Annotated in this window: 51 protein-coding genes, 1 tRNA gene and 4 pseudogenes (2 of these 56 only partly in view); 17 read left to right on the forward strand and 39 right to left on the reverse strand. The window is 54.8% G+C overall.

Going from position 1 to position 57,671, the window contains the following annotated elements:
* From pafA to N6V40_RS11925, 7 genes and pseudogenes are all read right to left on the reverse strand, one after another.
* Positions 1-211, reverse strand: the 5' portion of a protein-coding gene (pafA, locus tag N6V40_RS11895; RefSeq protein ID WP_131088186.1) for a Pup--protein ligase. It extends 1,163 nt beyond the left edge of the window; the window shows 211 of its 1,374 coding nt (coding positions 1-211); the start codon lies at positions 209-211; its stop codon lies off the left edge, out of view.
* A gap of 77 nt (positions 212-288) precedes the next feature.
* A complete protein-coding gene (locus N6V40_RS11900; RefSeq protein ID WP_131088185.1) occupies positions 289-474 on the reverse strand; it encodes a ubiquitin-like protein Pup in 186 nt (61 codons plus the stop codon).
* Positions 475-536: 62 nt separating this feature from the next.
* Positions 537-2,153 carry a depupylase/deamidase Dop gene (gene dop / locus N6V40_RS11905; RefSeq protein WP_262197794.1) on the reverse strand — a complete coding sequence of 539 codons (1,617 nt, stop codon included), beginning with the start codon at positions 2,151-2,153 and terminating at the stop codon, positions 537-539.
* Positions 2,150-3,804 (reverse strand): annotated as a pseudogene (arc, locus tag N6V40_RS11910) (proteasome ATPase). Before arc ends, dop begins: the two are co-directional and overlap by 4 nt.
* Positions 3,805-4,005: 201 nt before the next feature.
* Positions 4,006-5,061, reverse strand: coding sequence for a tRNA (adenine-N1)-methyltransferase (locus N6V40_RS11915; RefSeq protein ID WP_131088183.1), 1,056 nt, complete (start codon positions 5,059-5,061; stop codon positions 4,006-4,008).
* A 43-nt stretch (positions 5,062-5,104) separates the two neighbouring features.
* Positions 5,105-6,232 carry a site-2 protease family protein gene (locus N6V40_RS11920; protein WP_131088182.1) on the reverse strand — a complete coding sequence of 376 codons (1,128 nt, stop codon included), beginning with the start codon at positions 6,230-6,232 and terminating at the stop codon, positions 5,105-5,107.
* Positions 6,229-6,942, reverse strand: coding sequence for an HAD family hydrolase (locus N6V40_RS11925; RefSeq protein ID WP_262197795.1), 714 nt, complete (start codon positions 6,940-6,942; stop codon positions 6,229-6,231). The genes N6V40_RS11920 and N6V40_RS11925 overlap by 4 nt, the downstream gene beginning before the upstream one ends.
* A gap of 82 nt (positions 6,943-7,024) precedes the next feature.
* On the opposite strand from N6V40_RS11925, the gene N6V40_RS11930 reads away from it, so the two are divergent.
* Positions 7,025-7,933, forward strand: a complete 909-nt coding sequence (locus N6V40_RS11930) for a proteasome assembly chaperone family protein (RefSeq protein ID WP_131088180.1) — start codon at positions 7,025-7,027, stop codon at positions 7,931-7,933.
* 49 nt (positions 7,934-7,982) lie between these two features.
* Here N6V40_RS11930 and mshC read toward each other — a convergent pair whose 3' ends face one another.
* From mshC to N6V40_RS11945, 3 genes are all read right to left on the reverse strand, one after another.
* Complete coding sequence (gene mshC / locus N6V40_RS11935; protein WP_262197796.1) at positions 7,983-9,245, reverse strand: cysteine--1-D-myo-inosityl 2-amino-2-deoxy-alpha-D-glucopyranoside ligase; 1,263 nt, start codon at positions 9,243-9,245, stop codon at positions 7,983-7,985.
* Positions 9,246-9,372: 127 nt separating this feature from the next.
* Positions 9,373-10,197 carry an undecaprenyl-diphosphate phosphatase gene (locus tag N6V40_RS11940; protein WP_262197797.1) on the reverse strand — a complete coding sequence of 275 codons (825 nt, stop codon included), beginning with the start codon at positions 10,195-10,197 and terminating at the stop codon, positions 9,373-9,375.
* 78 nt (positions 10,198-10,275) lie between these two features.
* Positions 10,276-10,485, reverse strand: a complete 210-nt coding sequence (locus N6V40_RS11945; RefSeq protein ID WP_262197798.1) for a hypothetical protein — start codon at positions 10,483-10,485, stop codon at positions 10,276-10,278.
* A 44-nt stretch (positions 10,486-10,529) separates the two neighbouring features.
* On the opposite strand from N6V40_RS11945, the gene N6V40_RS11950 reads away from it, so the two are divergent.
* Positions 10,530-10,769, forward strand: a complete 240-nt coding sequence (locus N6V40_RS11950) for a DUF5703 family protein (protein ID WP_262197799.1) — start codon at positions 10,530-10,532, stop codon at positions 10,767-10,769.
* On the opposite strand, the gene N6V40_RS11955 is transcribed toward N6V40_RS11950, so the two are convergent.
* The 5 genes from N6V40_RS11955 to N6V40_RS11975 all read right to left on the reverse strand — a co-directional run bounded on the left by N6V40_RS11955 (position 10,766) and on the right by N6V40_RS11975 (position 16,417).
* Positions 10,766-11,905, reverse strand: a complete 1,140-nt coding sequence (locus N6V40_RS11955) for an acyl-CoA dehydrogenase family protein (RefSeq protein WP_262197800.1) — start codon at positions 11,903-11,905, stop codon at positions 10,766-10,768. The two genes, N6V40_RS11950 and N6V40_RS11955, sit on opposite strands and share 4 nt — an antisense overlap.
* Before the next feature lie 43 nt (positions 11,906-11,948).
* On the reverse strand, positions 11,949-13,265 hold the full coding sequence (locus N6V40_RS11960; protein ID WP_262197801.1) for a M20/M25/M40 family metallo-hydrolase: 1,317 nt from the start codon (positions 13,263-13,265) through the stop codon (positions 11,949-11,951).
* 86 nt (positions 13,266-13,351) lie between these two features.
* Positions 13,352-14,326: a TAXI family TRAP transporter solute-binding subunit gene (locus N6V40_RS11965; RefSeq protein WP_131088173.1), complete on the reverse strand. Its 975-nt coding sequence runs from the start codon at positions 14,324-14,326 to the stop codon at positions 13,352-13,354.
* Positions 14,319-15,569 (reverse strand): sensor histidine kinase, encoded by a 1,251-nt coding sequence (locus tag N6V40_RS11970; RefSeq protein ID WP_262197802.1) that lies wholly within the window; start codon positions 15,567-15,569, stop codon positions 14,319-14,321. The genes N6V40_RS11965 and N6V40_RS11970 overlap by 8 nt, the downstream gene beginning before the upstream one ends.
* Before the next feature lie 179 nt (positions 15,570-15,748).
* Positions 15,749-16,417 carry a response regulator transcription factor gene (locus N6V40_RS11975; RefSeq protein WP_131088171.1) on the reverse strand — a complete coding sequence of 223 codons (669 nt, stop codon included), beginning with the start codon at positions 16,415-16,417 and terminating at the stop codon, positions 15,749-15,751.
* 242 nt (positions 16,418-16,659) lie between these two features.
* On the opposite strand from N6V40_RS11975, the pseudogene N6V40_RS11980 reads away from it, so the two are divergent.
* The 5 genes and pseudogenes from N6V40_RS11980 (at position 16,660) to N6V40_RS12000 (ending at position 21,328) form a co-directional block, all read left to right on the forward strand.
* Positions 16,660-17,942: pseudogene (locus N6V40_RS11980) on the forward strand (Nramp family divalent metal transporter).
* Positions 17,943-18,023: 81 nt separating this feature from the next.
* Complete coding sequence (locus N6V40_RS11985; protein WP_262197803.1) at positions 18,024-18,671, forward strand: NADPH-dependent F420 reductase; 648 nt, start codon at positions 18,024-18,026, stop codon at positions 18,669-18,671.
* Between the two features lie 228 nt (positions 18,672-18,899).
* Positions 18,900-18,983 (forward strand) — tRNA-Leu (locus N6V40_RS11990).
* 44 nt (positions 18,984-19,027) lie between these two features.
* Positions 19,028-20,071, forward strand: coding sequence for an alpha/beta fold hydrolase (locus N6V40_RS11995; protein WP_262197804.1), 1,044 nt, complete (start codon positions 19,028-19,030; stop codon positions 20,069-20,071).
* Between the two features lie 66 nt (positions 20,072-20,137).
* A complete protein-coding gene (locus N6V40_RS12000; RefSeq protein ID WP_262197806.1) occupies positions 20,138-21,328 on the forward strand; it encodes a glycosyltransferase in 1,191 nt (396 codons plus the stop codon).
* Positions 21,329-21,390: 62 nt separating this feature from the next.
* On the opposite strand, the gene N6V40_RS12005 is transcribed toward N6V40_RS12000, so the two are convergent.
* From N6V40_RS12005 to N6V40_RS12015, 3 genes are read right to left on the reverse strand one after another with little or no spacing between them, the layout of a single operon-like run.
* Positions 21,391-22,251, reverse strand: a complete 861-nt coding sequence (locus N6V40_RS12005; protein ID WP_131088166.1) for a MaoC family dehydratase — start codon at positions 22,249-22,251, stop codon at positions 21,391-21,393.
* Position 22,252: 1 nt separating this feature from the next.
* A complete protein-coding gene (locus tag N6V40_RS12010) occupies positions 22,253-23,590 on the reverse strand; it encodes a 3-oxoacyl-ACP reductase (RefSeq protein ID WP_131088165.1) in 1,338 nt (445 codons plus the stop codon).
* On the reverse strand, positions 23,590-24,885 hold the full coding sequence (locus N6V40_RS12015; RefSeq protein WP_131088164.1) for an acetyl-CoA C-acetyltransferase: 1,296 nt from the start codon (positions 24,883-24,885) through the stop codon (positions 23,590-23,592). Before N6V40_RS12015 ends, N6V40_RS12010 begins: the two co-directional genes overlap by 1 nt.
* 73 nt (positions 24,886-24,958) lie before the next feature.
* On the opposite strand from N6V40_RS12015, the gene N6V40_RS12020 reads away from it, so the two are divergent.
* A complete protein-coding gene (locus N6V40_RS12020) occupies positions 24,959-25,618 on the forward strand; it encodes a TetR/AcrR family transcriptional regulator (RefSeq protein ID WP_131088163.1) in 660 nt (219 codons plus the stop codon).
* Between the two features lie 49 nt (positions 25,619-25,667).
* Complete coding sequence (locus N6V40_RS12025; protein ID WP_131088162.1) at positions 25,668-27,683, forward strand: acyl-CoA dehydrogenase family protein; 2,016 nt, start codon at positions 25,668-25,670, stop codon at positions 27,681-27,683.
* Between the two features lie 69 nt (positions 27,684-27,752).
* Here the strand turns inward: N6V40_RS12025 and N6V40_RS12030 are convergent, their stop codons facing one another.
* From N6V40_RS12030 to N6V40_RS12040, 3 genes are all read right to left on the reverse strand, one after another.
* Positions 27,753-28,196 carry a VOC family protein gene (locus tag N6V40_RS12030; RefSeq protein ID WP_131088161.1) on the reverse strand — a complete coding sequence of 148 codons (444 nt, stop codon included), beginning with the start codon at positions 28,194-28,196 and terminating at the stop codon, positions 27,753-27,755.
* 67 nt (positions 28,197-28,263) lie between these two features.
* Positions 28,264-29,157, reverse strand: a complete 894-nt coding sequence (locus N6V40_RS12035) for a dihydrodipicolinate synthase family protein (protein ID WP_207306500.1) — start codon at positions 29,155-29,157, stop codon at positions 28,264-28,266.
* Positions 29,158-29,230: 73 nt separating this feature from the next.
* Positions 29,231-30,178: a DMT family transporter gene (locus N6V40_RS12040; RefSeq protein ID WP_131088159.1), complete on the reverse strand. Its 948-nt coding sequence runs from the start codon at positions 30,176-30,178 to the stop codon at positions 29,231-29,233.
* Here N6V40_RS12040 and N6V40_RS12045 point away from each other — a divergent pair.
* Positions 30,177-31,589, forward strand: coding sequence for an aminotransferase-like domain-containing protein (locus tag N6V40_RS12045; protein ID WP_131088158.1), 1,413 nt, complete (start codon positions 30,177-30,179; stop codon positions 31,587-31,589). The genes N6V40_RS12040 and N6V40_RS12045 overlap by 2 nt on opposite strands.
* On the opposite strand, the gene N6V40_RS12050 is transcribed toward N6V40_RS12045, so the two are convergent.
* The 9 genes and pseudogenes from N6V40_RS12050 to N6V40_RS12090 all read right to left on the reverse strand — a co-directional run bounded on the left by N6V40_RS12050 (position 31,586) and on the right by N6V40_RS12090 (position 40,175).
* Positions 31,586-31,918 carry a hypothetical protein gene (locus N6V40_RS12050; protein ID WP_262197810.1) on the reverse strand — a complete coding sequence of 111 codons (333 nt, stop codon included), beginning with the start codon at positions 31,916-31,918 and terminating at the stop codon, positions 31,586-31,588. The two genes, N6V40_RS12045 and N6V40_RS12050, sit on opposite strands and share 4 nt — an antisense overlap.
* Positions 31,918-32,148 carry a hypothetical protein gene (locus tag N6V40_RS12055; protein ID WP_262197812.1) on the reverse strand — a complete coding sequence of 77 codons (231 nt, stop codon included), beginning with the start codon at positions 32,146-32,148 and terminating at the stop codon, positions 31,918-31,920. Before N6V40_RS12055 ends, N6V40_RS12050 begins: the two co-directional genes overlap by 1 nt.
* A gap of 90 nt (positions 32,149-32,238) precedes the next feature.
* The gene (locus N6V40_RS12060) at positions 32,239-32,925 is read right to left on the reverse strand and encodes an N-acetylmannosamine-6-phosphate 2-epimerase (RefSeq protein ID WP_262197813.1); all 687 of its coding nucleotides are present in this window, start codon (positions 32,923-32,925) and stop codon (positions 32,239-32,241) included.
* 11 nt (positions 32,926-32,936) lie between these two features.
* Positions 32,937-33,872, reverse strand: a pseudogene (locus N6V40_RS12065) (ROK family protein).
* A gap of 11 nt (positions 33,873-33,883) precedes the next feature.
* Complete coding sequence (locus N6V40_RS12070; protein WP_262197814.1) at positions 33,884-34,831, reverse strand: dihydrodipicolinate synthase family protein; 948 nt, start codon at positions 34,829-34,831, stop codon at positions 33,884-33,886.
* 48 nt (positions 34,832-34,879) lie between these two features.
* Positions 34,880-36,889: an ABC transporter ATP-binding protein gene (locus N6V40_RS17725; RefSeq protein WP_396267797.1), complete on the reverse strand. Its 2,010-nt coding sequence runs from the start codon at positions 36,887-36,889 to the stop codon at positions 34,880-34,882.
* Positions 36,890-36,979: 90 nt separating this feature from the next.
* Positions 36,980-37,651, reverse strand: a complete 672-nt coding sequence (locus N6V40_RS17730) for an ABC transporter permease (protein WP_396268656.1) — start codon at positions 37,649-37,651, stop codon at positions 36,980-36,982.
* 30 nt (positions 37,652-37,681) lie between these two features.
* Positions 37,682-38,638, reverse strand: coding sequence for an ABC transporter permease (locus tag N6V40_RS12085; RefSeq protein WP_131088153.1), 957 nt, complete (start codon positions 38,636-38,638; stop codon positions 37,682-37,684).
* Between the two features lie 100 nt (positions 38,639-38,738).
* Complete coding sequence (locus N6V40_RS12090; RefSeq protein WP_131088152.1) at positions 38,739-40,175, reverse strand: ABC transporter substrate-binding protein; 1,437 nt, start codon at positions 40,173-40,175, stop codon at positions 38,739-38,741.
* A 311-nt stretch (positions 40,176-40,486) separates the two neighbouring features.
* Here N6V40_RS12090 and N6V40_RS12095 point away from each other — a divergent pair, with 311 nt between their 5' ends.
* A complete protein-coding gene (locus N6V40_RS12095) occupies positions 40,487-41,212 on the forward strand; it encodes a FadR/GntR family transcriptional regulator (RefSeq protein WP_131088150.1) in 726 nt (241 codons plus the stop codon).
* A 63-nt stretch (positions 41,213-41,275) separates the two neighbouring features.
* Positions 41,276-43,924: an aminopeptidase N gene (pepN, locus tag N6V40_RS12100; RefSeq protein WP_262197816.1), complete on the forward strand. Its 2,649-nt coding sequence runs from the start codon at positions 41,276-41,278 to the stop codon at positions 43,922-43,924.
* An 81-nt stretch (positions 43,925-44,005) separates the two neighbouring features.
* Here pepN and N6V40_RS12105 read toward each other — a convergent pair whose 3' ends face one another.
* The 5 genes and pseudogenes from N6V40_RS12105 to N6V40_RS12125 form a co-directional block, all read right to left on the reverse strand.
* Positions 44,006-45,061: a lipoate-protein ligase LplAB gene (locus N6V40_RS12105; protein ID WP_131088148.1), complete on the reverse strand. Its 1,056-nt coding sequence runs from the start codon at positions 45,059-45,061 to the stop codon at positions 44,006-44,008.
* 162 nt (positions 45,062-45,223) lie between these two features.
* Positions 45,224-45,481: a type B 50S ribosomal protein L31 gene (locus N6V40_RS12110; RefSeq protein ID WP_131088147.1), complete on the reverse strand. Its 258-nt coding sequence runs from the start codon at positions 45,479-45,481 to the stop codon at positions 45,224-45,226.
* A gap of 148 nt (positions 45,482-45,629) precedes the next feature.
* Positions 45,630-46,463, reverse strand: coding sequence for a TrmH family RNA methyltransferase (locus N6V40_RS12115; RefSeq protein ID WP_131088146.1), 834 nt, complete (start codon positions 46,461-46,463; stop codon positions 45,630-45,632).
* 4 nt (positions 46,464-46,467) lie between these two features.
* Positions 46,468-47,265: a sulfite exporter TauE/SafE family protein gene (locus N6V40_RS12120; protein WP_131088145.1), complete on the reverse strand. Its 798-nt coding sequence runs from the start codon at positions 47,263-47,265 to the stop codon at positions 46,468-46,470.
* A gap of 28 nt (positions 47,266-47,293) precedes the next feature.
* Positions 47,294-48,078, reverse strand: a pseudogene (locus N6V40_RS12125) (ABC transporter ATP-binding protein).
* A 123-nt stretch (positions 48,079-48,201) separates the two neighbouring features.
* On the opposite strand from N6V40_RS12125, the gene serB reads away from it, so the two are divergent.
* Entirely contained in the window at positions 48,202-49,122 is a 921-nt protein-coding gene (gene serB, locus N6V40_RS12130) for a phosphoserine phosphatase SerB (RefSeq protein WP_262197818.1), read from the forward strand.
* Between the two features lie 162 nt (positions 49,123-49,284).
* A complete protein-coding gene (locus N6V40_RS12135; RefSeq protein WP_131088142.1) occupies positions 49,285-51,015 on the forward strand; it encodes a VanW family protein in 1,731 nt (576 codons plus the stop codon).
* Between the two features lie 161 nt (positions 51,016-51,176).
* Here the strand turns inward: N6V40_RS12135 and N6V40_RS12140 are convergent, their stop codons facing one another.
* Both N6V40_RS12140 and N6V40_RS12145 read right to left on the reverse strand, forming a co-directional pair.
* Positions 51,177-51,926: an SDR family oxidoreductase gene (locus N6V40_RS12140; protein ID WP_131088141.1), complete on the reverse strand. Its 750-nt coding sequence runs from the start codon at positions 51,924-51,926 to the stop codon at positions 51,177-51,179.
* Between the two features lie 65 nt (positions 51,927-51,991).
* Positions 51,992-52,714, reverse strand: coding sequence for a beta-ketoacyl-ACP reductase (locus tag N6V40_RS12145; RefSeq protein WP_131088140.1), 723 nt, complete (start codon positions 52,712-52,714; stop codon positions 51,992-51,994).
* A gap of 215 nt (positions 52,715-52,929) precedes the next feature.
* On the opposite strand from N6V40_RS12145, the gene N6V40_RS12150 reads away from it, so the two are divergent.
* Genes N6V40_RS12150 through N6V40_RS12160 form a run of 3 tightly spaced genes read left to right on the forward strand, consistent with a single transcriptional unit; the run spans position 52,930 to position 54,479 of the window.
* Positions 52,930-53,328 (forward strand): DUF3099 domain-containing protein, encoded by a 399-nt coding sequence (locus tag N6V40_RS12150; RefSeq protein ID WP_165477262.1) that lies wholly within the window; start codon positions 52,930-52,932, stop codon positions 53,326-53,328.
* Positions 53,328-53,573, forward strand: coding sequence for an acetone carboxylase (locus N6V40_RS12155; protein WP_131088138.1), 246 nt, complete (start codon positions 53,328-53,330; stop codon positions 53,571-53,573). The genes N6V40_RS12150 and N6V40_RS12155 overlap by 1 nt, the downstream gene beginning before the upstream one ends.
* Positions 53,574-54,479 carry an SURF1 family cytochrome oxidase biogenesis protein gene (locus N6V40_RS12160; protein ID WP_131088137.1) on the forward strand — a complete coding sequence of 302 codons (906 nt, stop codon included), beginning with the start codon at positions 53,574-53,576 and terminating at the stop codon, positions 54,477-54,479.
* 525 nt (positions 54,480-55,004) lie between these two features.
* Here the strand turns inward: N6V40_RS12160 and N6V40_RS12165 are convergent.
* On the reverse strand, positions 55,005-56,606 hold the full coding sequence (locus N6V40_RS12165) for an ABC-F family ATP-binding cassette domain-containing protein (protein WP_131088136.1): 1,602 nt from the start codon (positions 56,604-56,606) through the stop codon (positions 55,005-55,007).
* Positions 56,607-56,738: 132 nt separating this feature from the next.
* Positions 56,739-57,671, reverse strand: the 3' portion of a protein-coding gene (locus N6V40_RS12170; RefSeq protein WP_131088135.1) for a GTP pyrophosphokinase. The gene runs 165 nt beyond the window's last position; 933 of the gene's 1,098 nt are visible here — the last part of the coding sequence; its start codon lies off the right edge, out of view — the gene reads right to left on this strand; it ends in the stop codon at positions 56,739-56,741.

A 57,671-nucleotide genomic window follows, 5' to 3' on the forward strand; every position in this document is an offset into this window, starting at 1 on the left:
GATCGCATTCGGCCGTGGCATATTCAGGGTGTGAGCCGACATCCAGATACAGTCGTGACCCGTTTTCGAGAAAAACGTTCGAGCTTCTCCCCCAGTTCACCACTGGCTTAAATAAGTGCCTGGCGGCATCTTCTGGGGTCAGCCGACGTCCGTCCGATGGGACATAGGTCAGTCCGAATTCGGTTTCAAGACCGAAAATTCTGCGATCCACGCGTGGTTACTTCCCCTCGACTGCACAGTTACTTGGAGTTGATGACAGATGAGCTATGCCCCATGGGCATTAAGGCTCTACTGACCACCCTTTTGCACAAAACCGCGAACAAATTCTTCGGCGTTAGATTCAAGAACCGAGTCAATCTCATCAAGCAGGTCATCGACCCCAGCGGACTGAGCGTTGGTATTTACCTGAATCTGTTCAGTTTCCTGCGACTGATTCTGAGTTGAACGGCGAGCTGAGAAGCTTTCCTGAGTCATTACTATCTCCTAAAATCTTGAATCTCGACTAAGACCTGAGACTCATGTCTATTCTGCGCTGTTTAGCGACGACGAGCTAATTCATCAATAAAATCTGAAATCTGCAACTGCGCATCAAACAAGTCGCCCACGCTCTCTCGCGTTCCGTACAGCGGCTCAGCCATATGGAAACGACTAATCTGCCGAGCGCCTGGAACTGCGAAAGACAATGCATCCCAGTTCGCGGCAATCACATACGGGGCATACCGTTGCAGGGCCATTCCACGCAGATATGCGCGGGTGTCTTCCGGCGGGTTGGTTACTGCTTGATTGATTTGTTCTTGGCTAAACAGGGTTTGCATCGCGCCTCTGGCTGCCATTCGGTAATACAGACCCTTGTCGGTGCGCAAGTCAGCCCACTGTAGATCCATCATTGCGACTCTAGGGTCAGCCAATGACAACTGGTGACGTTGGGTAAACCCGTTGATGAGCTTGTACTTGGCAATCCAATCGACCTGATCCGCGGCTAAAAATGGATCACGCTCAAGGAGCTCAAGAATATTTTCCCAGCGCTCCAAGATTTCGGCAGTGTCTGGATCGTCGATTCCACGCTCGGTGCAATACCTTTGACTGGCTTCTAGATAGAGCCGCTGAATCTCAATGGCGGTGAGTTCACGTCCACCTCGGAGCCTGACCTTTGCCTTCAGGCTAGGGTCGTGGCTAATTTGCTGAAGTGCGTCAACTGGTTCGGCCAGTTCAAGATCCGGAGCCATATTTGCTTCAATCAGCGAGAGCACCAGATTGGTTGTTCCAACTCGAAGCAACGTCGAAATTTGGCCGAGGTTCGCGTCACCAATGATCACATGCAGTCGACGATATTTGTCCCAGTTTGCATGGGGCTCATCGCGGGTATTGATAATTGGACGGTTGATGGTCGTTTCTAGACCGACTTCAGCTTCAAAGAAGTCGGCACGTTGCGAGATCTGAAAGGCTGGTTTTTGCCCAAGCATGCCCTGCCCTACTCGTCCGGAACCGCAGAAGATTTGTCGGCTGGCGAAGAACGGGGTCAGACCTTTGACAATGGAGGAGAATTCGACCTCGCGAGGAACGAGATAGTTCTCGTGCGAACCGTAGGAAACGGACTTGTTATCAGTGTTGTTCTTGTAGAGCAACAGTTCACCGCCACCTAAGCGTTGCGCCGTCACTGCCGCGCGTCGCATCACCTCATCGCCGGCTTGATCCCACAAGACTGCCGCACGTGGAGTTAAGGATTCAGGGCTGGAGTACTCGGGGTGCGCGTGGTCCACATAGAGCCTTGCTCCATTGCCAAGAACCATGTTCATGACAACTTCGGTGGAATCTTTCTCTTGGTACAGAGTTGACCCTACGCGCGCATCATTTCCATCTAAAGCGATGGACTCGGCAGTCCAGATCCCAGGCTCGTCCAAACCCGGTTCAGCGTCGGTGAGCTGGCTTGGATGTGCCTGATCTCGGTCCATGGCAAAACCACGGGCATCCTGCAATGGGGATTCGTCGGCATAGTCCCAACGGGCTGCTGTGGCACTTGTGCTCTGCTCGGCAACTAACTGCGCATAGGCATCAACAATCTGCGCCGAAAGCACCGTGGCATTGGCCTTGGGCATCTGCGGGCGAATAATGCCGTATTCGGTTTCTAGCCCTACTAGGCGGCGCGCACTCATGAGGCGGCCTGATGGTTAACCAAAGAGCGAATGTTGCTAATTCGCTCCCCTTGCGTCCTGAAATTCTGGCCCAGTCATCCGGGTTGGTGGTGTTTGGCATGTCCTCGTGTTCAGCAAATTCTTCGCGAACCGCACGCAACAGGTACTCCATTTTCAGACCGCGTTCGCCCGAGGTTATCAGTGCCTTGATGGCATGCTTTTTTGCTCGGTCAACGATGTTGTGAATCACTGCGCCCGAGGCAAAGTCCTTGAAGTAAAGAATCTCGCTGTCGCCGGTCACGTAGGTGACCTCTAGGAATTCGTTGATCCGCTCCGTTGAATACATCGCGGACACCGTTGAATCAATCATCCGGCGGATGGTCGCTGATGCATCGCCTGAGTCAGCTGACAGTTCGGTCTGATGCAATGGAAGCTTGGTGGTTAGATACTTGCTGAAGATCTCTGTCGCACCAGCTGCATCGGGGCGCCGAATCTTGATCTTCACGTCCAATCTACCTGGACGCAAAATGGCTGGGTCGATCATGTCTTCACGGTTCGAGGCACCGATAACAATGACGTTATCCAGGCGTTCAACACCGTCAATTTCTGCCAGCAGCTGCGGAACAATAGTGGTCTCGACATCCGAAGAGACACCTGTACCGCGGGTACGGAACAACGCTTCCATTTCGTCAAAGAAGACAACAACTGGATCGCCATGCAGAGCCTTTTCACGGGCCCTGGCGAAGATCAACCGGATATGACGCTCGGTCTCGCCCACGTACTTATCTAGAAGCTCTGGCCCCTTGATGTTCAAGAAGTAACTGCGGGAACTGTTGCCCTCTTTACGCTCCAACACACGCTGGGACAGCGAGTGTGCCACAGCCTTGGCAATCAGCGTCTTACCGCAACCTGGAGGCCCGTATAGCAGGATTCCCTTAGGCGCGCTCAACCCGTGTTCGCGGTACAGCTCTGGGTGAGTGAAGGGCAATTCGACCGAGTCTTTGATGGCCTCGATTTGCGAGTTCAGACCACCGATATCGGAGTAGGCAATCTCCGGAACTTCTTCAAGAACCAGTGACTGCATGTCGGTCAGCTGCACGCGACTAACCGCCATGCCACTGCGTGAGTCAACGGTGAGCTGGTCACCAACCCGCAAATGCGTTTTGCGCAACGGGTCCGCTAGTTCGATCACGCGTTGGTCATCGGCTCGTGCCATGACCACGGCAAGATTATCGTCCAACAGTTCCTTGACGGTGACCAGTTCGCCGGTTTCTTCAAAACCTAAGGCAGCCACAACAACCAGCGCTTCGTTAAGCAAAACTTGCTGGCCGATAAGCACTGAGTCGAAGTCCATCAAGGGACTAACGGCGACTCGCATTTTGCGTCCAGAATAGACAACGTCAACGCCTTGGGCACCCGTTGACTCAATTCCTTGACCTGCTTCGGGGTGTTTACGTGGGTGCTTGGCTACGACCGTGCCATAGCTGAACGGGGTGTCCCCATCTCTTTCCAACGCGGACTTTAGGGTAATGATCTGCTCACGCGTAGTCTCCAGCAGTGCAACCAGTCGCTGGTTATTGCCGCTAAGCCCGGAAAGTTGATTGTCGAGATTGCGATTCTTATCGCGCAGTACATTAACTTGGCGTTCGGTCATTTGCAGACGCTCGGCCATTTGTTCTGTCTCGTGATGTTCGTTCACGTTCCAACTCCCAACTTGCAACGTCGCTGGCTATCAAAGCAACAGCGAGGCTTTCCAGTGCTTGGCGCACCGTCTTGTATCCATCCTAAGAACTTCGGGCCCCGAGTGCAGAACACTCAGGGCCCGAAGTCACATACTGAGACGCATTGTCTCAGTATGTGAAAGTATTGCTAGTTAGTCGTCTGCTGATTCTTCTGAATTCAGGGATTCACGCACACGAACAGCCTGATGGGCATCCCGATTGGCACGACGCAACTTCTTATCGGAGATTCCACGCTCGCCTAGTGCCTCAGCACTCCACTGCTGCTCATCATGATCTCGAGTCCAAGCGCTCAAATCTTCAGAAGAGTACGAGTGCTCCTTGATGCGCTTAGCCTTTGGAATCGCATCAGTGGAATCTGCTAATCGGCGGCAGGTGATCAAGAATGCCGTGTGTGCCACCATGCGGTGATCCGGACGAACAGCCAGACCATCAACGTGCCATCCGCGGACCAGGGTTTCGAAGCACTCAGGCTCAGTGAACTGCCCGGAAGAACGAATAGCCTCAACCACACGCGACATCTGAGTCACCGAAGAAACATAGTTGGTCCATACGCCACCAGGAGCAAGAACAGTGGCCACAGCTTCAAGGCATTCCCATGGGCTGAGCATATCCAGCACCACACGATCAACGCTGGCTGGCTCTTCAAGTTCAACTACTTTGTCTTGGAAATCGCCGATGGAGATTTTCCACGAAGGGTGGTCCCCGCCAAAAACGGTCGAGACGTTACCGCGAGCAATATCTGCAAATTCTTCGCGTCGTTCAAAAGAGTGCAGGTAACCATCATCGCCCACCGCGCGCAGTAGCGAAATGGACAGTGCGCCAGATCCTACGCCGGCCTCCACCACGCGTGCACCCGGGAAGATGTCACCAAACTGGACAATTTGAGCAGCATCCTTGGGGTAAACAACCGTGGCGCCGCGTGGCATGGAGAGCACAAAATCCTTGGCCAGTGGGCGTAGCGCCTGGTATCGAAAACCATCGATGTTCTCAATAACCGAGCCCTCGGGCAAGCCGATAATGGCCTCATGCGGGAGCATACCCTTATGCGTATGGAACTCACCACCGGTTTGCAAGGTGATGGTGTTGATTCGACGCTTCTCGTCGGTCAACTGCACGCGGTCGCCTACGCGGAATGGTCCACGTCGGGCTGCCGCACCATGGGGTGCCGGGCTGATGGCTTCGCTCACTGGAGTGATCCTTTTCTTAATGCTCTATACAGTCTTTAAAAGTTTACTTGCGTCGGCCGGTAACGGCTTTGACGATATCGCGCTGGTGCAGCAGTCCTACAACCTGCCCCTGGGCGTTGATGACCGCGTACTCTGCAGAGTCAACGCTTGCTAGGTAGTCGATCAATGCTCGGCCATCCGACTCCTCGGACACGATGGCTCCTTGGCCCAGGGCCCTGGAGACCGCCAGAGCGGGGACCGTCGTAGCGTTCGCTGGGTCAACACGCGAAAGAGCTTGAATATCCACGACTCCCACCGGCATGCCTTTGGCATCAACAAGGATAATGGAGCCTTCGCGTTGATTCTGCCGCGTCAGTACGTCGGAGACCATGGCCTGGGAGACCATGGCCGAGGCCGGGCTCATAAGATCTGAGGCGATCACGGTGGGAAGGTTCAGCATCATCTTGGAGTGGGCAATCAACGAAGTTGTGGCCTGCCACATGAAGATTGCCACCATCAGCCCAACCACCGCGGTGATGATTTGAACTTCTTGTCCGCGAAGGTACGGATAAACCACGAAGAAGAAGACCACGCCGATCGCAATCACACGACCTACCCAGCTTGAAGCGATAGTGCCTTTGAACTGGGACCCGGTGGCTTTCCAAACAATCGACTCAACAAGCCGTCCACCATCGAGTGGAAGGCCTGGCAAAGCGTTAAAGGCACCAAGCAACAGGTTCGCGTAGACAAAGAAGTCCAAAAGAAGTTTGGCGTAGACGTTCAATTCGAGATTCTCAAGAACCAACCAGCCGATGCCAGCTAGGACAAAGTTCGAGACAGGTCCCGATAGTGCTACCCAGAGGGAGGCGCCAGGCTTAGCCTTGAACGAACCAAATTGGGTGTGACCGCCCATCAGGGTGAGCACAATGTGGGCATCTGGCCACTTGAAGGCCCGCGCCGTCATGGCGTGGGCGACCTCATGGATCAATACCGCTAGGGCGATGACCACAGCGCACGCAAAACCCATAAGGTAGGCGTTCAGCGCCGGGATCCATTGGCTCCGAGACAGCTGCAGTCCCACCGAAATGGTGATCACAGCGGTGATAATGAACCACGAGCTCGAAAGATATACCGGAACCCCGCCAATACGGCCGAGTTTAATTCCGGGAGCTTGTTCTGAAGATTCGCTCACGCGCTAACCTGCACCAACCATCGAGTCATTTCTGCTACGTCTACGTTTTCTAGGCTATCTACACGGCGCCAGTTGCCGTCGCCTGGATCAATGGCGTTAGGGATCAGTACAGCATGCAGCCCTGCAGCCGAAGCCGAAGCGATACCGGGTACTGAATCCTCAAATCCGATGCACTTTTCAGCGTCAAGGCTTTGGTCCAGTGCTTCACCAAGGAGTTCAAGTCCACGAAGGTAGGGTTCCGGATTGGGTTTGCCCTTGCTGACTTCTTCGCCAGTTACGGAGGTAAGAAAAGTGTCTTTTGGCAGTTGTTCCAATAGCTCGTTGACAATGCTGCGCTCAGACATGGTGACCAAAGCTTGCGGAATTCCCGCTTGATTGCAGGCCGTCAGCAATTCGCGGGCCCCGGGGCGCCAAGGAATTTCACGCTTAAGACCGGCAATCACCTGAGCGCTGAGCAGATCGATAATCTGACGTACATCAAGTTTCACGCCAGCGTCTTGGAGAACGCGAGCCGAGTTAGGAAGCGCGCTGCCAACTAACGACAAGCCCTGTTCTTCACTCCATTGCCCACCATGTGCGGCCACCAGTTCTTCCTCGGCAGCGATCCAATAAGGTTCGGTGTCAATCAAGGTGCCGTCCATATCCCAGAGGACCGCTTGCGGTGTTCTGGGGTGTGAGCCGGAATTAAAGTCAAAACTGGTGCTTGGCATGAGTCCATTCTAGATGGAAGAGTGGGGCTAAGCCGCTTCGGCAAGCCACGCCGTGGGCTAGAACGCTGGATAGGAGTTTGCATTGACCAAGGATTTCCACACCCCAACGCTGAATACTTATGTTGCCCAGAGTGAGCATGAGATTCGCCCCACTATCGTCGTGGCGGCCTTTGAAGGATGGAATGATGCCGGTTCAGCTGCCAGCGATGCGGTGCGCTTATTACTCGAAGAGAACACTTTTGAGCTGATCGCCACCATCGGTGAAGACGACTTTTACGACTACCAGTTCTCCCGTCCCAAGACTCGACGCACCGATCAAGGTGCAGTGGTGGAATGGCCACGCACTGAAATATTTAAGGTAGCGCTTCCGCAAGCTGCCGCAGACCTATTGGTCGTAATAGGCGTGGAACCTACTTTTAAGTGGAAAAACTTCTGTGCACAAATCGTAGACATAGCTCAAGAACATAATGCGCAGGCGATTTTGACGCTTGGAGCATTATTGGCTGATGTTCCGCATACTCGCCCGGTCCCGACGTCCCTGAGCAGCGACGATGTCCGGTTCCAGGAGTATTTCAAAGTAGATCCTTCGGATTATGAAGGTCCCACCGGAATACCTTCTATCTTGGGTATTGAATTTCAGCGTCGCCAGATCCCTTGCCTCTCCCTCTGGGCCCAGCTCTCGCACTATGTGGCCCAGTCCCCTAGCCCTCGGGTGCAGCTGGCATTCATTGAAATACTCGAAGAGTTGCTGCCCATCACCGTGGCAGATCAACAACTACGCGAAGATGCCCTGGCGTGGAAGCATGGCGTTGATGAGCTGGCCGCGGCGGATCCCGATGTGGCCAAGTACGTGAAGCAGCTCGAAGAGGCTACCGATACCAGCAATCTTCCTGAAGCTAGCGGTGAATCAATCGCTCGAGAGTTCGAACGCTACTTGCGCCGACGAGGAAAGTACCGTCCAGATGGATCAGGGACCGACTTCGAATTCTGAAGTCGATCCCTGCAATGATCATCCGATCATCTACGTACTGCGTTGTGGCCTAAAGCTTGAGGCCTAGCAGCGCGTCGATACCCTCGCGCAACAGCTGAGCGCCGTCGTTGGAAGTACCGGCAGGCTGCGCAGCCCACTGATCGATAGCATCCAATGCGCCAGGAGCGTCGAGGTCGTTCGCCATGTGGGAACGAATGCTGTCCAGCAGCGTTGTAGCTTCGTGCTGCGAAGTGGTTTCTAGACGCTCGCGCCAGGAAGCCACACGCTCTTGAGCGGTAGCGAGCAGGTTATCGGTCCAGAACCAATCGGTACGGTAGTGCTGTGAGAGCAGTACCGCACGAATTGCCACTGGCTCAACGCCAGCTGCACGGAGCTTTGAAACGAGGACTAGGTTGCCCAGAGACTTGCTCATTTTTTCTCCGTCCAAGCCGACCATGCCGGTGTGAACGTAGGTTTGAGCTAGCTCGTGGTGGTCGCCGGCGGCAGCGTGAGCGGCAGAGAATTCGTGGTGAGGGAAGATCAAATCTGATCCGCCACCCTGAACAGTGAATGGTGCTGGCAAGGTCTTGCGAGCAATCACCGAACACTCAATGTGCCATCCCGGGCGCCCGGTACCTAGCTTTGCGCCGTCCCACGACGGCTCACCTTCGCGAGCCGCGCGCCACAGCAGTGGATCCAGCGAATCGCGCTTACCAACACGCTGCGGGTCGCCACCTCGTTCGGCGAAGAAGCCAAGCATAGTTTCGCGGTCGTAGTTGGAAACCGAACCTAACTTCCAGGCGTCGTTCTGTGCAGCATAGGTGTCGAAGTAGATGTCGCCTTCAACACCGTCCGGGCCCGCTGGCACCTTGTAGGCCAGATCCGACTCAAGCAGCTGCTCAACTACAGGTACCAACCAGCTGATTGACTCCACGGCGCCAATGTAGTTCTGCGGAGGAATGACGTTCAGCGCTTCCATGTCATCGCGGAAGAGCTGAACTTGTTCCTCGGCTAGATCGCGCCAGTCAACGCCAGTAGCTTCTGCGCGTTCTAGCAGTGGATCGTCAACGTCGGTGATGTTCTGCGAGTAGGCAACGCTACGACCGCTATCGAGCCAGGTGCGGTGCACCAGGTCGAAGGTGACATAGGTGGAAGCATGGCCCATATGGGTCGCGTCATACGGGGTGATCCCGCAGACGTACATGCTTGCATCGGCCTTGGCAGCGTCCGCGGATGCGGTGGCCTGCAGGTTACCGGTGGCGGTGTTAAAAAGTTCCAGTATTGGTGCTGAACCAACCACCTGAGGTACCTCAGGGTTTTTCCACGCGTGCACTGATGTACGTCCTTTCGCAGATGCGACGATTTTGTTCCTTTAAGTCCAAGTGAAGCAGGACTAGGTTTATTCCCGTTAACGCAGAGATGTCCGTGAAGCGTTCCACGGACATCTCCAATTATGCAGATTATGCGTTGATCAGGCCGAAGCCCAAAGCAACAAAGAGTACTAGACCCAGCAAGATGCGGTACCAGACGAAGAACCGGTACGAGTGGGTGGAGACAAACTTCAAGAACCAACCGACAATAAAGAAACCAACAACGAAGGCAATGGCCGTAGCCAAGCCGGTCTGGCCAAGGCTATAAACGCCTGGCTCATCGAAGGTCTTCACCAATTTGTATAGACCAGAGGCATAGACCGCTGGGATAGCCAAGAGGAACGAGTAGCGGGCTGCCGCTTCACGGGTGTAGCCCATGAGCAAACCTGCGGTGATCGTTCCACCAGAGCGCGAGACGCCTGGAATCAGCGCCATAGCCTGGGCAAGACCATAAAGGATGCCGTGCTTGACGGTAAGGTCCTCCAAGCCCTGCTTCTGCTTGCCGTAGTGGTCGGCGATTGCCAAGAAGAGACCAAAGACAACCAGCGTGGTCGCTACAATCCACAGCGAACGGAAGTTCGAATCGATGTAGTCTTCGAGCAAGATTCCCAAAACTGCAATGGGGATGGAGCCGACAATAATCAGCCAGCCCATTTTGGCGTCGGGATCCGAATGCGGAACCTTACCGACCAGTGCCTTGCACCAGGCGCCGATGATGCGCACAATGTCTCGCCAGAAGAACAAGATCACTGCGGTTTCGGTACCAAGCTGGGTGATAGCCGTAAAGGCTGCACCGGGGTCTTGGGCGTTGGGTAGGAGTTCACCAACGATACGGAGGTGCGCTGAGGACGAGATCGGGAGGAACTCGGTCAGGCCCTGGATCAATCCGAGGAATGCTGCTTCAAACCAATTCACCCCTTGACATTACTTCACTGCCAACGAGGATCGTGTCTAAAAAACACGATTGGGGCGAAATTCACCCCGTGGTCGTACTCACTGATCGTCTGAAGGTATGGTGAAAGGCAAAAGTTCGGAATACTGGTCATAGAGAGCGTCTTCGTAGTCTTCGAAGGCATCCGCGAGTACACCAAATGCAGCATCAACGGAAGATTCGGCGGCGCCACGACTCTGCGAGACAACAGCCAGATGCTGCTCAAGCCGGGCAATCAATGATTGCAGTGCAAAACTGGGATCAGTGCTCATGGCATTACGCTACAACGCAAAGGGTTCTTTAGATAGGGGGCAAGGTGCTTCAAGAAATAATTAAGCCATCGCTACATCATTCCGATGAACAGCGCTTCGAATATTTGGTGATCACGTCGTTCCCCACCGAACCAGTGCACCTAGCCCGCGCGGCGCTACGCGAGCATGCTGACAACGGCAAATGGGAGCTCATGCGCACATGCCGTTACGAGGGCGGGGTGTACAAGTATTGGCTACGCCGCAGGGTTATGCGCATTCGAAGTACCCTGCCACCCATGAACTAGCTCTCTAGCGGGCCAACGAGCCAAGAAGCAACGGTGTTGGCAGCGGAGGCAGCATTAGAGGGGTGATACCAGCTGGCTTGAACGTCGCGGCACAGTCTTTCGAATTCTGATCCTCGGAAATATCCCCCGCCACCAACGAGCTGTCCAAGGACCTGAACATTCTCCCGCGCACTCGCACCAGCAATAGTGCGTAACGTGACCAGCTTCGGGAACCATTCTTCGCGGTGGTCCACCTTAGAATCCAAATCGCCAGCCACTGAGCGCTGTAGCGCGTCTAAGGAAATTAGGCGCATGGCCGCATCAGCTAGTAGCCCGCGAGATCGAACGTCCTGTGAGTACTTTGTTCCGTCGTGACGAACTTTTTTGTTCAGCGTTTCTTGCGCCATGCTCACAGCCCGGTCAGCGATACCCACATAAACGCTTGCGGTCAGCGTCAGGAATGAGGCGAAAATTCCAAAGACGAGCAAGTCTGAGTTGGGACCGATGGGAAGTCGGCTGTGAACCCATTCTTCAGGTGCCACGGCATCGCGCAGTTTAGTTGTGTGTGATTGACTCGCTCGCATACCTAGGGTGTTCCAATCCCCCAGGGATTCAACGCCTTGGCCCTTAGCTACGAAGCCATGCACCAATTCATTGTTCGCTTCATCCTTGCCGAATACGCCTAGGCGGGTAAATGCCGGTGAGAGTGAAGTGAAAATCTTGATTCCATTAAAGGTCACCGATCCGTCTGCTTCACTGACGGCGCTGGTCTTGGAATCAAAAAGCACCGAGTCGTTGCCTGGCTCCGAAATTCCGAAGGCCATCACCTCGCCTTGAGCAATCCAGTTAGTCACCATCTGTAGGCGCGTATCGCCTCGTGCCGAAAGAAGATAGGCAACACCAGCCCAAACCTGGTGCATGTTAATGGCCAAGGCGGTTGCTGGTGCGGCGGTGGCAAGCCGGCGTTGTGCTAGGGCAAGCTGCTCAAAATTCCATCCCAGTCCCCCATCTTGAACTGGGATCAATGCCTTGAGATATCCCAGGGAAACTAACTCTTCAAAGTCCTCGGTGCAGAACGTATTCTCTGCATCGTATTTTGTGGCGCGTTCCCGGAATCGTTCGAGCAACTGCTCCGATAGGACTGACTCAATTGACAACTAACTTCTCCTGAAACTTATTGATGAGTGAGGCGCGAAAGCATTAGTAGCTACGCAAGAGGTTCTCCAGAACCCGGACGCCAAACTTGATCGAATCTACTGGGACTCGTTCGTCTACGCCGTGGAACATTCCCGTGAAGTCCAGTTCCGGTGGAAGTTGTAGCGGCGCAAAACCGTATCCGGTAATGCCTAGGGTCGCCAGCCATTTGTTGTCGGTTCCTCCCGAGAGCATGTACGGCAGAACGATAGCTTCAGGATCTTCATCCAACAAAGACTTCACCATGCTGTCCACGAGTTTTCCGGCAAACGGTACTTCTAAGGAATCTTGTTCATGCACCATGGAGAGCTCAACCCGGTCTCCTGCCAGCTCGCGCAAGGTAGCCAATGTTGCTTCATGTTCTTCCGGTAACGTGCGGCAATCGATGAGAGCTTCAGCTTGTCCGGGGATGACATTGTGTTTGTATCCTGCTTGCAAGGCTGATGGGTTGGCCGTGTTTTGCAACGTTGCGCCGACAAACCGGGAGACGTTTCCCATGGCTTCAAGCAGTGGCTGCGGGTTGGCGGGATCAAATTCCAAACCGGTCAGTTCAGCGACTTGTTCCATCAACGACGTGGTGGTCTTCGTATAGGACAACGGCCATTGATACTCGCCAATACGATGAACCGCTGCGGCCAAGCTGGTCACCGCATTGTCAGCGTTAATCTGCGATCCGTGACCTGCCATTCCTTGTGCAGTGAGCTTGAGCCACGCGATGCCCTTTTCTGCTGTTTGCAGCATGTAGGCTCGGCGACCATTGATGTCTACAGAGAATCCGCCAACCTCACTAATCGCTTCTTCGGCGCCGGCAAACAGGTCCGGATGATTTTTTACCATCCAACCCGCACCGTAGTCTCCGCCAGCTTCTTCGTCAGCAAAGAAAGCGATAATGAGGTCTCGACGTGGAGTGAGATTTTCACGGTGTAGATGAAGGATTGCAGCAATGATCATGGCATCCATGTTTTTCATGTCCACTGCCCCGCGGCCCCAAATCATTGAGTCAATGATCTCGGCCCCAAATGGGTCAACGCTCCAGTCTTCAGCAATGGCTGGAACAACGTCGAGGTGCCCATGAACAATCAGTGCTGGCAGCGTTGAATCGGTTCCAGGGATACGCAGAACTACGTTGGCCCTGCCCGGCACTGACTCGTAAATCTTTGCTTCTAGTCCTACAGCTTCGAAACGCCGCACTACGTATTGGGCGGCTTCAAGTTCTCCGGCGCCTTTATTGCCACCAAAGTTGGTTGTATCAATTCTGATCAGATCTCGACAGATGTCTATAGCTTCTTGTTCCATACGTTCAATGGCAGTAGCAGTAGTCATCGGGCAAGTACCTTTCGCAGCTGTTATTTTAGTAACCACCCTAGTGCGCAGAACTCAATTCGTCGCTGGTAGAGCGAATGAAACACTTATCCGTGTAATTGTTCGTAGGCTTCGCGGGCGCCGGGGTGTAATCGTTGGCCCGCGGTGCTAATTAAGGTCTCAGCGGTCAGGTTTTGAATTCCTGCGCTGCCTGACGGGATGAGCATAGTTGACCGTGTGGCAAGCATCTTGACGATTGCTGAAGCAGTCTTGTTGGGTAGATCCGTACGGGTCATCAGTAGGTTGCTCACACCAATGGTGTTGACCTCCGCAACGCCTGGATAGGTGTTTTTAGGAATCAGCACTTGGTCGTACAGGCCCGGGTCGGCCTCACGTAATTTAGGTAGAACTGCTGAAACGTCGAGGAGTCTTAGCTTCCGCTCGCTGGCTAATTTTGTCAGTGCCGTCACTGGCATTCCTCCGAAGAGGAACAGTGCGTCAATCTTTCCTTGACCTAGCGCGTGAATCCCAGCGCTATATCCAAGCTTGGTTTCCACGGGCGGTTGATCAACGTCTTTGAGACCCGATGCCTTCAAAATTCGTTGTCCGGTTACCCATGTTCCGGACCCTGGTGCCCCTGTCCCGATTCTCTTGTCGGCCAGTTCTGCAAGCGTGTTGATCCTGCTATCTGCGTTCACGATGCAATGGAAATAATTTTGATAGATCCTGCCGAGCGCCAATAACTGCTGGTCTACTTCTCTCGCGTTATTAAACTGCGCAACGGTGTCAGCTAGACCCAGTGCAAGTTGAGCTTTACCGTCGGCAAGAAGCTGTAGATTCTGGGCTGTTGCCTGCGTCCTGAGAACTTGTGCATCTTCAGCAAGGCCAGCATCCTCGATGGCCGTGGACAAGAGCTGCGCAAATTCGTAGTACATGCCTCCTTCTTCTCCGGAGGCAATAACCAAGTTTGATGTTGGCCTCGGTGAGCTGCAGGCGCTAAGTACTATCGGTGTGCTCGCCAGCGGAAGACCCAACAGACTGCGAAGAAGCGTGCGTCGCTTTATCCCGTTATTTTCACTCACGCCGGCCCTCCTCCGATGTCGATACGCGCGGTAGGGTTATGGCCGCACGTAGTCCCGAGTCGTGATCCGACGTTAGCTTCAGCTCTCCGAAATTGGCCCTTGCCAAACGATCGACAATGGCGATACCGAGCCCAGTGCCTGGACTCGTCGTGTCGTTGTTTCCTCGCCAGAACCGTTCGCCAGCGTGTGCGAGGTCGGCTTCACTCATTCCGTTGCCGTGGTCTTCAATGACGATTTCTACAGCGGTAGGAAGTGAATTAACACTCAGCGTAATCAGGGTTCCTGGCGCGTATTTAAAGGCGTTGGATAGCAACTCAGCCAATATTTGTTGCAACTCGAAGCTGTTGCACCACACCATCAGCTCTCCTGCTGGACCTTCCGGAACAGCGGTAGAGAGTTGATTGCCTGATTCGACGGCAGCCAATGATTGCCGTTCGGTTTCTTCAACAACTATTTGCCACACGTTGATCTGTTCGGGTTGTCGCTGAACCTGTGGCAGTGGCCCTTCGGCTCCTTGTTCATTAAGCCGATGTTCTGCCGTAGCGAGTCGAAGCACCCCATCCAATAAGGCCTCCACTCGCGAAAGCTCCAACTCGACTAGTTTCAAACCCGCAATATCTTCGTCTTTAGATAGACGCAGGTTCAGCAGATCTACGCGAAGTCGCAAGGCTGCTACGGGGTTGCGCAGTTGATGCGAAGTTTCTGCAATCAGTTCTCGTTGTTGTTGCAAACTTGTCGCCATGGTTTGTGCCATCAGGCTGACCGAACGGGACAACTTGCGTAGTTCCGGTGGCCCTTCTTCTTCCATGGTGACCGGACGTTGAGTCTTGGATAGTAGTTGAACGGCATCATCAAGGTGGTGAACAGGATGCAATACCCAAGTGGTGAGACGGTCGGCCACAAGCAGGAATCCGGCACCGATGCTCAGTGTAATCAGCACAAGAACTGTCGATATATGCAGAACCCGCAATCGTGCGTGTTCAAGGTTCACCTGCATCGTCACTGATCCCAGCACCTGCGCTGAATTTCCAAAGGGTCGCGTGATCAACGTCTGAGTTTTAGAGAAGGGGCTAATCTCGGAAATTTTGCTTTGTTCTAAGTTGAGTCCGGCGGCGTAAACAGCTTCTTGAACTTGGGAATTGTTCGGGTCTATACCTCCAGAAACAAGTCGTTTCCCATCCCGAATGATCAGCAGGCCTTCGCCATAAAGTTCGCAGTAGGTGTCCATTTCAATCTGCAACATGTTCAATTCGTCGTTGCTTTGCGCTTGGGATGAAAGCTGGACGAACCGGTTGAGCGACGCCAACCTGTTAACTTGGACATCTGCAGTCACATCTCGACTAGCGCTTTGCACAAGCACTACGCAAAGCAGCACCACAATTACACTAATGAGCGCTCCGAACACTCCGAGTACCCTGAACCTCACGAGTTAGGTACTTCAAGGCGATAACCAACACCACGCACATTGATGATCATCCCCGGGCTCGCCAATTTTGACCGCAGTCCCGTTAGATGCACATCCAACGAGCGTGAAACGGCTAAGAACGCATCACCCCAGAGCTGATCAAGGATCTGTTCGCGAGTCACCACAGAACCAGTATGCTGTGCCAGCAGATGCAAGAGGTCAAACTCCTTGGCAGTCAGGCCAAGGCTGCGCCCCAAGAGCGTGGCCTCATGCTTATCTAGGTCGATCAGTAGCGGTCCGGCAACTATGCGCTGTGACGAGATTCCCTGGCTCGCCTTGGAGCGACGAGCTACCGCTTCAATTCTCGCCAAGAGAACGCTGAGCCCTACAGGTTTGATGAGAAAGTCATCAGCGCCTTGCCGTAGTCCACGAACCACACTTCGTTCATCATCTTGGGCGGTAAGAATGATGACCGGCACGTCGCTCACCAGTCGGAGTTTGCGCAGGACTTCGAGCCCATGAATATCAGGCAGACCAAGGTCTAGGAGAATCAGCTCAGCTTGTTGGTGCCGCAAGAGTGCGTCGGCCCCATTTGCCACATGATTGGCTTGATGCCCAGAAGCTGTGACTGCGTCGGTGAGCGCGTTCGCTAGGGCTTGGTCGTCTTCGACGATCAATAGCTGCACGGCACCACCCTTGGCGTTCAGAGACGAGGATTGAATCCTCCATGACCTGTCAATTCTAGCAAGCTGACGGACTCAAATCCTTTTTGAGCTCCCCAAATCCTAAGAAAGTGTAAGTAGTTGCGCTTCAGTTTGCGAGTAACGTAAATCACTACCAGTATGGATAACGATCTCCTGCGCTTGTGGCACGCATCACTGTCGATGGAAGCCGAAGCGACTCGCACTGTGACCAAAGGAAAGACTTCATGAGCGAAAGCACCCAGGCGCCCGGCGCCTCATCAGAAAGCGACGGACCTCCGCGCTGGAAGATTATTGGCCCCGGACTGGTTGTTGCCGCCACGGGCGTTGGCGCAGCCGACATGGTCGCCACCCTTGTTGCCGGTAGCCAATACGGCTACGCATTACTCTGGGCGGTCATCCTCGGTGTCATCTTAAAGATTGTCTTGGTTGAAGGCGCAGGGCGTTACACCCTAGCGACCGGCAAGACCATCTTTGAAGGATGGAAGACCCTGGGCAAATGGACTACCTGGTACTTCGGCCCGTACATCATCATTTGGGGATTTGTATACGGTGCTACCGCCATGAGTTCGGCAGCACTACCGTTGGCAGCGCTCATGCCTGCTATCGATTTGAAGATCTGGGCCGTACTGATGGGCCTGCTCGGTTTTGTGATGGTCTGGTTCGGCCGCTATCAGTTCTTCGAAAAAATTACCGCGGTGCTCGTGGGCATCATGTTTGTGACCGTTGTTGGTCTTGCGGTCATCGCCGTACCGAACGTGCCCAATATGCTCAAGGGCCTCATTCCGATGATCCCTGCTGGTGGCGTGGTCTACACCTTGGCCCTGGCCGGCGGCGTCGGCGGAACGATCACCCTGGCAGCATACGGCTACTGGCTGCGCGAAAAGGGCTGGTACTCCCCAGATGGATGCGCGTGATGCGCATTGATAATTCAATGGCCTACGTGATGACCGGTATCTTCGTGATTGCCATGTTGATCGTTGGCGCCGAAGTAGTTCAGTCCGCGGGCGTCGCCATCACCGGTGGCGACGAAGGGCTGCTGGATCTATCAGAAGTTCTGCGCCAGAAGTACGGCGTTCTGGTAGGCAACGGATTCCTCGTTGGATTCTGGGCTGCTTCCTTCTCCTCGATCATCGGCGTGTGGAACGGCGTATCGCTGATGTTCGCTGACTTCTGGGGCCACATGCGTAAGCGTCCGGCCAATCACCCAGACACGATGACCGGCGGCAAGTACTTCAAGTTCTACGTCCTCTGGCTTACGTTCCCACCGATGGTGCTATTCCTTTTGGACAAGCCGATTGCACTGATCCTTGCTTACGGTGTCCTGGGCGCATTGTTCATGCCATTCCTGGCCGTGACGCTTCTGGGATTGCTTAATGGCAAGCGAATTCCCAAGCAGTGGGCCAACCGTTGGCACACTAATACCGCTCTGGCTATCACTGCCGCGTTGTTCATCATTCTCGGCATTCAGCAGCTTTATAAGTCACTGTCTCCATTGTGGGCCGGATAGACTTTCCAACTATTTCGCTAAGCCGTCGATTCATGCGCAACATTGGCATGGGCCGACGGCTTAGGCCCTTAAGCTGAGGTAATGAGCATCAAAAAAATCGGAATCCTTGGGGCAGGCCGCGCCGGCACAGCATTAGCCAGAGCAGCGGCCTCCAGCGGAATTGATGTGAACATTGCCGGGTCTCGTCCTCCACGGATGATGAAATACCATTTGGCGCAGTATGCTCCTAAGGCCGTTGCAGTTTCGGCCGAAGACGTCGCTAACGACGTGGAATTGGTTGTACTCATGGTGCCCCAAGAAGAACTGGACGAGGTGGACCCCGATATCCCTTCAGGCTCCCTGCTCGTGGATGCAACCAACCGCTGGCAAGATGAGCCACTACCGCAATGGTTCGAAGACTCACTATCGCGGGGCCTGTCCAGCTCTGAAGCAGTGGCAGAGCGCTTCGCGCAGGCACGCCTCGTCAAAGCGCTGAATCACATTAGCCATTGGGATTTGGATGCAGACAGCGTGGCAAAAGCGACTTCTCAGCGCGCCCTTGGCACGGCTTCCAACAATGCTCAAGACGCTAAAGTCGTTGCCAGCCTCATTGAGCAGCTCGGGTTCTTTCCGGTAATCCTTTCAAGCCTAGCTGAAGGCAAGCACCTAGAGCCCGGCGGAGAGATTTTTAATGAAGTTCTGGGCGTGGATGAGCTTACGCGCAGACTCACCGGAAAAATTAGCCGTTGAGGCGACAAAAACCCCACTTCACTAGGTCAGCAATGCAAATATCATGTGACGCTTGACACTGAAATGCTAGAAATTCTCCTTAACGGACTACTCAGCCCATGATTTTCCGCGAGTTCACGGGAATTTTCAGCACATTTGGCGCAGAGTTGCCCGATTGGAAAACATCGGCAGGGGATGGTAATGTTTTACTTCGTTGCCAGCGATAACAACGCGAACAACGAATAACCTGCGCGGGTGGCGGAATAGGTAGACGCGCTAGCTTGAGGTGCTAGTCCTCGAAAGAGGGTAGGGGTTCAAGTCCCCTTTCGCGCACAGGTAGAAATCCCGGTTGACTAAGGTCAATCGGGATTTCTTTTTTGTTTCATGGTTCTGAGGATCCAGGGTTATCCACCAAGCAGGCGCTGCTGGCCTATGATTTGAACGTGTCTTCTACCGCTGAATCAGCCGCACCGTCCGACCACGGCTTCCTCACCGTCAATGACGGTCATCGCTTGTATTGGGAAGAATTCGGCGCCCCTGATGGAATACCAGCGTTGCACCTACACGGCGGGCCGGGCGGCACATTAGGCTCTTCGGGTTATCGTCATCGATGGGATCTGAGCCGCACACGTCTGGTGGGTTTTGAGCAACGTGGTTGTGGGCGTTCCACGCCGTCCGCCTCAAATCCGCATGTCCTTGCTGATGATTTCACCACCCAGAAGTTCATCGACGACATTGAAGCGCTTCGTATTTATCTGGGTATTGAGCAGTGGATCATCAACGGCGTTTCTTGGGGCTCCACACTGGCTTTAGCCTATGCTCTGGCCCATCCGAATCGAGTTCGTGGTCTCGTACTGTTCGCGGTGACAACCACCAGCCAAAGCGAAATCCAATGGATCACCGAAGGGGTCGGTTCGATCTTCCCTGAAGCGTGGGATCGGCTCTCAACGTTCGCCGGGGCGCATGTGCCGCACTACCGATCAGGAACAATCAGCTTAGTGGAGGCGTATGCTGCGATGCTTTGGTCAGCGGACACAGATCTTCGTGATCAGGCATCCGATGAATGGGCGCTGTGGGAAGATACCCATATCTCGCTGGGCCACAAAGAAGTCACGCGCGACCCACGATGGAATGATTCAGAATTCAGACACACGATGACCCGGCTAACCACGCATTTCTGGGCCAACGATGGGTTCTGCCATCCTCCGATCTTGGAAAACTTGGGCCGCATCCAACATATTCCAGCAGTCTTCATCCATGGTCGATACGACGTCTCAAGCCCAGTGAGCACTGCATGGAAACTGCATCAAGGTTGGGCTCATTCGGAACTGATAATCGCCGAAAGGGATGCACACGGAGGCGAAGAAATGGTGCAGCTCTGGACTGCTGCCAATCTGAAAATGATCAATAGCGCTTCTTGATAGCATCAAGACGGATCTTTGACGGAAAATTTCGGTCACTCCCCTACTCTTCTGGAGCCACAAACTATGCGTATAGCCATGCTGTCCTTGCATACTTCGCCGATGCAACAACCTGGCTCAGGCGATGCCGGTGGCATGAACGTCTATATTCAGAATCTCTCCTTCGCATTAGGCGCCTTGGGTCATGAGGTGCACATGATCACGCGCACCGCGGGCGAATCTGAATCCGTTCAGGTTGGTGAAGGTGTCTGGATGCATCAAATTCAAATCGCTGCCGGGCAGGAGTTGTCCAAAGAAGAACTGCCCTCGATTATTGATCCGTCGATTAGCGCCATCACAGAACATCTGCACGGGCTGAAGATCAACATTGTTCACGCGCATTACTGGCTATCGGGCATGGTGGGCCTGCGCCTGGCAAAACAATGGTCTGTTCCACTCGTAGTTTCGATGCACACCTCAGCTGCAGCCAAGGAACATGAATCAGGAATAGCGGAACCTGAAAATCGAAAAATTGCCGAAGAACAGTTGCTACTAGAGTGCTCACGCATTATTGCCAATACCCCTGTTGAGGCGAATCAGCTAGAGCGATTCTATTCAGTCGATTCCCACAAACTCGACGTAGTTCTGCCCGGCGTTAACCACCGCGTCTTCCACCCAAACCAAGACAAGCTGCGTCGACCGCTGGGTGAAGACGACCTGCATCTAGTTTATGCAGGGCGCATGCAACGGCTGAAGGGTGCCCACCTCTTACTTCAGGCAATTGGTGAGGCCAAACGACAAGCTCCAAACCTGCGTATCACCGCTTCGCTCTTCGGCTCCCTATCCGGATCCTCAGACTACGATTTGAAATCGATAGTGAGCACTGAAGGCCTACAAGACGTGGTCCGTTTTTATGATCCGTTGGAGCCAAACAAACTCGCTCTCGCCTTTGCCAACGGTGATGTTGTTGCTGTGCCCTCCCTCTCGGAGACTTTTGGTCTGGTGGCGGCGGAGGCTCAAGCATGCGGAACACCAGTGATAGCTAACGCCGTGGGAGGGTTGGCCTATGCGGTCAACAACAACGTCTCTGGATGGCTAATGGCCGAACCTGAGGTAAAGCTTTGGGCACAAAAGCTTATCGAACTTGCCGGAAACCCAGAGTTGATCACGCTTGCTGGGCACGGCGCTCTGGAACATTCCGGATTGTTCACCTGGGAACGAGCAGGTGTCGCCACGCTGGCCAGTTATCGCCAGGCGCAATCACAATTTCAGCGATAATCAGCAACAAGCTCTGGTCTCCAACTCACGTATTGGTGAGTCAGAGACCAGAGCTTTTCTCATCAGTGACCAGTCGTCGCTAGTTCCAGTTCGAAGTGCGGCTTACCCTTTCGAGCATGCCAAGCATTAACCACATATCCCGTTGAATTTCGTTCAAAAGCCAGGTCTACCGTTGCAGGTAGAACCACCGGAGTTTTGAACTCAATGTTCCACGAATAGTCGCCAGAGCTGGGTTCAATCCCACCTAAGGCACGAGCGGCCAGATAGATTCCATGAGCGATGGCACTTGGCATTCCCAAGGCCTTCGCGCTCAACGCGGAAAGGTGAATTGGGTTGTAGTCCCCCGCCACCTTCGCCCAGCGCCTACCGGTGCCACTATCAAGTTTCCACTGAGCAGTACGCACTGGGGCAACGAACTCTGGATGCTCTGTTGCCACCGGTTGAGATTCAGGGAGTTTAACTCCCTTAGCTAAGAACGTGCTGCGCAAGAGCATGCGGTCTTGGCCTTCAACAACAATTCGAATCACCAAATCGCAAGTGGCCCCCTTGGCATGAGCGGTGAGATTCTCACTGTGCACCTCAATATCAAAGGCTTCCTCTTCGCCCAGAGGCTGGTTAACCCTGACCTGATTGCTCAGGTGGATCATCCCTAACAGCGGCAATGGAAAGTCGTTACGCAGCATCAAGGACATGGCTAGCGGGAATGCCAACGAATGCACATAGAGGCTGGGCAGAACCGTGTTCATTGGTGCATTCACCGCCTTGCGGAACTCGGTGAGCTTCGCCGGATCCGCCTTGGCACCTTGATACACCAACACGGTCTGCGGGAGTTGAGGGTTTTTTGGCTTACGTCCCAAAGTTTTCACGGCTTTGGTATACACCGAAGCCATCGAAGGAATCTCAGAAACGATCAATGCACTCACCTTAGGCACCCACCAGCGATTGACCACAAACGCGCAGTACCTGACCGTTGAGTCCAGCAGCAGAATCTGAACCCAAGAAACTGATCGCCTCGGCCACGTCCTGAGGCAAACCACCCTGCATCAGGGATGGAAGCACCATTCGTGCCACGGTGCGCGTACCAAGAGGAATCTTCGAAGTCATGTCCGTTTCGATGAAACCCGGTGCAACGGCTGCAATGGAGCCGCCGTTGGCTTCGAATAGTTTGGCGCTGGAACGCACCATGCCAATAACTCCGCCCTTAGATGCAGCGTAGTTGGACTGCCCACGATTTCCAGCAATGCCAGAAGTCGACGCCAACGAAACGATACGAAGGTTTGGCAACCCAGCGGCCAGGAACGCCTCATTCATACGCAACTGAGACGCGATGTTCACAGCGATGACCGAATCCCAACGCGCTGCGTCCATGTTGGCCAGCAGCTTGTCACGAGTGATGCCGGCGTTGTGGATCACCAGGTCCAATGAGCCGTGACGGCCGATGGCATGATCCATAATCTGCTGTGCAGCATCAGCGGCGGTGACATCAAGTTGAAGGGTAGTCGCTCCGATGGAGTTCGCCACCTTGGCCAAGGAATCCCCTGCTTGTGGCATATCAACCACTACAACCTGTGCACCGTCGCGGGCCAAGGTGCTAGCAATAGCCGCACCAATACCGCGTGCTGCACCGGTAACAACTGCGACCTTGCCGGCTAATGGCTTGGCGAAGTCTTCTGGAAGAACACCCTGTTCATTACGCACGGTCAGGAACTGACCATCCACGTAGGCGCTACGACCCGAGAGGAAGAAGCGAAGTGCTGCCAGCGCACTGGGGCTAACGATGCTGGTGGAATTTTCCAGCACAATACCGTTGGCGGTTGCTCCTGCACGCACTTCACGGCCAACCGAACGCATGGCACCGTCGATGCCCTGACGTACTGCGGCGAGAGCCGGTTCATCTTCTGCAAGCGCTGGACGGGAGAACGAGACAACACGTGCGCCGGGCAGCAGCTGGCGTAGGGCGCGACCTGCGGCAAGCATGTTTGGTGAAAGTTCTTCTGGATGCGCTGCCTCATCAAGCAACAACAACAGACCACCAAGTTTGGCGTCCCCTGCATCATGGCGACGCACATCAAGTCCCCAAGAGATCAGAACATCGCTGAGCTCTTGAGCACGAGCACTGGTACCCAGCACCAACAACGGGCCTGGTAGCAGTGGGCTATCAACGCTGTATCGGCGTAGGCGCGGTGGTCGTGGGAGGCCAAGGAGCTTGGCCAGCTTTTTGGTGGCTCCCGTGTTTACGAGTTCCATGTACTTATCAGCCATTAGCTACGTGCCTCCAAAATTGCTACTACGCCCTGTCCGCCTGCGGCACAGACAGAAATCAGTGCGCGTCCGGAACCCTTTTCGTGCAGCATCTTTGCGGTGCTGGAGATGATGCGACCGCCGGTAGCGGCAAATGGGTGTCCTGCTGCCAGCGATGAACCGTTAACGTTGAGCTTCGTTCGGTCGATAGCGCCCAGTGGCGCGTCTAGTCCGAGCTTCTCGCGGCAGAATTCTTCGTCTTCCCAGGCCTTGAGGGTCGAAAGGACGGTGCCCGCGAACGCCTCATGGATCTCGTAGAAATCGAAGTCCTGCAAGGTGAGGTTGTTGCGCTTGAGCATCCGAGCGGTGGCGTACGCAGGTGCCATCAGTAGACCTTCGGCGCCATGAACGAAGTCCACAGCAGCTGCTTCAAAGTCCACAAAGTTGGCAAGCATCGGTAGGTCATGGCTCAGCGCGTAGTCCTCGCTGCCAAGAAGAACAGCCGATGCACCATCGGTGAGCGGGGTTGAGTTGCCGGCGGTCATGGTTGCTTCGTCGCCAAGATTCTTGCCGAAGGCTGGCTTGAGCTTACCCAACTTTTCCATGCTGGAATCGGCGCGCATGTTGTTGTCTTTGGCAAGGCCGTTAAATGGCGTGACCAGGTCGTTGAAGAATCCGCGGTCGTAGGCGGCGGCCAGATTCTTGTGGCTGGCCAAAGCTAGTTCATCCTGAGCTTCGCGGGTGATGCCCCAGGCCTTGGTGGTCTGTGCCTGGTGATCGCCCATAGACAGTCCGGTACGCGGTTCGCCGGTACCTGGTGCGTTAGGTGCCAAGTGTGCAGGGCGAATTTTTGCAAGGGCAGCAAGCTTTGCCTTGGTGCTGCGTGCACGGGATAGCTCTAGCAGAATGCCACGCAGGGCTTCCGATACAGCAATTGGTGCGTCGGAAGTTGTGTCTACGCCACCACCAATTGCGGATTCAAGCTGACCAAGTTTGATCTTGTTTGCCAGGGAACCGATTGCTTCCATGCCGGTCGCGCAAGCCATCTGCACGTCGTAGGCAGGAGTTGCGTGGTCCAGGGAGGATCCGAGTACAGATTCGCGGATCAGGTTGAAGTCCTTGGAATGCTTTAGTACTGCGCCACCGCTGACGGCGCCGATGCGTTCACCCTGCAGTCCGAAGCGTGCAATCAGCCCTTCGAGTGCGGCGGTGAACATGTCTTGGTTTGATGCATTGACGTAGGCGGTGTTGGAACGGGCGAATGGGATACGGTTGCCACCGATGATCACGGCGTTGCGCGCAGACTGCTGGCTCATGTTCAAAAAGCTCCTACAAAGATTGTTGTGACACGTATTACTGTAACCAAGAGTACATGATACTCTGAGTTACGTGAACAAGATCACTGAAGTATTAGAAGGTGAAACAGACGGCCGGGCCGTCCGCTGGCAGGCGCATCGCACCGCTCGCCATGAGGAACTGCTTAAGTTAGCTCGTAAGGCCGTGCACAAGCTCGGCCCACAAGTTTCCATGGAAGACATTGCTAGCCACGCAAAGACCTCCAAGCCTGTCTATTACCGATACTTCGGTGACAAGGAAGGGCTACGCCAAGCGCTCAGCGCCAAGGTCATTAACGACTTCCGCGAAAGGGTTATCGCCGCAGCCCTGGCCAAGGACAAAGAACTCAGCTCCTTACACGCCATGGTTACTGCCTACCTTGAGCTGGCCACGAACAGCCCAAATCTGTATTACTTCGTCACAGGCGCACAGCGATCAGCGGATGATGAATCAGCCGGAGCACTCAACGACTTTTTCGATGAAGCCTCCTCTCTCATTAGCATTCGCCTGTTAAAGCTCTATGACGAAAAAGCCACCCCCGCTGCCTTGAGCCTTTGGCCCCGAGCAGCCTTGGGAATGGTTCGTGCAGCTGGAGAACAATGGCTTCGCCTACCCGCATCCGATTCAAAGCCGAGTCTCGAAGCGATGGCGCTCGAACTAACCAACTGGCTTGCCTACGGAATCACCTCAACTTCGGTAGAGATCAATGCCTAAAGATCGTAAAAACGAATTCACTGAATCATCAAGGAATGAAAGGTACGTCATGAGCGAGAACCGCATCAACGTCACTGCCCTGGCCGAACAGTTGCTTGGCCCCTACGCGGAAGTTCGCAAGGCTTCTCGCGCACGCGCCGCACGTCCAGATCTGCAGCGCGACCCATCATTGGCGATGGATGAGCACCGCGAACGCGTTCTGGGACAGTTGAGCTTGCTGGTTGAAGAAGAAGCTGTCCAGCGTGCCTTCCCGAAGAAGTTCGGTGGTTACGACGATCATGGTGGATCCATCGCTTCTTTCGAGGAGCTCGTGGCCGCAGACCCATCACTGCAGATCAAAGCCGGCGTCCAGTGGGGTCTTTTTGCTGGTGCCATACTTCACCTTGGTACCGAAGAGCACCACGCTAAGTGGCTCCCGGATGCAATGAACCTGCAGACGCCAGGCGCTTTCGCAATGACTGAAATTGGTCACGGCTCAGACGTGGCTGCAGTGGCCACCACCGCCACCTACGACGAAGCCACCGACGAATTTGTCATTCACACTCCGTTCAAGGCGGCGTGGAAAGAGTACCTTGGCAACGCAGCTTTGCATGGCAAGTCCGCAACCGTTTTCGCCCAATTGATCACCAAGGGCGTCAACCATGGCGTGCACTGCTTCTACGTTCCAATTCGCGACGAGCAGGGCAACTTCATGCCCGGCATTGGCGGCGAAGACGATGGACTCAAGGGCGGCTTGAACGGTATCGACAACGGACGCCTGCACTTCAGCAACGTACGAGTCCCCCGCACCAACCTGCTCAACCGGTACGGCAATGTCGACGCAGATGGAACCTACTCCTCCTCGATCTCTTCGCCGGGCCGCCGATTCTTCACCATGCTCGGCACCCTGGTCCAGGGCCGTGTTTCATTGGACGGCGCAGCGACCAGCGCATCGAAGATTGCTCTGCAGATCGCTGTCACCTACGGCAACCAGCGCCGTCAGTTCAATTCGACCTCTGATACCGAAGAGACCACGTTGCTTGATTATCAGCGTCATCAGCGCCGATTGATTACTCGCATCGCACGAACCTACGCCTCATCCTTTGCTCACGATGGTCTGTTGGACAAGTTTGATGCTGTCTTCTCCGGCCGCGCAGACAGCGATGATGATCGCCAAGATCTAGAAACGTTGGCGGCAGCGCTGAAGCCATTGAGCACTTGGGACGCGCTGGATACGCTTCAAGAGAGCCGCGAAGCTTGCGGTGGCGCAGGCTTTATCGCAAAGAACCGTTTCACCCAGCTCTACCAAGACCTAGACGTCTACGTCACTTTTGAAGGTGACAACAACGTGTTGCTTCAGTTGGTTGGCAAGCGTCTGCTGACCGACTACGCTTCGGAGTTCCGCAAGCTTGATAACGGTGCCATGGCGTTGTTCGCTGCTCGACAGGTTGGTACTACCGCACTGTACCGTTCTGGTCTACGCAAGGTTGGCCAAGCATTTGCGGATGCCTCTGACGAGCGTAAGAGCGCTAACTTCTTCAAGGATGCTGACAACCAGCGTGCGCTACTCACCGAACGCATCAATGCCAAGGTTGCTGAAGTAGCTAATGCGTTGCGTGCGGCTGGTAAGGACAAGGCCAAGGGTGCAGCAGCATTCAACGAGAATCAGGATCTGCTCATTTCTGCGGCACGAGATCACGGTGAGCTCTTGCGTTGGGAAGCATTCACAGCTGCACTGGCAAAGATCGAGGATCCAGCAACCCTAGAGGTCGTGACCTGGTTGCGCGATGTATTTGCGCTGACCTTGATCGAAGAGGATTTGGGCTGGTATTTGGCCAACGGACACCTGTCGATGCAGCGTGCACGCACCCTTCCCGGCTACCTCAACCGGTTGCTCGCCCGCCTACGTCCACACGCTCAGGACTTGGTGGATGCTTTCGGCTACACCCAAGACCACCTGCGTGCCGACATCTCCTCCGGTGGAGAAGCGCAGCGTCAAGACGAGGCGATGGAGTACTTCCGAGCTTTACGCGCCAGCGACAATGCTCCGATCAGTGAGAAGTCGCTAAAGAAGGCTTCTGTCTAAAGACAATAATGTGGCGTCCACACTCAAAATGAGTGTGGACGCCACATTTGTTTAAGCGATCTTCGCTGTTTAGGAAAGCCGTTGGGCCAGGGCAACAATTAGCCCCTCGGGTCCCCTGATGTAGGCCATCTTCCAGACACCCTCATATTCACCGAGACCGCCAATCAATGTATAGTCTTGTGCATCTAGCTCGGATATCACGGCCACGATGTCATCAACTTCAAAGGCAAGAGATCTCAGGCCTAGTTCATTAGCCATAGCGTACGGTTGTCCCGGGCCATGCTCCGGTTTCTCGAAGCTGGAAAGCTCAATACCTACCTCGCTGTCGGGGGCCTTGAGCATCAAGATATTCGTACGCGAATTGGGCACTCCGCTGACGGTTTCAAGAAATTCGCCTTCCAGTCCATCGGCTCGTCCTTCAATGCTCAGGCCTAGGCTCACAAAGAACTTAGCGACTTCATCGATATCCGCGACGGTGATACCAATGTGATCAAACCTCACGATGCGTGCCACGATAGAAAACCTTCCAATGCTCTGATTGCTAACAGCTGCTCATCTGGCTCCAGGCTAGAGGTAAAGGCTATCTAGCGGGAAGCTCCTTAAGAACCTGAGCTACTCTTTCTCGTTGTTCAGAGTTTAGCCCTTGAACTGGTAGCGGAAGGCAATTGTGGTTCACCAGTTTGAGGTGTTCGGCGATGGCTGCAGTTACCCTCAGGCTGCCACCGAATTCAGCAAACAGTTCCCATATTGGATTCAGCTGACCCGAAAGTTGCAGGGCCACTTCATCATCCTGAGATTGCGCTGCTCGTGTAATGGCAAGCGCCGGTTCCGGAAGCGTTCCGCCTATGACGCAGTACCACGCGTCGCAGCCAGCAATCAGCCCAGCAGCTCCAAATCCATCACCGGAGACCCCGATGCTCACGTGCTCCGGAATCACCTTTCGGACCGCAGACACATGGGCTTTCGCAGCGACAGGGTCGGTGGGCACCCCTGGAATCTTGATTGATGCGATCCCCGGTAGTGCAGCTATGCGCGCATAGAGTTCGATACTGAACTCGAAGTGAGTTGTGCCGGGATTGTCGTAAACAACCACAGGTAACTCACTGTGCTCCGTGGCAGCTCGGAACAGGTCAAATACCTCATCGTCACTCAGCTTTTGATAGCCCACTGGCGCCAAAAGTACGCCGGCGGCACCAGCGGCTTTTGCGTCATCGATGTGTTCAAGTACGTGGGCCGTCCGTATCGCACCGACGCCTACAAGCACAGGAACGTTGCCGGCATGTTCGACTGCTAAGCGCGCTACGCGAGCGCGTTCTTCACGGCTCAGATACATATAGGATCCGGTGGATCCTAGCGCGGTAATCGAGTCAACGCCGGCCTTGTTCAATCGTTGAATCAGCTTCGTGAATGATCCTTCATCCACTCGTTCATCCTTCATCGGGGTAAGTGGGAATGCGCTCAGACCGGTGAACAGTTTCAATGTGACTCCAATAGTTGGCTAGTGAATTTATCATGACAGACGAAGGTGCAAAATACGTCTAACGCACCTAGCGTCGAAGGAACGTAGATTTAGGATCAGAGTTTCTGGTGCGGACTGCCAGCAACGCGCACGCAATGACTGCGAGTCCTCCGGAGAGGGTTTTCCAACCGATATGTTCGCCCAGTAATAGAGCAGCCCAGCCCATCGTCATGACTGGTTGAGCCAATTGAACCTGGCTGACCGTCGACATTGGCCCAATAGCCAGACCGCGGTACCAGGCCACAAATCCGAGGAACATGCTTACAATGCCCAGATAGGCAAAGGAACCCCAACTCGAAATTCCACCGGCAGGAATACTGTTGCTCAAACTGATGGCGGTCAGGGTAACCATCATGGGGCAGGCGAGCACCAAGGCCCACGAAATTGTTTGCCATGATCCTAGTTCTCTGGAGAGCAGTCCGCCTTCTGCGTAGCCGATGGCACAAACGATCACCGCGATAATGAGCAGAATATCTGCGCTTTGTAGGCCGGCTATTCCTCCTCCATTAATGGCGGCGAACACGACTGCAACGACGGCACCAAGTCCCGCGGCCAGCCAGAAAGGCAATCTAGGTCGTTCCTTGGTTCGCAGTACCGATGCAACAGCTGTTGCTGCTGGGAGAATTGCGGTGACAACAGCACCATGGCTGGCCGGGACCGAGGTTAATGCAAACGACGTCAACAGAGGAAAACCTGCGACTACGCCCAGGGCTACAACACTCAGTCTGGCCCACTGTGTGCGGTTCGGAGGCCTTTGCCCAGTGAGTAAAAGTGCCGCCGTGGCCAAAATTGCGGCAATAACAGCTCGGCCAGATCCGACAAACAAGGGATCCATGCCTCCGTCCGAAACAGCGATTCGGGTGAATGGGACGGTGAGCGAGAAGGCGCAGACGCCAGCTATGCCCCAGATCAAACCCGCTGAGGTCCCCAGTAGCGGTTGAGGCGTTTTCAGAGTAGCGGTACTATTGTCTTTCATGATTAACAGTAGCAGTGAACGGCTTGTCTCGAAACTGCGTGAGTGGATTTCCACTGCACCAACCGGCGCCCAGCTTCCCTCCACCCGCCAACTTGTTGCGGACTACGAGCTAAGCCCGGTGACGGTTCAAAAAGCCTTACGCACTCTCATCACTCAAGGGCTGATTGAGTCACGCCCGGGTATTGGAACCTTCGTGCGCTCTATCCCGGTACCCCGACCAAACGACTACGGATGGCAGACCGCAGCATTGGGCGCTACGCGCAATCATTTGCCTCAGGTACATCCGAGCCAACGGGTGTTGCCCAATGATGTCATCGCTCTTCACTCGGGTTATCCAGACCGTGAATTGTTGCCCCAGAGATTAGTGAAGTCGGCCTTCGCGCGAGTAGCACGCACCGAGTCGGTACTGCTGCGTACCGAGCCGGCAGGTCTTCCCGAGCTACAAGCATGGTTCGCTTCCGAACTAAACGAACACCTGCTTCCCGGACTGAGCGCGCCCACTGCCAGAGATGTTGTCATTTTGCCTGGAAGCCAAAGCGGACTGGGCTCTATCTTCCGTGCGTTGGTCGGTGAGGGCGAACCAATGCTCATCGAATCCCCCACCTACTGGGGCGCCATTATGGCTGCAGCACAAGTCGGTGTGAGCTTGGTGCCGGTCCCAACTGGGCCTAACGGGCCAGACACCGACGAACTGGATCGTGCCTTGGAGCGCACTGGGGCACGGGCTTTTTACGCTCACCCGAATTTTGCAAACCCCACAGGGGCACAGTGGTCCCCTTTGGTGTCCGAACGTGTTTTAGAGATTGTTAAAGCTCGTGGCGCTTTTCTGATCGAAGATGATTGGGCCAAGGACTTCGGGATTTCCACCGAGTCTTCGCCCATGGCCGCCCGCGATGACACGGGGCACGTGGTTTATCTGCGTTCTCTGACCAAGAGTGTCTCCCCGGCGGTGCGCGTGGCCGGGCTGATCGCTCGCGGTCCGGCACGTGATCGGATTTTGGCAGATAACCAGGCACAGTCAATGTACGTCAGTGGCCCGTTGCAGGCGGTGGCCTTGGATGTTGTTACCCAGCCGGGGTGGGGCACGCACCTGCGTTCATTGCGCCAGCAGTTGACCAATAGACGAGATCAACTGATCAACGCGCTCCACCGGCACGTCCCCGAAGCTCACCTGCAGTCCGTTCCGCCTGGCGGATTAAACCTTTGGGTGCAGTTACCCGATGGCACCAACTTGCGGCAGTTGGAACAAGACTGCGAAACGCGCAAGTTGGCCATTGCTGCGGGTGGAAGCTGGTTCCCTGCCGAAGAATCTGGACAATTTTTGCGTCTCAACTATTCGGGGCCAAATCCTGGCGCCTTTGATGAAGGCGCCAGAATTCTCGGCGAAGCCCTGCGTAGTCAGTACGGCTAAGCCAGCCCGTCGACCTCAACCAGCCCGCGACGGGTAGGCACCGGAGCCACGTGGGTGCCGTTGGCGGCCACGCGCTGCACCGAGAGCAAACGCAAGCCCTGGCCTTGGGCGGTCTGCAAGATCCACGGGCCAACCATCAAGTACTCGTGATCGTTCTGCGCTTCAGTAACGACGCCGGTGACAACAAAATCGCCATAAGGGTTCTGGCTGAAGGAGGCAACAACCAAGTCTCCGTGGGAAAGCTGGGCGACCTCGATATCTTCTGGCGCAAAGTCGCCTTCAAAAATGGCGGGGAAAGCGCGAACGTCCTTATCTGGCTGACGCTGCATCACTTCTGCACCGTCAGTGTCCTTGGCTTTTTCTTGGCAGCGGCAGCGTTGAGCCCGCCTACCATCACGTCGTCAAGAACCGTTGCGTGCGCGGCACCTGTAATCAGGAAGTTGCCGAATCGAGTGGTTTTGTAGAGTACGGAAAGGACGTCGCCGGCCTCAACGTCACCAAACGCGGCTTTCATACCGGCTACATCGCGCTTGCTTGGGCCTTTGATGAAAGCGTCCACTGGTTTTCTCCGATCGTGCAGGAATAAGGTTCTGCGCTTAAGCCTAGGTCAGTTCCTAGTCTGCACGAAACGAGAGACACCAAATTGGAACTAGCCTCGCATCGCTTGATCAAACCAGCCGGTGATGCTGGCCGGATGGGTGATAGCAGTGCCGACAACCACCGCAAAAGCACCGGCATCAAGTGCTGATTTAGCTTGTGCTGGAGTGTGGATCCGTCCCTCAGCGATCAGTGGACGGCCCAATTGCGCCCCGGCGATCTGCGCCAACAGTTCTAGATCTGGGCCTTCGGTCTTTTCTCGTTCGCCGGTGTAGCCGGCCAGTGTGGTTCCGATCAGATCGGCCCCGGCCTCGGCCGCCTCCAATGCATCATTTAGTGAGCCGCAGTCAGCCATCACCAAGGCACCGGTACGTTCATGCACCGCGGTAATCGTTTCAGTAAGTGATTTTCCGTCCGGACGCTCACGCGACGTGCCATCCAAGGCAACAATATGCGCTCCTGCGTTTGCCACAGCCAATGCGTGGTGGATGGTGGGAGTGATAAATACGCCTTCGTGTCCATCCTTGAACAGACCAATCACCGGGACTTCAACGGCTGAGCGGGTGAACTGAATATCAGCTATGCCTTGAACTCGCACCGCCGCGGCACCACCGATGACCGCTGAGGCAGCCACCTGCGCCATGATCTGTGGATTACGCGTCGGCTCCCCCGGATATGCCTGAGCCGAGACGATCAATGATCCACGTAGTTTTTCTAGGTCCGTCGCTGATAACAACAACTTTTACTCCTCTAACTTTCTGTCCAGAACAGGCTTGCTGCTCCGATAAGTGCTGCGTCAGTTCCGAGTTTGGCGACGCTCAGTTCGGTGCCGCTGACAAGATTGATGGCGCTAGCCGCGAAGCCTGCGCGCAGCCCATCCCACCAGATGTCGCCGGCTCCGGCCATGCCACCGGCAATGATGATCCTTTGCGGATCAAGAACGTTGGCCAGAGAACCAGTGGCGCTTCCGGCCGCTAATCCCCCGATGTACAAGGCTTTATGTGCCTGTTGATCTCCGGAGTTGGCCAGCGTGGTCACTGCTTTAGTGTCACCAACGTCAGGGTTGTTGGCCAAGCGCTAATAGTGCCGATAGATTCCTGGTCCTGCAGCGATTGCTTCAACATGGCCAAACCGACCACAAGAACATTCAAGTCCCGCGGCGTAGGGCGAATCGATATGACCCATGTGGCCAGCTACGTGATGGAATCCGCTGACTAATTGCCCTGAGGTGAAAAACGCACCACCGATGCCGGTGCCAACGGCCAGCAGCATGACCGAGTCGGCTCCTTGGCCTGCGCCGAATCGAGCTTCGCCTAAACCGTGCGCATGGACGTCGTTGACGGCGCGCACTTCTAGCCCGGTAGCGTCACCCAGAGCGGCCGACAGATCTGTTCCAGCCCAGCCTAGAATCGTATCGGTTGCCGAAACCACCTTCGCAGTGTGTGGATCGATGACCCCGGCGGATCCAATACCTAGTCCAACAGGCACGCTGTCACAGTGCGACTGCCGTTGAGCAACTACTGAATCCATGGCCTCAATTATTGCCGTAGATCCAGCTTGCGCTGGGGTGGGAAGTTGGGCACGAAAGCCAGTACTGCCATCGGGGTGGACTACGGCACCGGCGATTTTTGTGCCGCCTACATCTAAGGCCAGCACTGCGCCGGTGCCGCTGTGTTTTTCTTGCACTGGTTTTGAACCTACTTGACAGCCACGGCCAGCAGGCCGGTTTCGGCAAGGATCTCGCGGATCTTCGCCGCTTCACTTTCGTCCAGGTTCACCATTGGTGCGCTCATCGCATTGGAGGAGATGACACCCAGTTCTACCAATGCGGTCTTGAACGCGCCCAGCCCGGCTGCGCCAGGAGAGACTCGTGATGCATCCGGGGTGTAAACGATGTCAAAGACTCGTGCGAGGCGATCCTGTTCGGCGGCAGCTTCAGCCCACGAACCCGCCTGGGCAAGATCAAAGAGGCGACGGTAACCGGCCGGGTCGACGTTTCCAAGGCCAGGGGCAACGCCGTGTGCCCCACCCAAGAGTGCGCCATCCACAACAACTTCGTGTCCGGTGAAGACCGAGAACCCCTGGACATGCTTGGTGGCCAGGATCAGCTGGCGGAAGGATACGTCGTCGCCTGAGGAGTCCTTAACACCAACGATGGCACCGGATTCAGCAAGACGAATTGCCACATCCAATGGCAGCTTGTGGTGCGTACGAACTGGCACGTCGTAGGCGAAGATAACGACCTTCAGCGCTTCGTGAATTGCGGTGAAGTGAGCTTCGATTTCTGAACCGTTAGCGATGGCGTAGAACGGTGTGGTCACTACCAAGGCGTCGGCGCCCAAAGCGATGAGTCGGGAGCCTTCGTCGATTACGCGAGCGGTGGTCTGTTCGCTGGCACCAACCAGTACCGGAATTCGTCCTGCATTGGTGGCAACGATCTGGCGCAATACGCTATCGCGTTCACTATTGGTCAGGTATGGGACTTCGCCCGAGGAGCCAAGCACAAACAGCCCGCTGACTCCACCCTTGATGAGGTGCTCAACTACGGCGTCCAGGCCAACAGTGTCAATGCTTCCGTCGGCAGTGCGTGGGGTAACTACCGGTGGGATGACGCCGGTGTATTTTGGATTATTCTGATAAGCCACGGAAATCGGATCTTTCTTCTGAAGCCTGCGTTAGGCAGGCTATGGATTTTAGTGTTCCAGCAGGGCCGGAGCGGCACCCAGCAAAGTGCGGGTGTAGTCATTGGTTGGTGAATCGAAAACTTGCGCAGCGTCGCCGCGTTCAACGATTTCTCCGGAATTCATCACGCAAATTACGTCGGAGACGTAGCGGACAGTTTGAATGTCGTGAGAAATGAAAACCATGGCCAAGTTCAGCTGGGTTTTCAGATCTGTTAGCAAATTCAGTACCTGAGCACGCACCGAAACATCTAGTGCGCTGGTAGGTTCGTCAGCCACGATAACGTCCGGTTCCAAGGCCAAGGCTCGTGCGATAGCTACACGTTGGCGCTGGCCTCCAGAGACCTGACTAGGTAGCGCAGAGGCAGCCGAGGCAGGCAGGCCTACCACGTTCAGCAGCTCCAACGCCTTGGCTTGGCGGGATTTGTCATTGCCGATTCCATGTACGCGCAGTGGATCGGTGAGCGTATCCATAATGGACATGCGCGGATTCAACGCGGTGGCGGGATCTTGGAAGACCACGCCTACCGAACGGCCAAAGGCCTTTCGTCCGGCCGCGTTGCGCTTTGCCACCACTTCACCGTTGAACAGCACCTTGCCCCTGGTTGGTTCTTGCAGCCCAACTAGTACGGAGGCCAAAGTGGACTTCCCACAGCCGGATTCGCCCACGATGCCCACGGTCTGTCCGCGGTGCACCGTAAAGTTCACACCGTTCACGGCCTTCACCAAACGCGGGCTGAAAAGTTTTCCGCCACGAATCTTGTGGTGCACGTGAATGTCTTGCAGTTCGATGACTGGAACTTGACTCATTTCGCTGCTCCTACTTCTTTCACTATGGCTCGCCCATCGGTGTTCGCTTCCCGCAGCCACCGGCACAAAGGACAAGTGACGGGATGGATCCGCGTCTTCACGTAGGGATCGCTCCGCAAAGCGGTCGCCGTCAGCAAAGTCGTACGGGCTTGGCACGGTCCCAGGAATCTGGTGCAGGCGCTCGGACTGCGATTCAATGGACAGTACCGCTCCAAGCAAACCGCGAGTGTATTCGTGGTGCGGGTCTTTGAGTACATCGCTAATCGGACCGGATTCAACTACCTGTCCGGCGTACATGACAGTCACGCGGTGCGCCAGCGAAGCGACGAGGGCCAAGTCGTGTGAAACGAAGACCATAGCGAAGCCCAATTGCTCACGTAGCTCGTTGAGCAGTTCCACAACCTGCTTCTGAACGGTGACGTCCAGTGCGGTGGTCGGTTCGTCGCATACCACCAGTTTCGGGCTGCGCGAGAGTGCCATAGCGATCAAGACGCGCTGACGCTGACCGCCGGAGAGCTCGTGAGGGTAGGAACGCAGGGTGCGCTTGGCATCAAGCTTGACCAGGTTCAGCAGTTCTTCTGGGCTCTTGCGTCCGCCACGCTTGGTCAGCTGTCGCAGCTGGTCACCAACAAGCATGGATGGGTTCAAGCTAGAGAGGGCATCTTGGTAGACCATGGCGATTTGTTCACCACGAAGGCCCTTGTAGACCTTGTCATCGCCAGCCAGGGTCCCACCATCGATGGTGGCGGGAAGCAGTTCTTTGCCGTCGAAGGTGATTGAACCGCTCAGCTTTGCACTCTTACCGAGCAGACCCATGATAGCCAGCGAGGTAATGGACTTGCCACAGCCTGATTCGCCAACCAACGCCATGGTTTCGCCTTCGCGTACCGAGAAGGAGACGTTCTGCACGATTGGTGTATCCCCATAACGTTCGGGGAAGCGAATGGACAGATTCGAAACTTCCAAGATGGTGCGTGGGACCCCGTTGGAGGTGTCTAGAACCAAACGATCATTGCGCTTGGCTTCGGCTACCGAGAGCAGATCCAATTCAGTCCGCAGGCGTTCGCTGGCAGCACCGTCCATGGTTGGGCGGGCTTTTTGAACTGCCGGTTGATCCGACTTCGGCTTTGCCCCTGAACGCTTGGAGTTCACCAGAGCATCGGTCATGCCTTCAGCCAGAATGTTCAGCGCCAAAACCGTCAACAAGATCACCAGACCGGCAAAGGTGGTAGCCCACCAGGCACCGTTGAGTACCAGGTTGCGACCCTAAGAGATCACATTGCCCCAGCTTGGTGCCGGGTCCTAGATGCCCGCGCCAAGGAAGGACAGCGAAGCTTCCAGGATGATCGCGTCGGCAACCATCACGGTGGCAAAAACAAGTACCGGTGCCGCACAGTTACGCAATACGTGCTTGCCGAGGATGAAGAATCGTCCAGCACCAATCACTCGTTCTGCGCGAACATAGTCTTCGCCCCATTGGGCCAATACGTTCGCTCGAACAACACGGGCGATCTGTGGGGTGTAAATGATGGCGATAGACAAGATGATCACCGGCAGAGTATTTCCCAGTGATGCCAGCAGTGCAGCGGCACGGGCGATGCCCGGGAATGCCATGACCATGTCCATGATGCGCATGATGGTTTCATTAGCCCACTTAGCGCTTGTTGCAGCCAGCGCTCCGAGCAGTCCACCAAGGACCAGCGCCAAGGCCACGGAGCCCAAGCCGACAATCAAGGATGCTTGGGCACCGTAGAGCAAGCGCGAGTATATATCTCGGCCGAGTCGGTCGGTTCCGAAGAAGTGTTCTGCACCCGGCTTTTGGGCTGGAATGCCGGTATCTAGCGGATCATGCGGAGCAATCAGCGGTGCAAAGACCGCCAAGACTGCAATGATCAGCAAGAAGGCCAGAGCTATTTTTGAGCCAATTGGCAGCGCTTTGAAGCGTGCGCCGCCGCTGGAGAGTCGAGTGACCAGGTTGTTGCGTGGAGCCCATGATGGTCATCGCTACACCGTCCTAATACGTGGGTTGATCAGCAAGTAGAGCAGGTCAACGATGGTGTTGACCAGAACGAAGGTCAGCGCAATGGTCAGGGTGACTCCCTGAACTAGGCTGGTGTCCTTGTTGGTAATGCCGTTCATGATCAGCTGCCCCATACCCGGAAGCGAGAAGATCATTTCAATGACTACTGCACCGCCCAGCAGGTAGCCGATTCGCAGGCCTAGAACGGTTACCGGGGTGACCAATGCATTGCGTAGCACGCTGCAGGAGATCACTTCACCCCGAGGCACACCGTTACCAATGGCGGTTCGCACATAATCGCGGTCAAGTTCTTCGACCATCGAGGTACGAACCACGCGGGTCAGGGATGCGGAAACGGGGATTGCCAAGGCCAAGGCCGGCAGGATCATGTGCATGAACCAGGTGCCCAAACCGGAGCCGGCGGCAGCCGCACCACCGGATGGAAGCAGCGGGTTTTTACCCAGTGCGAACCACTGGATTAACAGGATGCCAAGCCAGAATGATGGGGTGGCGATGGCTGCAATGGAGAAAATTCGGACTACTTGATCCGGCCAGCGGTCACGGTATAGAGCTCCGAGCAAACCGAATGCCAGCGAGATAATCACGGCAATGATCACACCGAGAAAAGTTAGCTGCAAGGTCAGCGGGAAGGCCTTTGCGATCATTGCTGATACGGACTGGGCCGGCGGCGTGGTGACACCAAAATCAAAACGGATCAGTTGTCCGATGAATTTGAAATACTGGATGATCAACGAGTCATTCAGGCCCCGCTCTTCGCGGTAGGCCTCTTTGGCCGCCTCTGATGCGCTGTCGCCCAAGGCGTTGGTGGCTTCATCGCCTGGGGCAAGCTTCATGATGATGAAGACCAAGGCTGAGATGCCTAGGATCATCACCGGCAGTGCAGCAAGGCGACGTAATAGCAGGTTGAGGAAATTCCCCATGAAATAACTCCGTTGGTTATCGAAGCGTGCAGTTCAATGTGCCAGTAGTTTCCGGTCCGCACCACGATGATTCGGGGTGCGGACCGGAGCTATGGGCCAGCTAGGCTTTTCGGTTGACGCCGACGAACGAGATGCCGGTCGTAGGCAATGGTTGGAAGCCTTCCAGCGCATTTTCGTCCCAAGCCGAAGGCAACTGACGGTGAAGGATTGGGTACAGGGGAACCTGATCGGCAACAATATTGATTGCCTTGCCCCACGCTTCCATGGCCTTATTGTTGTCTTCGGTCTTGATAGCCGCGTCAAGCTGCTTTTGCAGTTCCTTGTACTCCGCGGTGTCGCTCCAGCGGAAGCGAGCCTTTGGCCAGACTTCGCCTCGGTAGAACCAGCTCAACAAGAGGTCCAGGTCGTTGCCGAAGACCGAAGGGTCACCAGGGGCCGCGACAACACTGAACTTTCCGCTATCAACGTTGTCGGTATACAACGCACCGGACTGCAGGTTTTTCATCGTGACCTTGACGCCCGGAATCTTGTTCCAAGATTCGAGGATCAGCGGGGCAATGTCTTTGACCCACGAGGTGTCGGTGGTGAGTAGCTCAAATTCGAGCTTGTCCACACCAGCTTCCTTAAGCAGTTTGGCTGCTTTTTCTGCATCATGGGAGTACACGGTGGAAGCCTTGATGTACCGTGGGTGGCTTTCTTGCATGTATGAACTTGCCGGCTTCGCTTTGCCCAACAATGCGGTGTTAATGATTGACTCGGTGTCCAAGGCGTAGTGCAGTGCCTGGCGTACCTTCGGATCGTTGAACGGCTTCTTGGAGCAGTTGAACATCAAGAACAAGAGGCCGAAGGAATCCGCGGTCTTCACAGTGACCTTGGAAGCCAGACGGTCCATATCTAGGTATGGAACATCTTCAATAGCCTGGACACGGCCAGATTCCATTGCGGTGACGCGAGCGGCAGCATCCGAGAGCAGGTACCAGGTCATGCCACTAGCGGTAGCTGCGTACTTGCCGTTGTAACCGTCAAACTTCTCAAAGACAATCTTGTCGTCTTTGGTGGCCGAGACGAACTTGTACGGACCACTGCCCACAGGCGCAGCATCGAAGGCTGCCTGATCCTTAGAAGCAACAGACTTAGGAACAACCTTGACCACCGAGATGCGCGTGGCAAAGAGTGGGAAGGCATAGTTCAGCTTGAACGTCACTGCCGTCTTGCCCTTAGCCTTGACCGACTTGATGAAAGGGATGAACTGAGCAAAGAGCGACGCGTTCTTGGTATCCAGCACGCGTTCGAATGAGTAGACAACGTCTTCAATAGTGACCGGGTCACCATTATGGAACTTCGCACCCTCGCGCAGTTCCACTTCCCAAGTAGTGTCGTCAACTTGCTTTGGGCCGGCTGCAGCCAAGGCGAGGAATGGCTCGCGAGTGGCCGGGTGAAGATCAACTAGACCCTCAAAGATGTGCATGTTGGCCGCAAATGGAGTTGCGCCCGAAGATGTCATCGGATCAAAGCCGGTGGAAAGTGCGTACGACATGCCGGCTTCAATAGTTCCGGTGCCGGCGCCAGTGCCGCCTCCGGTACTAGTGGAAACCGAGGAACAAGCCTACAAGCTGGCAGAAAATGCTGCCGCAGCGCCGACCATTCCGGTGAATCGAAAAAATCTCGACGTGCAAAGGGCTTATTGGCTACTTCTTTTAGCGCCATCGGTGCCAACTCCAAGGTCAAAAGTGCATGTTGTAGGACGTAGGATGTCCCATCTATGGTTTAGACTGTAGTGCGAGACACACCCTATGGTCAACTACTTCACAATTTTTAAATTAGCACCCAAGGACAACGGAGGATCCATTGAGCACTCCACCTGTACGCCGGCCAGATGCACGCGCCCGACTACGCACCCTGACCAACGACATCACAACTCTGATCCTTGATCGCGGCTTGTTGCCCGGCGACCCGATGCCGACAGAACAAGAACTGATGGCTGAGCTTGGCGTAGGACGCAACTCGCTGCGCGAGGCGGTCAAGGTTCTCCAAGCACTAGGCATTGTTGATACCCGCCATGGGTTTGGCATGTTTGTAGCCAAGGAAAACCTCAACGCATTGCAGGAGTCCCTAGCCTTCCGTGGACAGCTTTCTCTCCGGCATCACGGGCACGAAGCCAACGAACTGGTGGACGTGCGCCAAGCACTAGAAACGGGACTGATCGGATTGGCCATTCAGTCGGTGACCAAAGAGCATTTGCAGGCACTAGAGCAGGTAGTCACCGAGATGGAAGCTCACGCCGAACGCGATGAGACCTTTGTTGAACAAGACAAGGCTTTTCACCGCATCCTCTTTGAACCGCTAGAAAATCAGCTTTTGACCAATCTCCTCGGAGTGTTTTGGGACGTCTATCGGACCATCTACGATGCCATCGATACCGACACGGAAATCACCCAGCCAGCCAAGACGGCACAGGATCACCGAGATATCCTCGACGCCGTTCGCAGCCGTGACGTGGGTACTGCCCGGTCATTGATTTCAGAACACTTCAACGGGATCCGCGCCTTGCTGGCCAAACGCGCCTCTGAGTAAGAAGACCAAGCGAATTAGTAAACTCCGCAAGGTCTCAAACATTCATTTCACAGCTAAGCTGGGATGGTGGACACACTAGAACGCTACGCACCCAATGAAAATCTAAGACGCGACGAGGCGGCTTGGCGCGCTGAAAACATCACTTGGCACTTCGCTGAAGTTCAACTGGACTTAGGCAACGCGAGTGATCCTTCCGCGCTCAGTTTCACCTCGATTACTACCTTAAACTTCTCCTCAAAACGAGCCGATACCTTCCTCGACTTCATTCACGAGTCCGTTCAAGAAGTCCTGGTTAATGGAACGGCTATTGATCTTTCCAGCGCGGTACTCGATGCTCGTATCTACCTGGATACCTTGCGCACCGATGCGCCCAACACCGTGAGGATTACCGGTCAGGCACTGTACTCTCGCTCCGGCGAAGGATTACACCGCTTTGTTGATCCCCAAGACGGGGAAACCTACCTCTATACCCAATTTGAGCCTTCGGAGGCTCGGCGGGTTTTCGCCTGCTTCGAACAGCCAGATCTGAAAACCAGTTTCCGCTTCACCCTCACCGGCCCCTCGGCATGGCATTTGGCTAGCAATCAGCCAATCGTTGACGAAGTGTTTAACGACGACGGCACCAAAACAGTGGCATGCTCCCCCACTCCACCGATCTCCAGCTACATCACTGCAGTGCTGGCTGGTCCGTACCATGTGGAACGTGCGGAGCATGTCCAAGAATTGCCCGACGGAGAAGAATTGGTTATCGAAATGGCAGCTACCTGCCGTGCCTCGTTAGCCGAACACTTTGATGGCCAAGAGATTCTAGAGCTGACCAGCCGCGGACTGGATTACTATCATGAGCTGTTTGCTTACCCTTACCCGTGGGGCAAGTACGACTCGGCGTTCGTGCCTGAATACAACCTCGGCGCCATGGAGAACCCTGGCTTGGTGACGTTCACTGAAAGCTACGTTTTCACTTCGCACGCTACCGAGGCTCAATACGAGCAGCGCGGCAACACCATCATGCATGAGATGGCGCATATGTGGTTTGGCGACCTGGTCACCATGAAGTGGTGGGACGACTTGTGGCTCAAGGAGTCATTTGCTGATTACATTGGCACCCTGGCCAATGACGAAGCCACCGACTTCACCACCGCTTGGACCACCTTCGCGGCCCGCCGCAAGGCGTGGGCCTACGTGGCCGATCAGATGCCAACGACGCACCCAATCGTTGCGGACATCCCTGACCTTCTGGCTGCCGACCAGAACTTCGATGGCATTACTTATGCCAAGGGAGCCAGCGTCCTCAAACAGCTCGCGGCCTTTGTCGGCGCAGAAGCTTTCCGCGATGCAGCACGTTCCTACTTCCGTAAGCATGCCTACGCAAATACTTCGCTTGAAGATTTCCTTCAGGCCCTTGAATCTGCCAGTGGTCGCGATATGCGCCAGTGGGCCGACGCATGGTTAAAGACCAGCGGAGTACCAAAGCTCAAGATCAGTTACAGCACCGATGAGCAAGGCTTCATTTCAGCGGCTCAGTTAGAGCAATTTGGCACAGATCCCATTTCCGGTCAGCGGATCATCCGTCCGCATGTGCTCAGCGTTGGCGCGTACGAACTTCGTGAAGGCAAACTGGTACGTACCGATTCTGTCCCGGTAGAACTCACAGGCCAGGCCGTGGCCCTTGATTTCCTGGTGGGCCGAAAAGTTCCTGATCTGCTATTGCCCAACGATGGTGACGAGACCTACGCGCTCATCGAATTTGATGCTGCTTCTCGTTCCACTTTGCTCAATAACCTTTCGGGCCTGACCGACTCGCTTCCGCGAGCAACCTGCTGGGCTTCACTATGGGACGCAGTGCGCTCGGCGACCTTGGACGCACAGAGCTACGCCAAGGCCATTTTGGCTCACGCACATACGGTTACCGATGCCGGTGTATTCACCGTGCTGACCAACCAGTTGGTTGATTCCATCAGCAAGTACGTTGCTCCTGAATTGCGCGTCGAGCTTCGAAGTGAAGCCGTTGAGGTACTCACTGGTTGGCTCGCCATCTTTGAACCGGGCAGCGATCAGCAGACGACCACCGCGCGAATCTTGACCCGGCTCGCGCGATCCGGAGTTGCCAACGAGGTTATTGATGCGTTCCTGGGCGAACAGCCTAACCGTCTGCAGGTAACTGTCGATGAGCAGCTGCTCTGGAACTCGTACGTTGCTCTGGCAGCATCGGGTCGGCTGGATGCATCAGCTGAAGCCCAAATGCATGCCGTGGCCAAAGCGAACCCAACAAGTATTGCGCACAACGCGGTACGTACGGCACTAGCTGCGCGACCAGACGCACAGGTGAAGGAATCTGCCTTCGATACCGTACTCATGGCTCGCGACGAGAAGTCAGAACTGTCCAATGACGCTCTCTCCGCCACAGCCTTGGGATTCTCGCTGGGTTCGGCTTCTCTGCTGGCCCCATTCGAGTCTCGTTTCTGGGCAGCTATCTTGCCCGTCTTTGAAACGATGAGCATGGAATTCGCAACCCGAGTGATCGAGGGCCTGTTCCCTGGACATCAGGACTTGGATGGCTCGGTAGAACAGAATCAGGCATTAGCCTGCGCCACAAAATGGCTAGAAGATAATGCTCAAGCTCCTACAGCACTGAAGCGAATCCTTTTGGAAGAGCGTGCTGAGTTGGAACGCTCGCTGAATGCTCAGGCGTTCAGTCGCACCAGCCGGTAGGTCCACAACACAGGAGCCCGGACTCTTGGATGATTATTTCATCCGAGGGTCCGGGCTCCTTGTCTGCCTGTACCAATACGGTTATGGAACGCGGGCAGTCCACTGCTCGGTATCAAATTTGGTCTCGGCCAGCTTCTTGGCTGCAGCGCGAGTTTCCTCGTCAAGTTGCGCAGGCTTGGCACCAGTTCGCTTTGCGAAGGTATCCATCATGACCTTGATGATTTCCAAACGGTCCAGCTCTGTTTGGGACTTCAAGGGATCTACTCGCTTTACCGCTGACGTAATCCCCTTGTCCGAAATTTTCTCACGGCCAATGCGCAGCACCTGAGTCATCTTTTCAGCATCAATGTCATAGCTCATCGTGACGTGATGCAGCATAGCGCCGTTGGCCAATCGCTTTTGAGCGGCACCGCCGATTTTCCCGGTCTGGGTGGCAATGTCATTCAGAGGCTTGTAGTGAGCTTTAAGTCCAATGCTCTCCAACGCTTCCATCACCCAAGCATCCAGGTACGGGTATGAATCGGCAAAGCTCATGCCGTCAACTAGGGACTCTGGGGCGTAAAGCGAGTAGGTGATGCAGTTGCCCGCTTCCATGAACATCGCACCGCCACCGGAAATGCGGCGCACAACCTTGATGCCATAGTTTTGTGCTTGTTCCATATCCACTTCGTTTTTCAGTGACTGGAAGGAGCCGATAACTACTGCGCCTTCGTTCCAGTCCCAGAAGCGAATGGTTGGTTTACGCACACCTTGAGCGATTTGCCGGGTGAGGACTTCGTCGAGAGCTACTTGTTCAGCAATCGGGATGATCTCTGGACCCAGCACTTCCCACTGGTGGTCTTCCCATTTGGTTGCGTGGCCGAGAGCTCGACGAACCACTCGCGCCACGGCATCTGCATCAAATCCGAACATGACTGCGCCGGTCCGCAGGTTCTTGGTGACTGCATCCCTAATGGTGCTGTGGCTGGCGTCTGTTGGCAGGCCCAGCACCGCTGCATTGAGGTCTTCTAACGCTTCATCAGGTTCTAAGAAGAAGTCACCGTTGAGTGAAACGTCGGTGATCTTTCCATCTTTGCTATCGAGATCTACAACGACTAATTTGCCACCGACAACCTTGTATTCACCATGATGCATCATGCCACTAGTCTATCCCTGACCACCGCTTTCCACAGCGCACGAGCGTGCAGATCACAGAATCAGCGAATCCTGAATTAAGGGCTGAAAATCGTCGCGTTAAAGCAAAACGACGTGCTTCCAAAAATGGAAGCACGTCGCATAAAGCTTGCGAGGGGCGAAGTATTACTTCTTGCCGCCGAAGCCCTTGAAGCGGGCGTTGAAGCGCTCGACACGACCAGCGGTGTCCATGATGCGCTGCTTACCGGTGTAGAACGGGTGCGAAGCAGCCGAGATTTCAACGTCAATCACTGGGTAAGTGTTGCCGTCTTCCCACTCGATGGTCTTGTCCGAAGTTGCGGTCGAACGGGTCAAGATCTTTTCGCCGGATGCCAGGTCGTTGAAAACCACAGCGGCGTACTTTGGATGGATATCAGCTTTCATAGCTATACACCTTTATGTTAATTGGCCACTGGATTTTGCCAGCAGCTACCTACTCGGAAATTTAGTCATATGCAGCAGAGATCATTGAAGAACTCGAAACACACAGACATTACATCCTATCGCACTATTTCACCTATGGAGAACCCTGTTAGCGTGGTGCGGAGCACAGATGCCAGAACGCAATAGCGCTAGCCGCACCCACGTTCAACGAATCAACTTCGCGATGCATCGGAATGATGACTGTGCGGTCAGCCAAAGCTAACGCTTCTTGCGTCACTCCCCTGCCTTCATTGCCCAAGATCATCGCAATTTTTTCGCCCGGTTTAATACGGACATCATTCAGTGCCACGGCATCATCGGTCAGTTCCATCGCAAGTAGTTCGTAGTCATGAGACTTGAGCTTTTGAATATCGGTGGGCCAGTTGTCCAACCGAACCCACGGAAGATCAAATACGGTGCCCATAGAAACGCGTGCGCTTCGGCGATACCAAGGATCAACACATTTAGGTGTCAGCAGCACAGCATCGATACCGAGTCCGGACGCGGACCGAATGATCGCGCCCAAGTTGGTGTGGTCTGCGATGTCTTCAAGAATCGCGATTCGCGAACTTGATTCGAGAACCTGATCCAAGTCGAGCGGTTCAGGGCGATTCATTGATGCCATTGCACCGCGATGCAGATGGAATCCAACCAGGTCTTCTAGTTGCTTGTCATGTCCGATGAAGATCGGGGCGGACGGGAACTTATTAAACTCTTCGGTCAACTGGCCCAAATGCTTTTCGGCCAACAGGAAGCTACGTGGAACATGGCCAGCATTAATAGCGCGCTGAACTACCTTGGTGCTTTCAGCTATATACAGTCCATTTTCAACGTCCGTTCGCATCCTCAGATGCGCTTCGGAGAGTCTCAAATATTCATCTAAACGGGGATCTTCTAGATCTGCAACGTGCAAGATGCGTTCAGGATTCACAATCTCGTTCATGGCTCTACAGCAACTTAATGATCATGTTGGTCAGGGCCATCAATCCCAGAACCACGATGAGTCCGCGTAGCCAACCAGGCGAAAGCTTGCGTCCAATCTTGGCGCCGATAAAGCCACCGATCAGTGATCCGACCGCAATCAACAAGACGATGAGCCAGTTGATGCGCTCGGGGGCGATCAGCAGATACATCACGGCGGCCATGAGGTTAACGATCAGCGAAAGAATTACCTTGATCGCGTTGGACTGTTGCAACGATGCGTGCAGGAATACCCCAAAGACCGCCATCAGCAGAACGCCCTGTGCCGCCGTGAAGTAGCCACCGTAAACGCCGATAACGAAGACCAAGATATACAAGATCATCGGTATTTTGGCACGGTCTGCCGCATCAGGATCCGAGCCACCTCGGGCCGCTTGGCGGGACTTGGCCCACGTAGCCAGTCGAGGCTGGAAGATCACCAAGACCAGTGCACAAATGAGCAGCACCGGAGCGACGACCCCGAAAACGCTTTCAGGAAGGTTGAGCAGAAGTAACGAACCGATCAGACCACCAACAAGTGAGACGGGAATCAGCTTGAGCAGTGTTTTCTTGACGCTTGCCGCTTCTCGGCGGTAGCCCCAAGCTCCGGAGAACCCTCCGGCGACTAGACCCATTGCGTTGGATACAACCGCATTGACCGGCGCAGTACCCAAGGCAACAAGAATAGGGAAAGTAACCAGAGTGCCGGAACCAACAACGGTATTGATGGTTCCGGCCCAGAGACCACCTATAAAGATCAGGGCTTCACGCCAAAATTCAACCACGCGGAGTGATCCCCTTTAGATAGTTCTCTTAGATCTTGGCAAAAGCCGAGAATCGTCCACCTTCGCGGCGAAGGGACAGCTTGAGACCGTACGTCGCTTCAAGGTTTTCTTCGGTAAGGGTGGACTCAAGTTCGCCAGCGGCAACAACTTCGCCTTCACGCATCATCATGATGTGCGTAAATCCGGCAGGAACTTCTTCAAGGTGGTGGGTCACGAGAACCAACGCAGGTGCGTCTTCGTCGGCTGCCAATTCGGCCATTTGCGCGACGAGTTCTTCTCGTCCTGCAAGGTCCAGTCCAGCTGCAGGCTCATCCAGAATCATCAGTTCCGGGTCAGTCATCAATGCGCGAGCAATCAATACACGCTTACGCTCACCCTCGGAGAGTTTGCCAAAAGGCTGATTCATGAAAGTGGACATACCCCACTGGTGTAGCAACTGGAAAGCACGACGCTCATCAAGCTTTTCGTACTGTTCACGCCAACGCCCGGTAGTACCGTAGGCAGCAGTCACCACAACGTTCAGTGCAGTCTCACTGGCTGGAATAGAATTCGCCACCAAGGCAGAGCTCAAGCCGATCAGGGGCGCAGATCAAATACTGAAACCCGGCCTAGTCGTTCGCCGAGAATGTCGGCAGTTCCACGGGTAGGGTGCAACCGAGCGGCCGCAATATTCATGAGGGTCGATTTGCCGGCGCCGTTAGCACCGAGCACGATCCATCGTTGTCCTTCTTTAACTTCCCAGGACACGTCCTTGAGCAGTTCTTTTCGCCCGCGTACTACGCTGACATCTTTGAAAGTTAGCACTTCGCTCATGGTATTCAAGACTAGACTTTTCGGTGCTAATTCACTAATTGAATCACCGTCAAATCACCGCTTATCTCCCGGTCAGCACCGTCATGTTTGGTCGTAATCACAGAATCGACGAAAATTGGTTGCATGGCTTCTTCACTGGTTTTTGTCTCTCGCCCTTCTCTGCCCCGCACGCAGTTCCTTAATCTTTTGGAACTTGCTGTAGCTGCACACCTCATTCCGGAGGTTAGCGAGGAATCGATCAAGACCAGCCAAGATCGATTAGTTACCAAGTTGCATCTGCCTGATTCTGAGCGTAGCGAACTTCAAGACGATGCCAGTTCATTCCTCGATTCACAGGTGAGCGCTGGAAACATCAGTTATTCCGATGTATGCCTTGCTGTTGTTCCAGATGAGATCAGTGACGCGAAGCAGCTACTGCTTCTCATGGACGTTGATTCGACGTTGATTAAGCAGGAAGTTATTGAACTGCTCGCAGCGCACGCTGGGCGCGAAGCGGAAGTCGCTTCAGTCACCGAGGCCGCGATGCGTGGAGAACTGGACTTCGCACAGTCATTGATTCAACGGGTGGCCACACTAAAAAATCTTCCCGATTCTGTGCTTCAGGAAGTCGGTCAGCGCATCATCTTCTCAGATGGCGCACCATCGCTGGTCAAACGCTTCCACGAAGCCGGCCACAAGGTCGCAGTGGTTTCGGGCGGGTTCCAGCAGATCCTCGACCCACTCGCGGCGACGCTAGGTTTGGACCATGCCCTTGCTAACACGTTGGGTATCACTGACGGAATCCTGGACGGAACCGTCCACGGCGAGATTGTTGACCGCACGATGAAGGAAACGAAACTTCGTCAATGGTCTGAGGAACACCAGATTCCACTGGCTGCCACTATCGCTGCCGGGGATGGTGCCAATGATCTGTCTATGGTTTCAGCCTCAGGATTGGGTATCGCTTTTAATGCGAAGCCAGCGCTGCGTGATCAAGCCGATGTGCGTCTAGATTTTGGTCGTCTGGATGTTATTGCTGATCTTGTGCTTGATGATCTTAGCTAGTTGTTTCCCGACAACTAGATAACAATTCGGTACATGCGGGCCTTTAGGCACGTTGTTCAGTTGCTCCAGCGGTTAGTATTTTGACTGACGCATTAATGGCCTGTGGTAGATACCTCGACCGAGCGGCATCAACATTACGCTTTCGAAAGAACTCTAATACCAGTGCAGACCACACCTCAGGACACTAACCCCGCAACGCCTTCTAACAAGAAGAAGTCGAAGAGCAAGGCTAAGCCTTGGATCATCGGCGGATCGTGCGCGGTAGCCCTTACTGCGGCATACTTCGGCGCTGCCGCAGTGATCAGCTCGCAGGTTCCGGCCAACGCTTCGGTGGCCGGTGTAACTATCGGTTCCATGAGCAAGGATGAGGCTCAGGCGGAACTTGCCAAAGTCGCAACTCCGCTGGCCGAAAAGCCTGTCGCGCTCAAGGTTAACGGCAAGGACTACGAGCTAGATCCAGCTAAGGCTGGCTTGAGCCTGAATGTCGCTGACACGGTCGAAGACCTTACCTCCTACGAGGTCAATCCGGTCAAGCTCTATGAACGACTCACCAACGACTACAACGTCACTCCTGACCTTGATGTTGACGAGGACAAGCTCAAGACCCAGGTAGAGGCTCTGGCTAAGAAGGCCAATGCCGAAGCTTCTGAGGGAAACATTGAGTTCGCTGACGGACAAGCCAAACTGACCAAGCCGGTTGATGGTGTCGCTTTGAACACCGACGACGCCGTCGAGAAAATCAGTGATGAATGGTCCATCGACGGTTCCGCTATCGAGTTGCCCGCAGAGGTGAAGAAACCACAGATCGCTGAAAAGGATCTGCAGACCTTCTACGATGATCAGGTCAAGGCGTTGCTCAAGGATGACGTAACCCTTGATTCGGGCGATAAGAAGGCCACCGTTTCGGCTTCAGACATCGCAAGCGCAGCTTCGTACGCACCTAAGGATGGCAAGCCTGCCATTGTTTTGGATGACAAGAAGTTGTACAAGTCAGCGACCAAGGGCACGGATCTTTCCAGCACCGCCAAGGATGCAAAGATCACTTTGAAGGACGGTAAGCCTTCGATCACCGAGTCAGCCAACGGCATTTCTCTGGAAACCGATGGTTTGGGCGCAAAGGTGCTAGCGGCGACCACCGCTGCTAACCGCACTGCAACCGTGAAGATGACCGAAACTGAACCGGACTTCACTACCGCGGATGCCAAGGAGTTGGGCATCAAGGAACCGATCGTTGACTTCTCGACTCCGTATCCTGCCTCAGATAAGGTCCGCACCAAGAACCTGAAGGCCGGATCCGCACGAGTCACCGGTGTCATTGTTAAGCCTGGCGAACAATTCTCATTGTTAGATACCCTGGGCCCAATCACCGAGGCTAACGGTTACTTCACTTCAGGTGTTGTTGAAAACGGCTTCAGCTCGGAAGCAGTTGGTGGCGGCCTGTCGCAGATTTCCACTCAGATGTACAACGTCGGCTTCCTGGCCGGCTACGACGACATCACCCACAAGCCTCACTCCCGCTGGTTTGACCGCTACCCTGCTGGTCGTGAAGCTACCTTGTGGGAAGGCCAGGTCGATATGATCTGGAAGAACAACACTAAGTATGGCGTGATGGTTCAGGCTTGGGTTGACGACGATGCGGTTCATACCCGCCTGTGGTCCACCAAGTACTGGAAGGTCACCCAGAAGACCTCGGATAAGTACAACAAGACCAATCCTGAAACCAAGTACAACAGCGCTGAAAAGTGTGTTTCAGAATCTGGCGGACAAAAGGGCTTCACCATCGATGTCACTCGCTACCGTGAGTCCATTGACGGTTCCGCTAAGCTCCCAGCCGATAAGAAGACATGGACTTACAGCCCATGGAACAAGATCATTTGTGGCGAAAAGCCATAACAGAATCCATTAGTTGACTATCGCCGGATGCCTTTTCAAACAAAGGCATCCGGCGATTTTTTAGAATCCTACCGATGATCCAAGGGTGCAAAACAAAGGCTGGTGTCCAACATCCGTGAGAGATGCTGAACACCAGCCTTTGGTGTTGCTAAAGCTGCAGGTTACTTACCGGCCTGCTCCAGGAAGTCTCCTGCGCCGCCAACCAGTTCGGTGTGTCCGGTTTCAACGTCAGCAAAGACCATCTTGGCAACTTCAGCGCCGAACTCTTCAACGGAGTACAGCTTGCCAGCGGCCTCGCGGCGAGCATCAATTGCACCTGGCTCCATGCGGTTAAGCAGGGTTGCGGTGATGGTGCCCTCGATCATGTCACCCGAGACAACTACAAAGCTGATGTTCTTTTCGCTCAGCTGTGGAATCAGCTCGCGCAGTGCGTCTTCGCCGGCACGCTTGGACTTGGCCACTTCGTCGTAAGCGCCCATGGTGGAAACTTCATTGATGAAGTGTGCCTGGTGGCTGGTGACGAATACAACTCGGCCACCTTCGCTCATCTTTGGCAATGCTGCGGTGAGCATGGCTACCTGTGCGTCGCGGTTCAAACGCAGCGCGTAGTTCTCACCGAGGGAAGTTTCCATGCCACCCGAAGCGTTCAGTACCAGTACGTCTAGGGAGCCGAAGTTCTCAACTGCGGCGTCAACCAAAGCCTGTGGGCCCTCAACGGTGGTCAGGTCCGAGCCAACAGCTACGGCCTTGCCACCCTTTGCTTCGATCGCTGCAACGATCTTGTTTGCGCGTGGGGCCTTTGCGCGGTAGTTCACTACAACGCCAATGCCCTGCTCTGCCAACAGCTGTGCGGTAACCGCACCAATGCCGCGGGAGGAACCGGTAACTACTGCACCTTTGTATTCGCTCATTTTGATTGTTCTCCTTAGGTCTTCGGGAAAATTGATTGTGCCCTTACTTAGGGCAATGAAAACTTCTAGTGGCCCATGCCTAGGCCGCCGTCAACGGGAATCACGGCGCCGGAGATGTAAGCAGCCTCGTCACTGGCGATCCAGCGAACAACGTTGGCTACTTCTTCTGGCTCGGCGAAACGGTTGGCTGGAATATTAGCCAGGTAACCCTTTTGGGTTTCTTCTGGCAGCACAGAGGTCATTTCGGTGTTGATGAAGCCAGGTGCAACAACGTTTGCGGTGATGCCACGGGAGCCAAGCTCGCGGGTCAACGAACGAGCGATGCCTACCAAGCCGGACTTGGATGCTGCGTAGTTGATCTGTCCTGGCGAACCGTAGAGACCGACTACCGAGGAGATCAGGACAACACGGCCCTTCCTCAGGCGCATCATGCCCTTGCTTGCGCGCTTAATAACGCGGAAGGCGCCGGTGAGGTTGGTGTCGATTACCGAGCTGAAGTCATCTTCACTCATACGCAAGAGCAGGGTGTCCTTGGTGACGCCCGCATTAGCAACAAGTACTTCTACTGGACCGTGCGTTGCTTCAACTTCTTTGAACGCCTCATCGATCGATGCGCTGTCGGTGACATCAGCTTTGACACCCAACAGGCCGGCGGGAACCTCGCCGCTGCGGTAGGTGATAGCTACCTTGTCGCCGTTAGCCTCAAAGGCACGAGCGATCGCAAGGCCGATGCCGCGGTTGCCGCCGGTCACGAGGACGCTGCGGCCAGTGGTTGGTTCCGTAGTCAATGTATTTCTCCATTCATGCGCCTACTCAAGCGTGTCCGAATCATGTGATCGGGGCCTCGTCTGACGCACTTTGCCTAGTTAAGTAGCTTCTCCGTGATCAATCCTATTAGTTACTGGCTGGTTTTACCGCTTCGACAGCGCGTAGAAATTACGCTCTTCGCGCCACAAGTGAGACAATGGAAGCAGTTTCCGCACAGCAAAGTGAAGTCTTTTACATGTCATCTCAGCCCACGAATCATGATTCTGGTGAGCCGGGCGTTCACCGCATCACCGAAGCGCGTGAATCCCACAGCTCCGAGCGCGATAGCCGTGTGCGCAAGTACACGATATCGATGTCCGTGCGTATGGTTTGTTTCATCTTGGCATTTTTCTTTGATAACTGGCTGCGTTGGTTCTTCATTGCTGGCGCAGTGATCCTGCCCTATATCGCCGTGGTCATTGCCAACGGCGGTGCCGATCTAACCAAGCGCGAACCGGCTCCTGAGTTCTACAAAGCACCAGAGCCACAGCAGATTCCTGCAGCTGCCTCCACGCAAGAAACTAACTTTGATAACGATGACGTGATTGACGGAACTTTTGTTGATCAGCCCAGCAGCACCGACAAGGAGGACTAGTGGATTTATTAGGTTCACTGGGACAGCCTCAGTCCCCCGCCGAAGTTCAGTGCTCGCGTAAAGGATGCCGAAACCACGCGGAGTATCAACTGCTGTGGAACAATCCGAAAATCCACACTCCCGAGCGCCGTAAGATTTGGCTGGCCTGCCCGGAACATTTGCAGTGGCTGGAAACCTACCTCAAAGAGCGCCTTCTTCATCGCGAGACGTTGCCACTGTCCAGCACCTCAGGAGACACTGCGTAGATGTATCGATTTCTAGCAAGCACCCGCTGGGTTGGCTGGTTGGTACTGGTGGCGATCTTCGCCGCAGCGTGCATTAGCTTGGGCAATTGGCAAGCAAACCGTCGAGACCAAGTTCTTACCGGTATTGAACGAGTGAACCGCAATTACTTTGCTGACCCGGCTACCGGAGAAGAGGCGTTAGCCAAGTTCAAACAGCTTCCAGAAGAAAAGACCTGGATGACTGTCTCACTCACCGGTAGCTACATCGCTGATGACACCTACATTGTTCGAAACCGCATCAAAGCGGGCCGCCCTGGTTATGAAGTTCTCGTACCTTTTAAGACCAGCAACGGCGAAGTAGTGATTATTGACCGCGGGTATTTGCCTATTGGCGACAAGGAAAGTGGTCATCCCGACGCGGTGCCAGCACCACCTTCTGGAAAAGTCACCATCAACGCTCGGCTGAAGCCTTCTGAAGTTCGTCTTGACCGCGGTGCTCCTGAGGGACAGATCGCTTCAATTCAGTTGCAAGATTATGCCCAGCACCTGAACTACGACATCGCTCAGGGTGCCTACGGCATCATGTATCAAGAAGATCCTGCCCCGGCTTCGGCTCCCCTGCCGTTGGATGCACCGGACATGGATGAGGGCCCACACCTATCCTACGAATTCCAGTGGTATGCCTTTGGTGTGCTCGCCTTTGTCGGTTTCTGGTACGCGGCACGACAGCAGAAGAGGCTCAACGCTGAAGATGCAGCTGAAATAGCTGAAGCTAAGGCACTGGGTTTTGACGAACCTATTCACAAGGTTCGCAAGGTCCGCTCGGCTGAAGACAAAAAATTTAGGCGCGACGGTTCGCTAACCGATGAGGCCACCGAAGACGCGATGCTGGATCAGCCAGTGAGTTCTTCCCCAGATCAGAAGTAACTAGCCCACTAGCCATTCGGCTCAAGGTGTCCAGCGAACGGCATCAGATTGGCAACTTTCTGTTGCGCTATCCTGCTCGCTGTTTTGGGCACAGGATGCATCAACGAGTCTGCGTTGGCCCAACGGTTCATCAAGCGTGAGGGTATAGGGCACGGCCTCATTTGATTGGCAGGTTTGCGCGTTGCCCTTCAGCGGTTCAACTACTAAACCAACTAAGACATCCTCGTTGGAGTAGCTCACCTGCGTTACGGTAATCTCTCCGGTCACCCCAGAGCCACAAGCAATTCGAGTCACCTTCAAATCAAGGTGGGTGCTCTGTGCGGTCAGAGCCGCGGGGTCTGCTAGTTCCCATTATGCGTTGATCTGATCCGGTGTGTTCTTGGCACAGCCACTTAGTGACATAGTGGCCACGATCAGGCCAACACAAGCAACTCGGAAAAGCTCTGTAGATAAACGCATGGCTTGGCACATCCCATCTAGTGGTGTTGTGCCAAGCCTACGAGATTCGAGCTTTGCGGTAAACGCTTAGGTCAGCGAGACCAATTCTAGGTAGTCCTCGTTGAACAAGTCTTCGTCGCCGTCAGGCAAGATAACTACACGTTCTGGCTTCAAGGACATGACTGCGCCCTCATCGTGGCTGACCATAACTACTGCACCTGGGAAGGTGGACAGTGCGCCCAAAACCTCGGCGCGGGACGCTGGGTCCAAGTTGTTAGTCGGCTCATCAAGAAGCAGTACGTTTGCGCTGGAAGCCACAATGGTTGCCAGAGCAAGACGAGTCTTCTCACCGCCGGAAAGTACACCGGCAGGCTTGGACACGTCATCACCAACAAACAGGAATGAACCTAGGATCGAACGCACATCGGCGTCATTGAGGTGATCAGGTGCGTTACGACGCATGTTATCCAGTACCGAAGCTTCTGGATCCAGGGTGTCGTGTTCCTGTGCGAAGTAGCCGATCTTCAGGCCGTGGCCTGGAATGATCGAGCCGCTATCCGGTTCGGCCACACCTGCGAGCATACGCAGCAAGGTGGTCTTACCAGCACCGTTCAGTCCCAAGATCACGACCTTTGAGCCGCGGTCAATAGCCAGCGACACGTCGTTGAAGATCTCCAAAGAGCCGTAAGCCTTGGACAGGCCCTCGGCCATCAATGGGGTCTTGCCACATGGTGCTGGATCCGGGAAGCGCAATGCTGCGACCTTGTCGGAAGAGCGTTCTTCCTGAAGGCCGGAGAGCATACGATCCACACGCTTAAGCATGGACTGTGCTGCCGAAGCGCCCGAGGCACGTGCCTTCATCTTGTTGGCCTGAGCCTGCAAGACCGAAGCCTTCTTCTCGATGTTGGTACGCTCGCGCTTACGAGCGCGCTCATCGGTTTCGCGCTGGATTTTGTAGCGCTTCCAGTTCATGTTGTAGACATCGACTACACCACGGTTGGCGTCAAGGTTCAGCACCTTGTTAACGGTTTCTTCCATCAAGCCGGTGTCGTGGCTGATCATCAGCACGCCGCCAGCGTAGTTCTTGATGAAATCGCGTAGCCACATGATCGAGTCAACGTCCAAGTGGTTAGTTGGCTCATCGAGCAGCAGAGTTTCGGCATCCGAGTAAAGGATTCGGGCCAATTCCACACGACGACGCTGACCACCGGAAAGGGTGCGCAACGGCTGATCCAAGATACGGTCCGGCAAGTCCAAGTTGGCGCAAATTGCTGCAGCTTCAGACTCAGCGGCGTAACCACCGGCAGCGATGAATTCAGCTTCTAGGCGGTCATAACGACGCATGGCCTTTTCGGAGACGGCTTGGTCTTCGCTTGCCATCTCGTCACGGTTCTTGGCCAACTTGCCAAGGACAACGTCTAGTCCACGGGCGCCAAGAATGCGGTCACGAGCCAGTTGCTCCATGTCCGGAGTTTTAGGGTCCTGCGGCAAGTAGCCGATGGATCCCTTGTAAGTTACTTCGCCCGACGCAGGCTGGGTTTCGCCGGCGAGGACCTTGGTCATGGTCGTCTTTCCGGCACCGTTTCGGCCCACCAGTCCGATCTTGTCGCCCTTGTCGATGCGGAAGTTTACTTCGTCCATCAGCAAGCGGGCGCCGACGCGTAGCTCAAGGTTGGCTACGGAAATCATATGGTGTGGCCCTTTCACGCGGGAAAAAATATTATGGCCCGTTAATGGGCAACTTAACTAGTATACTAGCCAAGAGCTAAACCACTGGTGGAAAGTGCATAAACTAACAATCCGCAGTGGTTCACCTCTTGGCTAACTACCCAGCTGGGAGCGGTAATCCTTCATCTGAATTAGACGACGGCGCAACGAGCCTTCACGGCGAAGGTCTCCGCCGCTGGTTTTATCGATATGTTCCTTGCCAAATCTCCACAGCAATACATCATCAAGCAGACGGTCCGGCCCTGGAGAATAACGGTGATCAAGTGCGGCACGCACGTCGGTCACCACATTGGCATCAAGTAGCTGAGCGAGTTGCCACGTCTGGTTAATCTCGTGGGCATCAAGTAATTCTGCGGCCCACGACCAGTCGTCATCACGCTTACGGTCAACGTGCGGCAACAGGGTTTGCCAGATCTCACCAATTTTTTCACTGGTCAGCGGCTCAGCACCGGCACCTTGTTGGTCGTGATAACCATTAAGTCGGTGATAGAGCTCGTCAATGTCGGTGAAGTAATCTTCCACGGTTTCCAGCATGGCTGCAGTGGCGGTGAAATGCCGGTCAATCTGTGGATTCCAAGCTGCCTCGCCCGGGTGCTTAAAGCGGATGTCGTGTTCCATCTCGCTCCACGCGTGCTGGAGCACGGTGCGGATCTGCACTTCAAAAACAAAGTTTCCGCTGGCTACTACAGGCTTGCCCAACGCTTCTTGGAATTTGCGTACGGTAGGTTCGCTACGGGTTTTTAGCAGCAGGTGTCGTGAGGAGTATCCGTAGGTTCCGGATTCAACCGAGCCAATATCCTTCTCCCGGTCGCTTCGGCAATCGAAAGAATCCCGGTGCGATTTGATCAGGCTAGCCACCTGTTGGATCTCGTGAGGCAGCATGACGATGATTCGGATACCGACCATGTCATGGATTTCGCGCAACGGATTCGGAAATTCCAGTACCGGTGCGCTCTCGGAGGTTTCTTGCAGCCGACGCGAGGCCTTGGCAGTAAATGACGCAGCAGATTTAACCCGACCAGTGAT

The organism is Glutamicibacter sp. M10, assembly GCF_025452055.1.
In the GTDB taxonomy this organism is placed as follows: Bacteria; Actinomycetota; Actinomycetes; order Actinomycetales; family Micrococcaceae; genus Glutamicibacter.

Excerpts from the sequence above, each read along its gene's own strand:
- N6V40_RS11900 (WP_131088185.1), bottom strand. The coding sequence starts at position 474 with ATGACTCAGGAAAGCTTCTCAGCTCGCCGTTCAACTCAGAATCAGTCG.
- N6V40_RS11985 (WP_262197803.1), top strand. The coding sequence starts at position 18,024 with ATGAGCATCAAAAAAATCGGAATCCTTGGGGCAGGCCGCGCCGGCACA.
- N6V40_RS11945 (WP_262197798.1), bottom strand. The coding sequence starts at position 10,485 with ATGAGCACTGATCCCAGTTTTGCACTGCAATCATTGATTGCCCGGCTT.
- N6V40_RS11970 (WP_262197802.1), bottom strand. The coding sequence starts at position 15,569 with ATGTTGCAGATTGAAATGGACACCTACTGCGAACTTTATGGCGAAGGC.
- serB (WP_262197818.1), top strand. The coding sequence starts at position 48,202 with ATGGCTTCTTCACTGGTTTTTGTCTCTCGCCCTTCTCTGCCCCGCACG.
- N6V40_RS12000 (WP_262197806.1), top strand. The coding sequence starts at position 20,138 with ATGCGTATAGCCATGCTGTCCTTGCATACTTCGCCGATGCAACAACCT.
- N6V40_RS11960 (WP_262197801.1), bottom strand. The coding sequence starts at position 13,265 with ATGACTACTGCTACTGCCATTGAACGTATGGAACAAGAAGCTATAGAC.
- N6V40_RS12110 (WP_131088147.1), bottom strand. The coding sequence starts at position 45,481 with ATGAAAGCTGATATCCATCCAAAGTACGCCGCTGTGGTTTTCAACGAC.
- N6V40_RS12105 (WP_131088148.1), bottom strand. The coding sequence starts at position 45,061 with ATGATGCATCATGGTGAATACAAGGTTGTCGGTGGCAAATTAGTCGTT.
- N6V40_RS11925 (WP_262197795.1), bottom strand. The coding sequence starts at position 6,942 with ATGCCAAGCACCAGTTTTGACTTTAATTCCGGCTCACACCCCAGAACA.
- N6V40_RS12040 (WP_131088159.1), bottom strand. The coding sequence starts at position 30,178 with ATGAAAGACAATAGTACCGCTACTCTGAAAACGCCTCAACCGCTACTG.
- N6V40_RS12160 (WP_131088137.1), top strand. The coding sequence starts at position 53,574 with ATGTATCGATTTCTAGCAAGCACCCGCTGGGTTGGCTGGTTGGTACTG.
- N6V40_RS12045 (WP_131088158.1), top strand. The coding sequence starts at position 30,177 with ATGATTAACAGTAGCAGTGAACGGCTTGTCTCGAAACTGCGTGAGTGG.
- N6V40_RS12165 (WP_131088136.1), bottom strand. The coding sequence starts at position 56,606 with ATGATTTCCGTAGCCAACCTTGAGCTACGCGTCGGCGCCCGCTTGCTG.
- N6V40_RS12090 (WP_131088152.1), bottom strand. The coding sequence starts at position 40,175 with ATGTCGTACGCACTTTCCACCGGCTTTGATCCGATGACATCTTCGGGC.
- N6V40_RS12085 (WP_131088153.1), bottom strand. The coding sequence starts at position 38,638 with ATGGGGAATTTCCTCAACCTGCTATTACGTCGCCTTGCTGCACTGCCG.
- N6V40_RS12010 (WP_131088165.1), bottom strand. The coding sequence starts at position 23,590 with ATGGCTGATAAGTACATGGAACTCGTAAACACGGGAGCCACCAAAAAG.
- N6V40_RS12025 (WP_131088162.1), top strand. The coding sequence starts at position 25,668 with ATGAGCGAGAACCGCATCAACGTCACTGCCCTGGCCGAACAGTTGCTT.
- N6V40_RS12140 (WP_131088141.1), bottom strand. The coding sequence starts at position 51,926 with ATGAGCGAATACAAAGGTGCAGTAGTTACCGGTTCCTCCCGCGGCATT.
- N6V40_RS12115 (WP_131088146.1), bottom strand. The coding sequence starts at position 46,463 with ATGAACGAGATTGTGAATCCTGAACGCATCTTGCACGTTGCAGATCTA.
- N6V40_RS12015 (WP_131088164.1), bottom strand. The coding sequence starts at position 24,885 with ATGAGCCAGCAGTCTGCGCGCAACGCCGTGATCATCGGTGGCAACCGT.
- N6V40_RS12050 (WP_262197810.1), bottom strand. The coding sequence starts at position 31,918 with ATGCAGCGTCAGCCAGATAAGGACGTTCGCGCTTTCCCCGCCATTTTT.
- pepN (WP_262197816.1), top strand. The coding sequence starts at position 41,276 with ATGGTGGACACACTAGAACGCTACGCACCCAATGAAAATCTAAGACGC.
- dop (WP_262197794.1), bottom strand. The coding sequence starts at position 2,153 with ATGAGTGCGCGCCGCCTAGTAGGGCTAGAAACCGAATACGGCATTATT.
- N6V40_RS12150 (WP_165477262.1), top strand. The coding sequence starts at position 52,930 with ATGTCATCTCAGCCCACGAATCATGATTCTGGTGAGCCGGGCGTTCAC.